Source organism: Paraburkholderia sp. RL17-383-BIF-A (assembly GCF_046028015.1).
In the GTDB taxonomy this organism is placed as follows: domain Bacteria; phylum Pseudomonadota; class Gammaproteobacteria; order Burkholderiales; family Burkholderiaceae; genus Paraburkholderia.
In genome coordinates, this window is sequence record NZ_JARESR010000038.1 from 1 (window position 1) to 56,688 (window position 56,688).

Below are 56,688 nucleotides of genomic sequence, written 5' to 3' on the forward strand. Positions count from 1 at the left end.
CCCCCCCCCGGGGCCCCAAAAAACCTGACTGTGACTCGCAGCGGCGAATCCCTGCGACGCGGGCATGAGCGAGTGCCGCTAAGCACGCCGCGTTATCAGGCGAGTGATCTTTCATGGGCGCGAGGCAATCAGCCGGCTAGACCAACCGACGGTGATTGGCGACCCATGCCCCGAAAGCTAGCGCCGCGCCTTCTCCCCCAAGCGCGCCAGCTTCAAAAACCGGTAATACACCGTCTCCGCATTGAACACCGCGATCATGAAACCGGCGCGGCCGTCCAGAAAACCACGACGCAGCAAATAAGTCCGCACGAACGCCCACGCGCCGCGCCCGAGCGCCTTGCCGAAGCTGCCTCGTTGGCCCGCCGCGTGCCGTTGCTGGGCGCCCGCTGTCGAATACGCGTCGAGCTTGCGCAACACACCTTCAAAGTCCTCGTACGAGTAATGCATCAGCTTGCCGGTGAGACGCTGCGCCGGCGTGTCGAACACCAGCCGCTCGTGCACCAGGTCGTCGGAGAAGCGCGCGGCGCCGCGTTTGAACAGACGCGGAATCCAGTCCGGATACCAGCCGCTGTGATGAATCCAATGCCCGCAAAAACTCGACAGCCGGTCTACCGCATAAACGTCGGCGGTTGGGGCGGCCAGCGCCGCGCGGATCGCTGAGGCCAGCTCCGGTGAGACGATTTCGTCGGCGTCGATCGAAAGAATCCAACCGGTGCCGAGCGCGTCGACCGCGCGATTCTTTTGCGGGCCGAAGCCCGGCCAGTCGGTCTGTTCGATCACGCGAGCGCCGTGCGAGCGAGCAATGTCGGCGGTGCCGTCCGTGCTGCCGCCGTCGATCACGACGATCTGATCGGCGAACGCCACGGCTTGCAGGCATTCAGCCAGCCGCGCCGCCGCGTTTTTGGTGATGATGGCGACGCCGAGGGTGGTTTCTTGCATACCTGAGTAGCGTGAAGGGCAAAATGACGGAACGCTTCGCGCCAGCCGGCGTCCCCCAGCCATGTTGCGCGAAGCAGCGGGCACAAGCGGGCCGCGGAAGCGAGTTGCCGAAGCGAGTTGCCGAAGTATACACAGCCGATCCCCAACCGCCGACGCCCATCCCCAACCGTTTACAATGCTCTTTTTTGATATTCCGCCCGGCCGGCATTCCGTCTGCCGCGCGGTTGCCGTCCCGCATTCTCAGAGGATTCCTTGAGCGCGAAGCCAACGTTAAGCAAACCCATCGGTACAGGTGAGGCGTCGTCGCCCTCCGTCGTCTTTAAACGGCTGTGGCCGTATATCAAGCCGCTGATCTGGGTTCTCCTCGGCGCAATCGTTGCAATGGCCGTCAGCGCCGCGACCGACGCGGCGATTCCCGCGTTGCTCAAGCCTTTGCTGGACAAGGGCTTCGGCGCGCATGCCAACGACAAAACCAAGTGGTTCGTGCCGGCCGCGGTGATCGGCCTCGCGCTGGTGCGCAGCTTGTCGCAATATGCATCCGGGTATCTGCTTGCCTACGTGACGAACAAGATCCTGCTCGATCTGCGCCTGAAAATGTTCAGCCGCATGATTCACACGAGCGTGGCGTTCTTCCAGCGCGAAACCGCGAGCACGGTGATCAACGCGATCGTCTTCGAGGTGAACCAGATTCTCAACGTGCTGCTGAGTGTGCTGGTCACGCTGGTGCGCGATTCGCTCACCGTGGTCTTCCTGCTCGGCTATCTGTTCTATCTGAACTGGCGTCTGACGCTGATCGTCGCGGTGCTGCTGCCGGCGATCGGCTGGCTGGTCGGCAAGATCAACCGCCGCCTGCGCCGTCTGAACCGCGAGCATCAGTTGCTGACCAATGAGCTGTCGTACATCGTCGAAGAGTCGGTGGGCGGCTACAAGGTCGTCAAGGTGCACAACGGCGAGCAGTACGAGATGGATCGCTTCGAGTCGATGAGCAAGCGTCTGCGCGGCTATGCCATGCGCATGACCGTGTCCGGTGGACTCGCGCAACCGTTGACGCAGTTCCTTGCGTCGATCGCGCTCGCCGTGGTGATTACGATCGCGGTGGTGCAGTCGTCGTCGGATCAGACCACGGTGGGCGGCTTCGTCGCCTTCGTCACGTCGATGCTGCTGATCATCTCGCCGCTCAAGCACCTGATGGACGTGAACCAGCCGCTGCAGCGCGGCATGACGGCGTGCGAGCTGATTTTCGGCCTGATCGACGAGCCGTCCGAACCGGAAGGCGGCGGCAAGCCGCTGGAACGCGCGCGCGGCGAAGTGGAGTTCCGCGACGTCTCGTTCAACTACAGCGCGAACGCCACGCACAACCGCCACACGCTCGACCAGGTGTCGTTCAGGGTGGCGCCGGGTGAAATGGTCGCGCTCGCGGGCCCGTCGGGCAGCGGCAAGACCACGCTGGTGAATCTGCTGCCGCGCTTTTTCGATCCGAGCGGCGGTCAGATTCTGGTCGATGGCGTCGCGATCCCCGAATACGATCTGCACGCGCTGCGCAGCCAGATCGCGATGGTGAGTCAGGACGTGGTGCTGTTCAACGACACGGTCGCCAATAACGTCGCGTACGGACAGGTCGCCGATCCCGACAAGGTCAAGGCGGCGTTGCGCGCGGCCAACCTGTGGGACACCGTCGAGGCCATGCCGAAAGGCATCGAAACGCTGGTCGGCGACAACGGCATGATGCTCTCGGGCGGCCAGCGGCAGCGTCTGGCGATTGCGCGGGCGATCTACAAGGACGCGCCCATCCTGATCCTCGACGAAGCAACGTCGGCGCTGGACTCCGAATCCGAGCGCCACGTCCAGGCCGCGCTGGAAACGCTGATGAAGGGCCGCACGACGCTCGTCATCGCGCACCGCCTGTCGACCATCGAGCGCGCCAACCGGATTCTGGTGATGGAAGCGGGGCGGATCGTCGAGAGCGGCAGTCATCGTGAACTGCTGGCGAAAGACGGACTGTACGCGCATCTGCACCGCATCCAGTTCCAGCAGAGCGCGGCGTAACGCGCGCGACACGTCGATCGGCCATTCGGGTCTCCATTCACGCGGTTCGCCAGCGCGGACCGCGCATGACTTGCCCCTTAACATTTGACGAGGCGCTGGCTCGCGCTGTCTGCTGAATGAAGAAACTTGGACTTTCCAGTAACGCGCTGCAGCACAGCGGCGGCCTAGAGCGCTACGCCATGGACCTGGTGCGCGGCCTCGCCGCGCGCGGCATCGAGCCGGCTTTCTTTGCGCGTCGCTTCGATGCGTCGCTGGCGGAATACGCGATGGTCGAGCCACACCGCATCAACGTGTCGTTTCTGCCGGGCAAGTTGCGTGACCGCTGGTTTTCATGGCGGCTGCGCGGCGCACGTCGTGCGGCGCAAGTCGATGTGCTGATCGGCTGCAACCGCGTCGACTCGTCCGATATGGCGATCTGCGGCGGCACGCATCTCGGCTTTTTACGGGCGACGGGGCGTGCGCAGAAGCGTTCGGACCGCTGGCAGATTGCGCTTGAGCGCCGTCAGTACGAGCGCTCGAAGGTCGTGGTCGCGCATTCGCAACTGATGCACGACGAACTGCGCGAACTGTACGGCGTGGACGAGGCGAAAATCCGCGTGCTGTACCCCCCCGTGGACGGCACGCGTTTCGCGCCGACCGACGCCGCGACGCGCGCCACCCTGCGTCGCAAATATGGTTTTGCCGACGACGAGATCGTCCTGCTGTTTCCGTCGAGCAGCCATGAGCGCAAGGGTTTGCCGCTCATCGAAGCCGCGCTGCGCGACACGGCACTGCCCGTGGTGGTGGCGGTGGCCGGACGGCCGCCCGCGCGCACGTCCGGGCGGCTGCGCTATATCGGCTATGTGAAGGAGCTCGCCGAGTGTTACCAGGCCGCGGACTTCACGATCCTCGCATCCACGTATGAGCCGTTCGGGCTGGTCGGCATCGAATCGGTGATGTGCGGCACACCGGTCATTTTCCCGTCGACTATTGGCTGCTGCGATGCGATCGCCCCTCACGCGAAATTCATTTTCGCGCCGGACGACGTGGCGGATCTGCGTGCAACGCTCGAGCGGGCGGTGGGCGCGCATCGCGACGGCACGCGTCGCGCGCCGTCGGAACGGGCCCGCGACGCAGTGCTTTACGACCCAGGCGTAGCCGCTCACGTGGACGCGCTGCTGAGGTTGGCCGAGCAACTCGACGCGACGCGTTAGGGGCCGCGGACCCTTGTCGCACAAGGAGCGGGCGGCCTTGCTGGCGCGGTTTCGCGCCGTTCCGCGGCAGGGTCACATGTTATAATTTTTCACTCTCAACGCTCGAACTCAATTCGGGCCGAACACCCACTTATTTCATCGAGCTTTCCATGCCGGCCTGGACAGGCGGCGGGCGAGAAGCGCCGCATCCCGAGCCGCGCCGGCCCGTCGTGACGGGGCCGTAGCCGCTGCACTGGAGGCCTTCGGGAAGAATACCGCTGGAGATTGTGCATGGCGAACGCGACCTCGCGCCGGGTATCGGCGCACAGCAAGATCGCGGCGGGAACCAACGCGCCGATGAGCCTATGAGTCGGCTTGCCGGGCGTCTTCGTATTTTTGCGCGGGCCATCCCGCGACTGTTGATCAAGCCACTGCGCCGCGAGCCACGGCAACCGCGCAGCATTCTGATTGCACACCATTTGTTGCTTGGCGACACGCTGCTGCTCACGCCGCTGCTCGCCAAGTTGCGCGCGCAATATCCGCAAGCGCAGATCGTACTGACCTGTCCGAAGGCGATCGTGCCGCTGTATGCCGGTCGGCCTTTTAACGTCACGGTCTTGCCCTTCGATCCGCGTGATGCGAAGTCGGTGCGGGACGTTTTGCTTTCCGGACCTTACGACCTCGGCATGGTGCTCGGCGACAATCGTCACAGCTGGCTCGCGTTGGGCGCGGGCTGCCGCTGGATCGTCGGACACTCGGGCGATGAGCCGGCCTGGAAGAACTGGCCGCTCAACCGGAGCGCGCCGTATCCCGCGGCGCCGGCGGCCTGGGCCGACCTCGCCGCGGAACTGGTCGACGGACCGCCGCCGCGCGCTTACGCGCCCGCCGACTGGCCCGCGCCGCAGCATGCGGCGTTACCCGAGCCGTCGCTACTGGCGAAACCTTACGTCGTGCTTCATCCGGGGGCGAGCACCAGCGTCAAACGCTGGCCCAATACGCGCTGGCGCGAGCTTGCGCAACGTGTGGAAGCGCTTGGCTATCTGCCGGTCTGGACCGGCGGCCCCGGCGAAGCCGAGCTGATTCGCGCGATCGACCCGGACCCTCATCATCCCAACCTGGCGGCGCGGCTTGGCCTCGGCGAGTTGTGGCATCTGTTTGCCGGCGCACAAGCCGTGGTTTGTCCCGATACCGGGGTCGCGCATCTGGGGCGTCTGATTGGGGTGCCCACGCTTGCGCTGTTCGGCCCGGGCAACGCTTCGATTCATGGCGCGGGGCGCTACTGGCGCGAAGTGCCGTTCGTGCCCATTACGATCGCGGAGATGCCCTGTCGCGATCAGCCTTTTATATTCCGCCGCAAGGTAGCATGGGTGCGGCGCTGTGATCGCAACGAGACGACCTGTGTGGCCTGGCGCGGCGACCATGCCGAGTGTATGGGCCGGCTGTCTGTCGAGTCGGTGTACAACGCATTGCAAAATGTTCTGGTGAAAGTGTAATGACTCACACGGCTGCGCGAGTGGAGCGCGTGTTATGGGTTGCCTGTCCCGTGATTCTGTTCGTGGTGATGTTCGGCCACATGACGGCGCTCGTCTTCAATGCGCTCGCACTGATGGCGCTCGGCGTCGTGGCGGCCGCCTGTTCGGCGAACCGGCCATCGCTATTGAAGTGGCCGCTGGTGCTGCCCATCGTGGGTTGGGCCGGCTGGAGCCTCGCTTCTGTCGCATGGTCCATGTATCCGATGATCAGCCTGCACGCGTGGTGCGACGAGGTGCTCTATCCGCTGGTGTCGTTCTGGGGCTTCTGGCTGTTCGGCACCGAACTGCGGCGGCCGGCGCCCGTGGTGCTCGTCAACTGGGGCGCCTGCGTGGTGCTCGCCGTGATCAGCGCGCTCTACTGGGGGCATCTGCAGCCGCCCACCGCCAATACTTTTCCGCTGCATTTCTATAATCGCGTCGGCCATACCAGCACGCTCGCGGTGTTTGCCATGCCGCTCTTCGCCGGCTTCCTGCTGAAGCCGCGTTGGCGCGTGATCGGCGCGAGCGGCATCGTGCTGTGCCTGTTCATCGGACTGGCGACCCTCAATCGATTCTTCTGGCCGGCGGCCGCCGTGACGCTTCTGGTCGCGTTGTTTCCGCTCTACCGGCGCCGCCTGTTGCTGGCGGTGCTGGTCGTCGCCGTGGTCGGCGCGGCCGGCGTCGGCACGCTCGAGTTCAGTTCCCGTCTGCGCACGGCCGGCACCGCGCCCGCCGCCAGCCAGTCGCGCGATGTCGCGATCGACGGTCATCAGGTCTACGTGCCCGGCTCGCTGTCCGCGATCGGCGACACGGTATCGGCTGACACGCGTCCGAAGCTGTGGGCGTTTTATGTCAGCGAAGCCGAGCGCCATAGGTGGGTCGGAGTGGGCTTCGGCAAGCCGTTGCCGGGGATCGTCTATCGTGGCGAAATGCCCGCCAGTTTGCTGGCGGTCGAACCGCAGGCGCTGACTCACGCGCACAACCTGTTCATCAACACGTGGTTGCAGACGGGCTTCATCGGCGTCGCGCTGCAGACGGCGTTGTTGCTGTGCCTCGTCGCGCGCTTCTGGCGGCTTCGGCGGGTCGAGCCCTGGTTGTGCGCAGCGGGCGTCGCGCTGGTGGCCGGCATGATCGCGAAAAATACCACCGACGATTTCATGTGGCAGACCACCATGCTCGCATTCTGGGCGTTTGCGGGCCTGCTGCTGGGTTGTGCGGAGCAAGTCGGCGCATCCGGCGAAGCGTCGCTCGACACTGTACGCGGCAAAGCCACGGCAGTACGCAGTGAACAGCGGCGTGAAGCGCCAACAGCCAAGCTGGGCGAATAACCAAGGTGACCAACGCAAACCCGCACGCTACCGAAGCTGACCGCACGCCGCTGCGTATCCTGTTCCATATCAACGATTTCGGTAAAGGCGGCACCGAGACCGCGCTTCTGTCGTGGCTCAAGACGCTCGACCGGCGGCTGTTCGCGCCGAGCCTCTCGGTGGCGTATCCGACCGACGACCTGTTGTTCTGGCGCGCGCAGTCGATCCCCGACGACGTGCCCGTCCATGTGCTCGCCTCATCGAAGTGGATGTACTCGCTTCATCAGGAGGCCCGAAAGCGCAAGCTGGGCAAGGGCGAGAAGTTATTGCACAAGCTGCTGACCTATGGCGCGATCCGGCCGCTGGCCGCGCTGCGCATGCGGCGTCTCGCCAGGCAGCACGATCTGATCTGCGATTTCGATTTCTCGCTGCGCCACGTGGCGGGAAGCGGCCATGTGCCGTGGTTCGGCGTGAGCCATTTCAGCCTGGCGGCGCGGCTCGGCAGCAAGAGCGCGCGCTACATCGCCCGGCGGGTCAGGCATTATTCGCGCTACTCGGCAATCGCCGTGCTGACGCCCGCCATGTTGCGCGAGGCGCAGGAACTCTTCTCGGCAACCGCGCTGGATATCGTCGAATTGCCGAACGTGATCGACGTCGATGCACTGCGGCGCGCGGCGCGCGCGCCGATCGAACGCCCGGCCGACTCGTTCATCGTTTCGGTGGCGCGTCTGGACGAAGGGCAGAAGGACCACAAGACGCTGCTCAGAGCCTACGCTCAGGTGCGCGAGCGTGGCCGTTGCAAGGCGGCGCTCGTTCTGATCGGCGAGGGGCGCGACCGGCGCGAATTGGAGCAGTTCGCCGACGAACTCGGGATCGGCGCAGCGGTGCATTTTCTGGGTTTCTGCGCGAATCCAGCGCCTTATATCCGGCAGGCGGAACTGCTGGTGTTGAGCAGTCGCTACGAGGGTTTCGGCATGGTGCTCGGCGAGGCCATGGCGCTCGGCACGCCGGTGCTGTCGGCGGATTGTCCGACTGGGCCAAGGGATTTACTGGAAGGCGGCAAGGCCGGCCTGCTGGTGCCGGTCGGCGACGTGGACGCGATGGCGCGCGCAATCGAACGTCTGCTGACCGACACGGAATTGCGCCGCACGCTCGTGCAAGCAGCGCAGCAAAAGGTCGAAACGTTCACGCCGGCCAGCGCCAACCAGCGCATGCTGGAACTGGCGTTGCGCCTTTCGGCGCAACAGGATTCACAGGACGTGCAGGCGTTGCGCTGAAGCGCGCGCCAGGCTCACGCGCACTGGCGTTGTGCCGTTGCACGATGCAGGATTCGCCGGGCGCACCAACGTCACGCTGAACCGCGCCAGATTCACACGCCGCCAGTCACCAGTGGCAACACGGTCAGGTCTGGATGCGTGCCTTCCACAATGCTGCGTCCCACGTGCACACCTTCGTACAACGCCTCGTCCTCGCCTGCGAAGCTTTCTTCGCCGTCGGCGTGAAACGGCACCGCATGCCCGGGGATGGACGGGTCCGCGCCAGGATGGCAAACGTAGCCGACGTACGTATAGCGGTTATCCGCTGCGCCCGGCGCGTGCCCCTCGCTGGGCGGGTTTTTCGGACGAGGCGCCACGTGAATCTCGAAACCCTCGTATTCCACCATTTGCCAGGGTGCGGTTTCATCGGCCATGGCCGCCTCCGTCTAGGTCGCGCGCTTCTCAAAAAGTCTAGGTGATTTGAAGCTGAAGCGCGCTCCCAAACGGATACGGCAAAACCACTACGGCTTGATGGCGCCGAGTTGCTTGAGCAGCGTCAGATTGTCTTCAAGGTGCCAGTTTTCGACGATGCGGCCGTCCTTCACGCGATACAGATCGAAGGCCTGGAAGTCGATGGTCTGGCCGTTGCCTTTGAGGTTCTGGAACTGCCCCGTGAAGTGTCCGTAGAAATGCAGATGAACCGAGGCCCGGTCGCCCGCCACGACGAGATCGTCGATCTGCGCGTGGAGATCGGGCACCGCCGCACGAAAACCCTTCGATGCCTGCAGCGGACCATCAGGACCTTGCGGGCGGCCGTCCGGCAAGGTGCGGTCCACGAAGGCCGGCGACAGCGCGAGTTTCGCGTAGGCCTCGTCGCCGGTGTTCCAGAAAGCGGCGTAGCGGCGTGCGCTTTGCACGATCGCGGCGGATTGCGCCGAGTTCGATGCGACAGCGAGGTGGTGCGGCGCGGGCAGGTCGGCGTCGCTCGCGGCATGGGCGCTCAGGGTGCTCAGGGCGCCCGCGAGGCTCGCGGCAACCAACACGTGACGGGCGATTCGGGACATCGGCGAGGCGGACATGGTGCGCTCCAGAGAGAGTTGAAGTGGATGAAGCGCATTCTCTGGCCAATGGTCGTGTTTGATAATTGGTCTGTCGCTTAAAGGATTGTCTATCCATTTTTGAAAATGACCGCTGTTGTATGAGCGTTTGGCTGACGCAGCGAGTCAGTTCGGCCGGCCGCGCGATGTCTATCGTCAGATAGAATGGTGCGCTTTGCCCGTACACGACTCTGCCCATGTGGTTCAAAAACCTTCAGCTTCACCGTCTTCCCGCTCCGTGGTCCGTCACCCCAGAACAGATGCAGAAGTGGCTCGCGCCGCATGCGTTCGCGCCCGGCAACAGCGTCGAGATGCAAAGCCACGGCTGGGCACCGCCGCGCGAGAACGACGCTAACGACTCGCTGGTGCACGCGCTCAATGGCCAGATGCTGCTGGTGTTTCGCGCCGAGAAGAAACTGCTGCCGGCTTCGGTCGTCACGCAAGTGACCAAGGCGCGCGCGCTCGAACTCGAGGAACAGCAAGGCTTCAAACCGGGCCGCAAACAGATGCGCGAACTCAAGGAGCAGGTCACCGACGAACTGCTGCCGCGCGCCTTCAGTATTCGTCGCGATACGCGCGTGTGGATCGATTGCAAGAACGGTTGGCTCGTGATCGACGCGGCCTCGCAAGCGGTTGCCGATGAAGTGCGCGGCCTGCTGGTGAAGTCGATCGATCAATTGCCGCTCGGCACAGTGCGCGTCACGCATTCGCCGGTCGCGGCCATGACCGAATGGCTGCTTTCAGGCGAAGGTCCCGCGGGCTTCACGCTCGACCAGGACACCGAGTTGCGTTCGCCCGCGGAAGGCAACGCGACCGTGCGCTACGTGGGACATACTTTGGATGCCGAAGATATGCGCCGTCATATCGAAGCCGGCAAGCAATGCATGCGGCTTGCCATGACGTGGAACGATCGTGTGTCGTTCGTGTTGACGCCGTCGCTCACGATCAAGCGCATTGCGCCGCTCGACGTGCTGAAAGAAGCGAGCGATCCCACCGCGCAAAACGACGACGAACGGTTCGACTCCGACCTCACGCTGATGACCGCCGAACTCGACCGCATGCTGTGCGATCTGCTCGACGCGTTGGGCGGCGAGCAGGGCGAAGCGGTTCCGCAAGCCGCAGCGGCATAAGAGACTTCAGTTGGCGGCACGCCGGCGCGTCTGAATAGGGCGCGCCGCGTGCGTGTGGCAGCCTCGTCGTGGCGAAGCATTGTGCGCCCGATCTGTGAACGTGTATAAGATGGCGATCGGCAGCAGCGCGCGTCAGTCACGGAGGGCTTGCGATGGTTCGTCTCGTCATGATTCTGCTGGGAGTCGATTATCTGCGCACGCGCTGGCGGTCGCTGCGGCTCGTCGGCTGCATCAGTGTGCTGCTCGGCGTTTTCGTGTTCATCGACGCGCTCGATAGCGCGCTTTACTTTCCGATCACACCGTTCGCGTTACTCCTGTTGCTGGAAGGTCTCGCCACGCTGGCCGTCGCCTGGACCGGCATGGGCGGGCAACGCACGCTGCGCTATGTGAAAGGCATTGCATTCGCCACTGCGGCGGCGTTGATTCTGGTCGGCCACGAGCACGGCAACTTCATTCTGTCGATGATCTTCGGCACGCTCTTTTTCGCCGATGGACTGCTGCAGATCGTCTCGGCCAACGTGGTCCGCTATCGCACGTGGCGGCTCGCGATGATCGGCGGTGGCGTCGAAATCGCGCTGGCGATTTTCTTCTATCAACCTTATCCGACTCACTACGTCGGCACGGTGCCTTACTGTCTCGGTCTCGGCCTGATCTTTGGCGGCTGGAACATGCTCCTGCTGAGCACGCGGGTGCGGCGGCTCGCTTCGAATCCTGCTGCCGCCGCGAGCCCCGGGCTTGCCGCGAAAGATTCCGCGGCGGATGCCGGCATCGCCGCTGCCGCGAGCGAACTCGCTGCCAGCCGTGTGATCGCCCACGAATGGGACGGTCCGCCCGCCGCCGACGAAGCCGCATTGACCGTGCATGTGTGGACGCCGGTCGGGTCGGCCAAAGGCGAGGCGCGGCGGCAGCCGATCGTCGACCGTTATATCGCGGCGGTGGATCGCAATGGCGTGATATCGACCGGCCATGCCGCGCTCGAATCGCCCGAGGGCATCTACATCAGCCTTTATCCAGGTGTCGAGATCGATCGCTCGCCCGACGACTTCGCGCGGCTTTTACGCGCCACGCGCGAGAACGACGTGCCGGGTCTCTTCCAGCCCGATTACGCGACCGAGTCGAAAGCGTGGTGTGCTTCGACGGTGCAGGTGCAGATCCGCAACTACGATCCGGTCCGGCTGCGCCGCTTCTGGGACACGTATCGACAGGACACCACATACAACCTCACGCACCGCAACTGTTCGAGCACTGTCTCGCGCGCACTGGAGGCCGCGATCGAAGGGGCATCGGCGCGCGTGTGGGGTGGTCTCGGCGGATGGCGGCCGTTTCTGCGCGTGATCGCGACACCCGAGCTGTGGGTCGCGGCGCAAGTGCGCAAGCGAGCCGCAACGATGGCATGGACGCCAGGGCTCACGCTCGACTATGCGCGCGCCCTCAGCATGCTGGCCGATCCGCGGCCCTCGGGCTGGGTCAAAATGGCGCGCCTTGCGCTGCGCCGAATGGTTCGCTCGCGCCAGCAATGGCGTGAGGAAGCACGACATGCGCGCGGCGATGAGGATGCGGCGCGTGGCACGGTGCGTGAATGAGGCGCGAATGAGGCGTGCATGAAGCGAGGGTGAGCGCGCTCGCGGGCAGCGTTGCCCAACTTCGACGTCGCGGTAAAAATGGCAACCGCATCAATAGCTTGCAGTTTTTGCCGGTTAGTTATGCACAGATTTGCGAACAGATTCTGTTGATAACCCGAGCGCGCGACGTACAGCCCAAATGAGTGTTTTCAACCAATATGGCGGGTGTATGCTCAACCCGTCAGTTTGTCGTTGACACCGCTCGACCACACCGGAATCCGGCCGTCGCTCATTGAGGATCAAAACCGCGCGGCGCGATCTTCGCCCGCTGCGGCTGTGACTTTTTTATAAGCGTGAACGCGATGGACAGGACGAACCCAGCGGCATCCATCGGGTGGTCAGATGAATGAGCCGCAGCGATTCACGGTGCGCCACGTCAGCATCTACCGTTACTCCGAACCCGTGCGTTTCGGCGAGCATCGCATGATGTTCCGTCCGCGCGCGAGTCACGATTTGCGCCTCGTGACCAACCAGTTGGTAATCACGCCCACGCCGTCGCGGCTGCATTGGCTGCATGACGTATTCGATAACTCGGTGGCGGTCGCGAGTTTCGCGGACAAGGCGCGCGAATTGCGCTTTGACAGCGAAGTGACGCTCGAGCACTTCGAAGCGCCAATGCCCGATTACGCACTCGAACCGTATGCGGTGAACTGGCCGTTCGCGTACACCAACGAGGAAGCGTCCGATCTCGTGAACGCGCGCAGCCGCCCGCATCCGGATAGCGACGTCGACGAATGGGCGCGTCGTTTCGTGCCCACGGCGGGTGGCTCGGCTAAGGGCGGCAAAGGCGGCGCCGGCGGCACGATGGCGCTGCTACGCGCCATGACGCTCGAAATCAAGAGTTCGTTTTTCTATGTGCGCCGCACGGAGAAAGGCGTGAATCGCCCAGGCGACACCTTGCGCAGCCGCAGTGGTAGTTGCCGCGATTTCGCCGTGCTGATGATGGACGCGGTGCGCTCGCTCGGTCTCGCGGCGCGTTTCGTGAGCGGCTATCTGTTCGTGCCCGACGTGCCCGAGCACGAGGCCACGCAAGGCGGCGGCGCGACGCACGCGTGGTTGCAAATTTATCTGCCGGGTGCCGGCTGGGTCGATTTCGATCCGACCAACAGCATTGTCGGCAACCGCCATCTGATTCGCGTGGCGGTGGCGTGGAACGCCTACCAGGCGTTGCCGTTGTGGGGCACATGGCATGGGGCGCCGCATTCGTTTCAGGGTTTGCAGGTGGATGTGAGCGTGACCGAAGGCGCGTGAGGGTGAAGCAAGGGCGAATAAGGACGCGACGATGTCCCGGATGCTCGAATCGAAACGTGTTCGCACGTCAATTGAACGTTTCAACTGGAAAAGGGCGCCGCGATGAAATTGCGCGTTGGGTACGAGCTGGTCTATGAGTGTGTGCAACCGACGCCGATGCTGCTGATGTTGAACACCCACTATTCGCATGCGAAAGAGGTGCTGGATCCCGATCTGCTAGTGGTCGATCCGGCGGTGCCAATCCGCCAGTATCGCGACAGCTTCGGCAACCTGTGCAGCCGGCTCGTGGCGCCGCCGGGAAAAATTTCCTTTTCGACGCGCGCGGTGCTGGAGGTGTCGTCGGAGCCGGAGACGCGGCCGCCATACACCGAACAGCATCCGGTGGAAATGCTGCCTGACGATACGATGGTGTTTTTGCTGGGCAGCCGCTATTGCGAAACCGATCTGCTCTCCGAATTCGCGTGGCAGACCTTCGGCACACTGCCGCTTGGCCGCGTGCGCGTGGATGCGATTTGCAATTACGTGCACAACCACATCGTGTTCGGCTACGACTTTGCGCGGCCGACCAAGACCGCATGGCAAGCCTGGCAGGAGCGCAAAGGCGTATGCCGGGATTTCGCGCATCTGGCCGTGGCGCTATGCCGGGCCATGAATATTCCGGCGCGCTATTGCACGGGCTATATCAGCGATGTCGGCCTGCCGCCGCCTTACGCGCAGATGGACTTTGCCGCGTGGTTCGAAGCGTATATCGGCGGCTGCTGGCAGACGTTCGACCCGCGCAATAATGCGCCGCGTACGGGGCGTGTTCTGATGGCTCGCGGGCGCGACGCGGCCGATGTCGCGATCAGCAATGCCTTCGGGCCGACGCAACTGCTGAAGTTCGAGGTGGTGTGCGAGCCGGTTTAGAAGCGTGGCCGTTGAAGACAAACTTGATTCACAAGACGGCGCTCATGTGAATTGGCGCGGCATCATTCCCCCAGCGCGAGCCCGCGTTTCCTGCGCGCCAGCGCCGCGCCGATCGACACCGCCGCGCCGATACCACCCATTGTCAGCGACAGGATCACGATCAGCGGGCCGGCTTGCGTGCGTGCGGAGAACACACTGACCAGAAGCCCGGCGAGCGGCTGTGTCATGTTGTTCAGCAGGATCACCACGCCGGTCGTCTTGCCGTAGTCCTGTGGCGGAATGATCTGCTGCCGCGCGCTGCGAATGTACACGTTGAACATCTTGTCGAAGCCGACGATCAGCAGGAAGCCGAGCGCATAACCCCAGGGCGCCGCGCTGGCGCCGGCGATCACGCCGCCTGCGCAGATCGAAACGAAGGCGACGAGACCCAGGCGACGGGCCGGCCATGCGGCGCGGGCGATCGTCAACAGAATCAGCACCGTTGCCACGGCGCCGGCCGTTTGCAAGCCGGCGTAGTAGTGGCTCGATTGCGCATGAACGCCGGTCACCATTGCAGCGGACGTGGCGAGCGTCACGCCGATCACCAGATTTTCGGCGGCGGCGAGCAGTACGACTTTCTTCAGGCCGGGCAGAACCAGCACGTGACGCAGCGCGATGCGCACGGGCAGCGTCCAGTGGCCCGCATCGGCGGGCGGCGGATCCGTGGCGCGAAACCCGCTCGTGCGTTGCCATAGCAGCAGCGCGCCGTCGGCGAGCAGAAACAGCACACCGGTTGCGCCGACCACCCATTCCCAGCGCCACAAACCGAGCAACAGCGCGGCGAGCATCGGACCAAGCACGAAACCCAACTGGTCGGCCAATTGCGAATAGGCGAGCACGCGCTGAAACCGCTGCGTGCTGAAGATCTGCGGCAGCATGACTTCACGCGCGACGAGCCCCTGGCTCGTCAACACGCCGCAAACCGCCGAAAGTGCGATCAGCCAGCCGATGCCGCCGAACATGGCATAAGCGATCATGCCGCCGAAACACGTCAGCGCGCGCACGGTCTGGCTGACGCGCATGAGTCTGAGTGGCGAGACGCGATCGCACAAGGCGCCGAAGAAGGGAAACACCAGGTAGCGGGGCAGCGTTTCGATAAAGAACGCCAGCCCCGACCACGAAACCTGGTGTGTCGTCTGGAAGACGACGAGCGGCACGAGAAACAGCAGGACCTGATCGGCGAGACGCGCGACAAACAGCGAGCAGAAAAAAGCCTGATGGTTGACGCGCACCGTTGATGTCCCGCCGTTTATGGGTCGAGACCGATCCTATCAAAGATGGCGGTCCCGCGCCGCAGCGCACCGTGGTGCGCCGGGGAGTCAAGGCAAGCTCACGAGCAGTGCGGGCAGAGCGCCGAGCTAGCGCGGAACTGTGCGCCTACCGCACGGCGAGTACGCTCCGACCGCACGGCTTATCGCAACCTGCTGCTAGCCGCGATAAGCCGCTTCGAGCGGCGCGATATCCAGCTTGACCATATGCATCATGGTGGACATCACGCGGCTCGCCCTGGCGGTGTCCGGGTCACGCAGCATTTCGCCGAGCACGTCCGGCACGATCTGCCACGAGACGCCGAACCTGTCCTGCAGCCAGCCGCATTGCCATGGTTTGCCGCCGTCGGTGAGTCGGGTCCAGTAGCGGTCGATCTCCTCTTGCGAACGGCAGTGCACGAACAGCGAAATCGCCGGTGTGAAGGTGAACTGAGGGCCGCCGTTCAGCGCCATGAACTCCTGGCCTTCAATCTCGAACGTGACGGCCAGAACGTCACCCTTCGGCCCGGGGCCGGCGTCGGTGTAGTGCATCGTCGTGGCGATGCGGGAATCGGAAAACACGGACGTGTAGAAGCGGGCCGCTTCTTCCGCTTGGCCGTCGAACCACAGACACGGTGCAATCTTTTGCATGACGTAGCTCCTCCTTCTCACCGGACGAACCGGCCATTACTTCATGGCGGCCATGGCTTGCTGGATTTCTTCCGCGCTCAGGTCGCGCTTGTGCGTGGCCAGCGACCAGCTATGGCCGAACGGGTCTTTCAGCTGGCCGTAGCGGTCGCCCCAGAACATGTCGGTGACGGGCAACACGACGGTCGCGCCGGCCTCGACGGCCTGCTTGAAGCTGGCGTCGACATCTTCCACATAGTGGTGAATCGTGACCGGCGTGCCTTTCAGCGAATTCGGGCCGAACGAGTGGTGCTCAGGCCATTCGTCGGTCAGCATCAGCATGGAATCGCCGATCTTCAGGGTGGCGTGCATGACCTTGCCGCCCGGGCCGGGCAGGCGGATCTGTTCGACGGCGTTGAAGGCCTTGGTATAGAACGCGATGGCGTCCGCGGCGTTGGCGCAGATCAGGTACGGGGTGAGCGCATGCATCCCGTCGGGGATCGGTTTGACAGCGTTGCTGGACATGACGGCGACTCCTTGAAGTAACAGGTTCGTGAGTTGAAAGACCGACTGTGCGAGTCAGGCCTTCAACGTTACGACGAGTGCATCACCGTTGAATCGACACTCCGGAAAAAATATTTTTTGCGCCGGGCGCGCTATGAACGCCCGGTCGGCCGTTTCAACCGGCGGAGTTGTCCTCGTCCGGCGGCGCGGTGGACGGCGCCGGAACGCCGCCATTCGGCGCGCCGAGGATGCTGATCTGGAAGGTCGGCGTGGCGGCCAGCGATTGCAGCGTGGCGTCTTCGGGGATGTGTTCGAAGAGCGGCAAGATCACCGAGCCGCCGATCACCGCGCGCCGGCTATTGTCGGCGGGCCGCAGGCCCCACACGTCCTGATAGACGACCGGCACCGCGCTGCCGTTGCGCGTGGTGTTGCCGATATACAGCATCACATGGCCGCCGATGTAGATCAGCGTGCGCAACGGCTCGCCGTGCTGCGCCAGATAGTCGAGCCGCTGGGCGGGCGTGGACGACGACAGGTCGATCATGCGCCCGGCGCTCATCTGCGTGGACGAATGGCGCGGCAGCCAGACGCCGAACGCCGCGAAGATGCTTTGCAGTTCCGACGAGCAGTCGTTGTAGAGGCCGCTATTGCCCCATCCGTAAGGCCGTCCGATCAGCGTTTTCATCAGCGTCGCCAGATGGCGCGGCGTGGCGGCGAGCGGTGTCGGCGCGATTTGCGCGTCGCTCAGGGTGGCGGTGCGGATCAGCGCCTCGCCGTCCGCGTTGCGGGCCGGGACGAGCACCCGGCGCGTCACCGGGGTCTTGCTCGTGCCGGTCTTGTCGCTTGCTTCGCCCGTGTTGCGCGGGTCGCTAGGGTCGCTTTTCCGGCTCGCGTTGTCCGTGCCGCTTGCGACGCGTTTGCCCGACGCCGGCCGTGCCGCATCGGCTGGCACGAGCGGCAGCAGCGTGCCGGCCGGCGCGTCGAAGCGGAACACACCGCGGCTGTCGCGTACAGGCGCCGACGCGACGATCACCGCCCCGAGCGATTTGCCGGTCGCGGCGCGCCATGTGTCGACGAAGCGATCGTCGGTCATGCCGACGGCGTCGCTGCGCACCCAGCCCTGCACGTCGGGCGTCTGCACATAGAGCCACGCACCGTCGACGCTGCCCCCGAGCACGTACAGCGGCGTTCCCGGCCGTGCGGCGGAAATCTGCAGGTTGTCGAACGGATAGCCTTCGCCGGCCAGACGGTGGTCGTAGAACGAGGGGTCGGTGGTCGGCAGTTCGCGCACCATCAGGTTACCGGTGGCGATCGCGCGGCGCTCGGGCCGGTAGACGGGCGTCTGAGTGAACTGCCCGACGTTCATGTTTTGCGCGATTGCGTCGATCCACGCCTTGTCGTGCGGCCGGAAGTTTTCTCCGTAGCCGATGTTCCCGCCAGGCTTGCCGGTGTTGTCGAACTTGTCAATGCGCCGCTGCTGCAATGCGGCAATATCCGCACCTTGCTGGCGATAGACGCGCATCGTCACGAAGCTGGCATTCCACGGCGAGGACGCCGCGGTGCCGGTGCCGAAGTAGCGCGCGTAAAGCACCTGGAAATGGGCCTGCTGATCCGCGGGGCTCAGGAACGGCTGGTCGTAGCCTGGGCTGTCCGGTTCGAGCCAGTGATCGACGTTCTGGTCGTAGCCGGCGATCGGGAACAGCGAGACGGTGTCGACCGGCGCGTGCGCGTCGCGCGTCGGCGACGGGTTGCTGCAGGCGGTGGCCGCCACCAGAGCCGCGCCCAGCGCGGCAGCGCGGCAGGCGTTCGGCCATGCGGCGGCAAGACGGGATAGAACGACAACGGGCATGAGATTCAGCGGAGTGGGTAGAGGACACGATGATACGGTGTCGGCGCGTCGTGGCGCATGTCGTGCCCGCGCCGCATGATGGCGGCGCGTATGCAACGCGTATGTGGTTTCATTGGGATTCGTATCGTCAATAGCGGCTGCGCGATAGTGTGCTTTACGCGCGGGCTGCCGCAACCGGCGAGCGTTCCACTACACTCTCTGCCTAACCAAACGCATCGCCTCGAAACATGCTCGAGAGGCGGCATGACCAGGAGAACACCATGCAAACCAGCGCACGTAACCATTTCGCCGGCGAAGTCACCGGACTCACCCATGGCGCCGTGAACGACGAAGTCACGCTGCGCACTCAGGAGGGTCTCGAGATCGTCTCGATCATCACGCATGGCAGCGCGACCTCGCTCGGCCTCGCGGTCGGCAAGAAAGCGTTCGCGCTGGTCAAGGCTTCGTCGGTGATCGTGATGGTCGACGTGACGAAGAACCAGGTGTCGGCGCGCAACTGCATCGCCGGTACGGTGTCGGCGGTCACGAAGGGCGCGGTGAACTCGGAAGTGTCGATTAGCGCCGGCGGCGCGCAGATCGCCGCGATTATCACCAACGAGAGCGTCGATCGTCTCGGTCTCGCGAACGGCAAAGCGGCGACGGCGATTTTCAAGGCATCGAGCGTGATTATCGGCGTCGAGTAACGGTCGATCGCCACCGGATTCATTTTCGTCCGCTTGCGCGTTGAACGACAGCCGGCGGGCAGATGGAGCCGGAAGAGCGAGGCCGTGTGCCCAGCGCGCGTCGTGAACGAAACGGCAGCTTGCTTTAAACTTCACGACTCGCTATTCCTCTTTCCGCTTTCATCACGGACGCCGTCATGTTCGAAGTCTCCTCCGCCTCGCATCTGCCCAAAGCCGCGCACTACGAAGAACTGGTCGGCCAGGCGCGCTCGCTGCTCGCCGGCGAAACCGACTGGATCGCCAACGCCGCGAATTTTTCCGCCTTCGTGTTTCATTCCCTCAGTGATCTGAACTGGGCCGGCTTCTATTTCCACGACGGTCACGAACTGGTCGTCGGGCCGTTTCAGGGCAAGCCCGCGTGCGTGCGCATCGCGCTCGGCAAAGGCGTATGCGGCACGGCGGCGCAAACCCGTCAGACGCAGGTCGTGCGCGACGTGCATGAGTTTCCCGGGCATATCGCGTGCGATTCGGCCTCGCAATCGGAAATCGTCGTGCCGCTCGTCGCGCCGGACGGCACGCTGATCGGCGTGTGGGATGTCGACAGCCCGGTCGTCGCGCGCTTCGACGAAGAAGACGCGAAGGGCATGGAAGCGCTGTGCGCGGTGTTCATCGAGGCAGCGTTGCCGCGCGCCGCGTCGGCTTCCTGAGGATAAAGCGGCGGTGGTGCCGAAGCACCCCATCTTTTTTCATCCGTAGAGTAGCTTCAGCGTTCCCCGCATTACCCCGCAATTGCACTTTCGATAGCCGCGACTGCGACAGTCTCAGCCGCTATCGGCATCCGGTGGCGTTCGCCACCGAGATCGCCGACCAACCATCAGCGAGACGCTGCTCGACACACCGCTCGTGGTGTTCCGCTCGAACCGTCAACTGGCGCGCATGCGACATCTGCCCATCACGATCAAGACGCCGGCGACTCCCTCCGTCGCCGTCATGCCCGAAGGCGAGCGCGCGTTACAGATTGAGATCGCCACCGATACAGCAACGAATCGGGGATTACACCAAGGGAAACGATTGGCGCGACGAATGCGAGGCCTGCGAGGTCGGCGGGGGTGCGAAAGCCGTTATCATACGCACGATCCTCCAGTACATTGGACCCGATTTTCAAGGCCTTACAGTTTGCGCGCGCGTCAAGAACACGTTCGATCACATCCACTACTCAGGAATATCAAAAGGCTGGCGCGATGCACGACCACCTCTTCGCCGAATCGCGCACGCGCGACGCCGCGCTCGCCTCGGCGCCTTGCGGTATGTTCATCTGCGCCGCGGACGGCACGTTCGAGTCCGTCAATGCTGCTTTCGAAAAGCTAACGGGGTTTGCGGCAGAGCACCTGGTCGGCGTGCGTACCTTCGAGTCGTTGTTCGATCCGGCCGAATTCGCGAGGCGCCACACCGAACTGCCGCCGCTCGCCATGGTGACCTCGCGCTATGAAGGCGAATGGAGTTTCCTGCGCCGCAATGGCACGCCGATTCGCGTGGTGCTCGCGTTGGCGCCGCTCGTCCAGGGTTCGGCGCATGCTGGCGGAATTGCCGCGCGTCCGGCGCGCTACGTGGGCATGGCCTTCGACATGACGCGTTACGCGCAGTCCGAAGCGCGCCTCTGGTACGTCGCACATCACGACGGCGTGACCCGTCTGCCGAATCAAACGCTGTTTACCGAACGGCTGGAATTGACGATCGCGCGTTGCCAGCGTAACGGCAGCGGTTTTACCGTGCTGATCGCCGAGCTCGACCATCTGCGCAAACTGCGCGATGCGCTTGGATTGCATGCGGCCGAGCTCGTGCTGCAGATTGTCGGTGAACGGTTGCGTGGTCTCTTTCCAAACGACGGCACGATCGCCTCGATCGGCGGAACGCAGTTCGCTTTGCTGGTCAACGAAACCGGTGCGGCCGCCGACGCCTTCGCCGCTGAAGCATTAGGCCGTATCGCCGAAGCGATCGATTACGCCGGCACGACGTTGAACATCACCGCGAGCATCGGCATCGTGGCTTATCCGGCCGACGGCGGCGATGCGCCTACGCTGATGCGTCGCGCGGGCGTGGCGTTGTCGGCGGCCTCGGCCGTGACCGGCAATGCGGTGCGGCGTTTTTCCACTGCACTGGAAGGCCAGGCCGCGCGCCGCTTCGAACTGGAGACCATGCTTCGCGAAGCGATCGAGCGGCAGCAGCTGCATCTGGTGTATCAACCGCAGGTGACGCTCGCCAACGGCCGCATCGCGCAAGTCGAAACCCTGCTGCGCTGGAACCATCCGCAGCGCGGCCTGATCAGCCCCGTCGAATTCGTGCCGGTCGCGGAGGAGGCGGGTTTGATCGAGCAGATCGGCGAATGGGTGATCCGGACCGCATGCCGCGACGCCGGCAAATTGCTCCGGCTGACCGGCACGTTGCCGCGCTTCGCGGTCAATGTGTCGCCGCAGCAGTTTCAGCGGCAAAACCTGTTCGAGACGATCCGCGAGGCGCTGGAAGAGGCCGCGCTCGACCCGTCATACCTCGAGGTGGAAATCACCGAAGGTGTCCTGCTCGGCGACACCGAGCAAGCTTTGCAGACGCTCTTTGCGTTGCGCGATCTGGGCGTGGAAGTGGCGGTGGACGACTTCGGCACCGGCTATTCGAGCCTCGCGTATCTGACGCGTTTTCCGCTGAATCGCCTGAAAATCGACCGCTCTTTTGTGATGCGCATGAGCACCGATCCACAGTGCGAGGCGCTGGTCGGCGCGATTATCGCCATGGCGCATGCGCTCAAACTGCGCGTGACGGCCGAGGGCGTCGAAACGGCGGAGCAGGCGGCGCAACTGGAAGCGCTCGGTTGCGATGAAGCGCAAGGCTTCTGGTTCTCGCGTCCGATTACCGTGGGCGCGCTGCGCAATCTGCTGAGGCCGTTGGGCACACACTGAGGCGCGCGCTTGACGGCGGGTTGCTAACGGGCCAGCAAGCTTTGCCGATCGCGGCGTCATAGTTCGCAGGTCAATCAATGTGCTTAGCCATCCGTATTAAATGACGCCTGGCGCACGCGTCTCATTCATTTCCCGATACGATGCAAGGCGTCGCCGCGATGAACGGCCCGCTTGCCGCTTTTCTCACTTTCCACTTCGTAATGCGGATCGGACTTCGACGCATTGACGGTTCTGCCGTCCACGCTCGTATGGGAAGAAATGACACGCACGACCTTGCCATGCGTGACGCCTTGCGGCGTATTCCAACTTACGCGATCTTCCGGCTTCAGATGTTGAGACATGAGGCGCTCCTGTGCGTGGGCTAACGCGGCTTGAAATCCCCTTGCTTTCAGGGCTTTGCGTGATTGCACTGCTTTGGTTCGCAACAAAGAGCAAACAGCGTGCCTCCGCCCACGAAACGAAGGGGCAGGAACATATCCTGCTTCCTGCGTCAGGATATTTCTATCGCAACGGAACGAAGACTCAAGATGAATGATCTCCTTACCCGACTCTTTCACTTCCAGCCGTCGTTGCTCGTCACCCTGACTCACGACGCCCTTCATATCGTGCTGGCTGTGCTGATCCTCGTAGTCGGCTGGTGGCTGTCGAATCGCGTCGGCGCGATGTTCGCGCGCGCGCTCGCGCGTACGCATGCCGACCCGACGCTCGCGCCGATGCTGGCAGCCATGAGCACCTGGGCCGTGCGCGTGCTGGTGTTCATCGCGGCGCTGAGCGAGGTCGGCATCGCGACCGCCAGCGTGCTCGCGGTGCTCGGCGCGGCGGGCCTCGCGATCGGACTCGCGTTGCAAGGCACGCTGCAAAATATCGCTGCGGGGATGATGCTGTTGATGTTGCGGCCGTTTCGCGTCGGCGACGTGATTGAAGGCAGCGGCGCGGCAGCGGGTATCGTTCGCGAAGTGGGGCTTTTCACCACGCGCATCGAGCGCGGCGACGGCAACGCGGTGTTCGTGCCGAACAGCCAGATCTGGAGCAATCCGGTGATCAACTACAGCAGCGGCGGCACGCAGCGTATCGAGGTCGAAGTGGGGCTCGCGCAGCGTAAAGACGTCGACGCCGCGATCGGCGAATTGAAGAAACTGGTCGCGGACGAACCGCGTGTGCTGAGCGGCGCCACGCTCGCGCCGATCGTCACGGTGGCCGACTATCCCGACAATGGCGGCGCGACGCTGCGCATCGCGGCATGGGTTCGCACGCCGGATGCGTCGCTCACCAGCGACGACCTGCACGACCACGCGCAGGCCGCGCTCGAGCAGGCCGGTTGCCCGGTTGCGGCCTAGTTTGCGGCGCGCCTGGATCGTGCCACCTGGTGCTCGCTCAACGATTGCCTCGCGGCTGGAACGCACCTCAACGCGCGAGGCACCCCGTGCAAAACGCGTCTCGCACCACCAGACAGCCGCCTCTATAATCAGACCCTGCTCATTCATGTTGAACCGGACCCGTTTGATCGACACACCTGAATCCGCCAGCCGCTCACCGAGCGGCGAGGACGGCGCAGACGGCGCGGTCGGAGTGCTGGGCGCGCTGCGCGCCGCGACCGCGCAACGTCATGAACTGTTGCACGAGATCATGCCGCTGTCGGTGGACAGTGTGGCGTTGCGCGACTACCTCGCGCATCTGGCGATTCTGCGTGACTGGCTGGCGCCGCTCGAAGCCTGGCTCGACACTTTCAGCGACGGTCCGCAATCGCCGGCGTCGCCGGCACGCATGAATCGCCTTGCGCTGATCGACGCTGATCTCTCGCACGAATCGGTCGAACCGCAAGACCGGGTCGGCGCGCTGTCATCGAACACCACGAGCAGCTGGCGCGGCGACGCCAGCGCGGCTTACTGCTGGGGCGTCTGCTATGTGATCGAAGGGTCCCAGCTAGGCGGCGCAGTGTTGTACGCGCGTCTGCAAGCGCGCCTCGCTCCGCATCCTCTCGGCTATCTGAACGCGGGGCGCGAGTCGCTCGGCGCGCGCTGGCAGGCTTTCCACCGGGCGATCGCTGCTGAAGTCGACACACCCACCCTGATTGACGAAGCGTGCCGCGGCGCGGCCGATGCGTTCGACCGTTTGATCGAGCTCGCTAGGCACCGTGCCACGGCTGCCTGCGTGAGCGCCGATTGAAGCGCGACCGGAACACGCCTATGGATAGCCGCCACCAGGATTCTTCCTCGCCGTCTCACCAGTTCGACGCAGCGGTCGCATTCGAGGCGCTGCCCGATGCCTATCTGATTCTCAACCATCGGTACGAAATCCTGCTCGCCAACGCGCGCTATCTCGACCTGACGGGGCAGTCGTTGAGCGATCTGCAAGGTAAATCGATTCTCGACGTCAATCAGTTCGGACCGGCCGAACAGCGGGAAGCACGGCGCGCATGGCTGATCGGCGCACTGCGCGATCTGTCGCCGGGCGGCTCGAAATGGTCGCCGCTGTTTCGCTACGAGATGCCCGAGCACCGTGACGCCAAGCCCAATGGTGAGGCAGCAGGCGAGCTACGGGTGCCGCGCTACTGGAAAATCAAGGCGAGCCTGCTGGGTGCGCGTCACGGGCAAGGCGGCACGATCGCGCTGCGCGTGAGCGAAGTGACCGAGCGGGTCTCCGATTACGAACGCGATCAGCGCGAACGCGCGAAGCTGCGCTCGCAGGCGCAACTGCGGCAGCTCCTCGCCGATGAAGCCAAAGCGCAATTGCGCGAGCATCAGGAACGCTTTCAGATTGCCATGGCGTTTTCGCAACTGGGCGCATGGGAACTCGATCCGGTGACCGGGGCGATTGAATGCACCGATCAATGCAAGTCGAACCTGGGTCTGGATTCGAACGCGTTGCTCACCGAACAGCGCCTGTTCGGCGAAGTCGTGCATCCTGAAGACCGTGGCCGGTTGCGCGACGCGATGAATCAGGCGCTGGCGGCTCACGACCATTTCGAAGTCGACTTCCGCATTGGCTGGGCGAGCGGCGCGGTCCGCTGGATTCTGGTGCGCGGTGTCGGACGGTTCCTGCCGGATGGCACGTTGAGCTCCGTCATTGGCTTCACGCTCGACATCACGTCGCGCAAGGAGGCGGAGCTCGAGCAACGCGAGATCGCCGCGTCCGAGAAACGCGCGCGCGAACACAGTGAGCGCCTTGCCATGGCAATGGATCATTTCGTCACCACGGTCAGCCACGAACTACGTTCGCCGCTATCGGCCATCATGTCATGGACCGACCTGTTGCAGCGCGCCGCCGATCCTTCGCATCTCGCGCGCGCCACCGGCGTGATCAGCCGCAACGCACGGCAGCTCTCGCATATGGTGGACGATCTGCTCGATAGCGGCGCGATCGTGACGGGAAAACTGTCGGTGAATTTGCAGCCCGTCGATCTCGGCGCGCTGGCCGGGATTGTCGTCGAAGATATGCGCATGCATGCCGAAGCCAAGGGCCTGCGGCTGATCGCGGACGATCTGACCTCGGCCATGGTGCTCGCCGACGAAGGCCGGATGAAACAGGTGGTCTGGAATCTCGTGTCGAATGCGGTGAAGTTCAGCGCGCAAGGCACGATCGAACTTTCGGTGCGCGCGGACGGCGAGCGCGTCGAACTCGCGGTGCGCGATACGGGACTCGGTCTGGATGGGGAGTCGCTGGAGCGGATATTCGACCGCTTTCAGCAATTCGGCGCCGACGGGTCGGGACGCGTGGCGGGTCTCGGGTTGGGATTGTGGCTCGTCAAGAACCTGGTGGACCTGCACGGCGGCACGATCACCGCTGAGAGCCCAGGCTTGGGGCAGGGCGCGACGTTCCGCGTCAGGTTGCCGGCATACCGCTAGGTGGCTCAGCTTCGCGCTGTGTGCTCGGCGTGCTACCTAGGCTTTCCACGCCGGCAAGCGCCGGCGTTTCGATGAATTCGCCCGGCGCGCCGGTCAACGTGGATAAGGCGGCGGTTCGTTCAGCACAGCCCAGAACATGCCGAGGTCGTTGATGGCAGCCATGAAGTCGTCGAACGCGACCGGCTTTACCACGTAGGCATTCACGCCCAGATCGTAGCTGCGCAACAAGTCGCTTTCTTCCCGCGACGAAGTCAGCATGACCACCGGAATACGCTTGAGTTTTTCATCGCTGCGCACGGCCTTCAGGACTTCGTGACCGTCGATCTTCGGCAGCTTCTTGTCGAGCAGAATCACGGCGGGATTGTCTTCCGAGCGATTCGCCCATTGCCCTTCGCGGCGCAAATATTGGAGCGCTTCCTCGCCGTCGCGCAGCGACACGACCGGATTCGCGAGGCGGGTTTTCTCCAGCGCGATCAGCGTGAGTTCCACGTCGTTCGGATTGTCTTCAACCAGCAGGATCGGTCTTAGCACGCTCTGTCCTTCATTTCGGTTCATCTTTCGACTCCTTCGGCACGGGGCGAAAGCGCTTGCCCGGTGACAATGCAGTCAGCCGCGCCACTGCCGCCGCCGCGGACTCTTCGCCCTGGCTTGCGTCGGCAATGAATACATGAGGCAGCGAGAAATACACGGCCGCCCCTTTGTCGATCTCGCCGGTCGCCCAGGCTTTACCGCCGTGCCGCTCGACTATGCGTTTAACGCCAGCAAGCCCGATGCCCGTGCCGTCGAATTCTTCAATGCGATGCAGCCGCTGGAACACGCCGAACAGTTTGTCGACGTAGCGCATGTCGAAACCGACGCCGTTGTCTTTGACGAAAAAGACGTCCTGGCCGGCCAGTTCGCCTTCACCCGCATAGCGGCCAATTTCGATTTCCGCGTGCTCGCGGGTCGCCGTGAATTTTACCGCGTTCTCGATCAGGTTCCGAAGCACCACGTGCATCAGCACGGCGTCCGCGTTGACGTGACCCAGTGGGCCGACGCGCCATGCAATGTTGCGCGAGGGCGCATCTTTGACTTCGTCGGCGATCAGCGCGTCGGCCATGACTTGCAGATCGACCGATTGTGGACGCAGCGCCGCGCGTCCCATCTGCGAAAAAGCCAGCAGGTCGTCGACCAGTTTGCCGCCGAAGCGCGCTGACGAAATGATTCGCTCGACGAAATGACTGCCACGCTCCGACAGACGCTCGCTTTCCATTTCGCGCAGCAGATCGGCAAACCCGACGATGTGCCGCAGCGGGGCGCGCAAATCGTGCGACACAGTGTACGAGAAGCCTTCGAGTTCCTTGTTGGCGCGCCCGAGTTCGAGCGCCAGTTGCGCGAGTTCTTCCGCGCGACGCAGCACGATGCCGAGCAGCGCGGTGCGGAATTCGACGGCGATTTCGAGTTCGGCAGGACGCCAGGCAAGTGAGCGTCCACGCACGGTATCGGTCCAGACGTCGAAGCTCTGACGCGGCGAGAGCGAGGCGGACAAGCCCGCCAGCTTCGCGCGCGGATCGCCCGCCCATTTGATCGTTTGAACGACTTCTTCGCGAAACCACAGCACGTAATTGCGAAACAGCTTCGAAATCGACACGGCGAGCAGGCCCGCGTAGTGCGGATTGGCCGGCAGGACGGGGCAGGCCGTGGCAAGCGAGTCGGTGTCGAAGGTGTCATCCACTCGCGTGTCGAGCCACTCGACGAGCTTCGCGACTTCCGGCTCGGAAGGCGTGGTGCCGACCAGCAGCACGCGCCCGTCGAAGACGATCGCGGCGCCGTCCGATGCGGTCAGCCCGAGCAGATCCTTCGGGTCGTTGGCGAGCGCGTCCGTGAAGCTTTCCGTGTTGGCCATCGCGGCCAGCAGGCGCGCGAGCGTGCGACGCAGTTCGAGCCGGTATTGGGCTTGCGCGTGTTCCTCTTTCGCTTCGATCTGCAGCGACAGAATCTGCGCGATATGCTCGCACGCGGTGCGCACCTCGAAGGGCGGCACGCGCGCGCTGTCGTGATGGCAGGAAATCAGCCCCCACAGTTTGCCGCGCACTACGATCGACATCGACATGGACGACAGCGTGCCCATGTTCTTCATGTATTGCACGTGTACCGGCGAGATACTGCGCAGCGACGCGTAGGTGAGATCGGTCGGTTTGCCTGTCGAGGGATGCAGCGGCGGGACCAGCGGCGAGGGCCGATAGTCGGCGTCGGCGATCAGGCGAATGCGGTTGCGCACATAGAGCGCACGCGCTTGCGCGGGGATGTCCGAGCCGGGAAAGTGCTGGTCCGCGTAGGAGGCGTAGCCCGGTTCGGCGTGCTCGGCGATCACGTGGCCGCTGCCCGTGCTGTCGAAGTTGTAGACCAGCGTGCGGCCGTAACCGGTGATGCGCTGGACTTCGTCGGCGGCGAGTTGCGCGAGGCCCTCGACGGTTTGCACTTCCTCGAGACGGTTGATGAACGTGCGCACCAGCGGGTACATCGACGAGAACACGTCGAGCGTGCCGCGCGCGGGCTCCAGTTCGACGATCGCGATGCCCTCATGACGATGCACGATGACCGCGAACGGCGTGGCGCGCGCGCCGGCGGCATTGGCGCGCGGATCGCTCATCGAGCCGATATAAAGCGGGATGCCGTCTTCCTGATGCGTGGCCAGTGCCTCGACGATGAGCGCTGCCCATTCGTCGCCGACGATCCGCGCAATCGGCTGGCCTGGCGCTTGCTCGGCGGGCGAGCCCGTCAACGCGGCGACGTTGGCGCTGACTTGCAGCAGCGTGCCGTCGGCCGCGATGCTGAACAGAAAGCCGTGCGGCTGGATGCCGCCTGGAATGTGGATGGGTTCTCTCGCGCAGTCGGCTTCGACTGTCGAAGACGCGGAAGATGTGAGGTCTGCCATGCGTGCTCCACGAACGGTACGCTGCATTTTCGCATAGCAGGCGTGCGTTCGTGGTTCGCTGCTAACAGCGTGACTCAATCGCGGCGCGGATGGGCGAGAAAGAATTTCAGCATTTCATCGGCGGCATCGGGGCCCGACGGGTCCGTGTACGAACCGCGCTGACTGCCTCCGGACCATGCGTGACCCGCGCCGTGAATCGACCAGTACTCCGCTTCCACGCCGTTCGCCGCGACATGCCGTTGTCGCGTATAGGTGCGCTGGCTGCTCGCCGCGCCGGATTGCGCGCTGACGGTGGTGGTGCCGGCGTCGAAGGAGGCCACGATCTCGGCCGCATTCGACGGATGCACCGTCGCGTCCGCATCGCCATGAAACACGATGAGCGGACGTTGCGGTGCGCCGCGCGCCCGATTGCGTTGCGTCTTGCCGCCTTTCATCGCGCCGAGCGCCGAGGGCAAGTCCTTCGCGCTGCCGTAGGGGAGACCCGAATGCACGCCCGCCGCCGCATAGAGATCGGGCGAAGTCTTCAGCATGATGTCCGCCATCGCACCGCCTGCCGAGAGACCTGCCACATACACGCGCGCCGGGTCCACGCGATACCGTCCCATCACCTCGCGCGTGATACCGGCGATCAACGACGGCTCGCCCTGATCGCGCTGCTGATCGGTGGGCTTGAACCAGTTCCAGCATTTCGAGTGATTGGCCGCATGGGTCTGATTGGGATACACGACGATGAAGCCGTGACGCTCGGCCATTTCGTTCATGCGCGTGCCGGCGGCAAAGTCGTCGGCGTTCTGCGTGCAGCCGTGCAGCATGACGATCAGGGGCAACGGTTCAGCGCTGTACACAGCCGGCACGTACAGCTTGTATTGGCGTTGTCCGGCCGCGTTGCTGAACGTATGCGTGCTGAAGGTGCCTGGCGTGTCCGCGTCGAATGCCGGTGCGGCAGGGGCGTGCGGAACGGGGCTCGCTTGCGTTTGCGCCTGCGTCCACGCTTGCGTCCATTCGTTCACGTTGGGCGGCGTGTACGGGGCTTGTGCGTGGTCCGCATGGGTCTGATTCGCGTTGTTGCCCGAGAGCGCGCGCTGAACCGCCGCGGTGGCTTCCTGCGGGCCCTTCGTGCGCAATAGCTCGAAGGCGTCTTTCATTGATTTCAGGAAATCTTCGTTCATCTTCATGATGGTTTGCGTTGACCTGTGTGGGGCGTGAATGAGCAAGGCGACCGATAGGTCACTGCGTCAGTCACGGTCATGAGTCGAGTGTCGTGCCTAGCTGATGCGGCCGGCAAGCGCCGCCTTGACCGCGGGCGATGCGTGAAAGGCGCCGAGCACCACCACCGATGCAATCGTGGCCGCCGCGAGTTCCGGTGGCACATCGGCTGCGATGCTGGCGAGGCCGAGCACATGAATGTCGAGTTGTTCGTGCGCGGCTTGCGCCGCTTCGAGATCCTGCCGGGAGAAGTGTTGCAGCCCGAGCACGAGGGCACGTCGCGTCACCGTTTCCGAGACCACCTGCGCATGGATGGCGAGCTGGTTGCGAATCGCCGTGCGGATCAGATCGGTGCGGTTCGAGTAAAAGCCTTCTTCAACCAGAAGATCGATCTGGCCGAGGTCGATCGGACCCAGGTTGATGGTGATTTTTTCGGTCTCGCCGCCTTTGGGGCGGGAGGTGTCGATGAGGCTGAGTTTAGTCATTTGCACTCCGGGAGGCATCTTGAGGCCATCCAATTAACATCCAATGGGATGGTTATACGCCTTTTGGCCGGAGGGGGTCAATGAGAATAAAGGGGGTTCGTTCGGGGGCTAGCGATGACCGAGCGGATGCGAGCGGCGCGTTTTGCGGCGCCGAGCGAGATTGCGGGAGGGAGTGGTTTCGGGGCCGATTGCTGCTGTCTGTGCAGAATCGGCCATTCCGACAGTGGTGCGCGTGTTTGAATGGCGCGCGGCGGGCGCTACCGGTGCGCTCGAACTGGCACCGGTAGGGTGATGCGGTTTTTAAGGGGTGTTGAACGAAACGACGGAGTCTGGCGGAGACTTTTACATCAAAACAATATCGTACTGCTCCTGACTCAAATTCGACTCCACCTGCAGCGACACCGGCTTACCAATAAAATCAATCAACATCGCCAGATGCTGCGACTCTTCCTCGAGAAACAGATCAATCACCTGCTGCGACGCGACCACGCGAAACTCGCGCGGATTGAACTGCCGCGACTCGCGCAGAATCTCGCGCAGCACGTCATAGCACACCGTACGCGGCGTCTTGACCTGTCCTTTACCCTGGCAAACCGGACACGGCTCACACAGCACATGCGCGAGCGATTCACGCGTACGCTTGCGCGTCATCTCCACCAAACCAAGCTGCGAAAAACCATTCACCGTCACGCGCGTGCGATCGCGCGACAACGCCTTCTTCAATTCGCCCAGCACCTGATCGCGATGCTCGACGTTTTCCATATCGATGAAGTCGATGATGATCACGCCGCCCAGATTGCGCAGACGCAATTGCCGCGCAATGGTGTGCGCGGCTTCGAGGTTCGTCTTGAAGATCGTATCGTCGAAGTTGCGCGCGCCGACGTAGCCGCCCGTGTTCACGTCGATGGTCGTCATCGCTTCGGTCTGGTCGATCACGAGATACCCACCCGACTTCAGATCCACCCGGCGCGACAACGCGCGCTGAATCTCCGCCTCGATGTTGTACAGATCGAAGAGCGGCCGCTCGCCGGTGTAGTGGTGCAGTTTCGACGACACCGCCGGCGTGAACTCGGCCGCGAAATCGGCCAGCATCTGATACGTTTCGCGCGAGTCGACCTGAATGCGCGACGTCTCGTCGTTGACGAAATCGCGCAGCACGCGTTGCGCGAGATTCAGATCCTGATACAGCAGGCTCGTGGGCGGCATGCGCTGTCCTTGCGAGATGATCGTCGCCCACGTCTTGCGCAGATAAGCGACGTCGCCGGCCAGCTCTTCGCTAGTCGCATCTTCGGCGATGGTGCGCACGATGTAGCCGCCTTTTTCATCGGCGGGCAGCACGGCGGTCAGGCGCGCGCGCACGGCTTCACGTTCGGCTTCGCTCTCGATCTTCTGCGAGATGCCGATATGCGGTTCCTGCGGCAGATACACGAGTGTGCGACCGGCAATGCTCACCTGGGTGGACAGGCGCGCGCCTTTAGTGCCGATCGGATCCTTCACGACCTGCACCATCAGCGTCTGGCCCTCGAAGACGATTTTTTCGATCGGCTGATGCGGCGCCTGATGCTGCGGTTCACCGGCAATGCGCGGATGCCAGATGTCGGCGACGTGAAGGAACGCGGCGCGTTCTAGACCGATGTCGATGAAAGCGGACTGCATGCCCGGCAAAACGCGTACGACCTTGCCGAGATAGACGTTGCCGACGCGGCCGCGCGACAGCGTTCGTTCGACGTGAAGTTCCTGGACTGCGCCTTGCTGGACCAGCGCGACGCGCGTTTCCTGCGGCGTGACATTGATCAGGATTTCTTCATTCATGGTGTTATTTTAGAAGTCGATGCGCGCTGCACGCAGGAGGGCAGCAGATTCAAAAAGCGGCAAACCCATGATACCTGAATAGGACCCGTCGATATGCTCGATAAACTCCGCAGCGCGCCCCTGCACACCGTACGCGCCCGCTTTGCCGAGCGGCTCGCCGCTCGCCGCATAGCGGCGGATCGCATCTGCGTGCAGTGCAGCAAAACGCACCTTCGACACCGATAGCGCGGCCGGCAGCAGCGTGCCCTCGGCGTCGACCACGGCCACGGCCGTCAGCACTTCGTGAGCGCGGCCGGCAAGGCGCGTGAGCATCGCGACAGCGTCGTCGGCATCGACGGGCTTGCCGAGAATCGCGTCGTCGATCGTGACGGTTGTGTCCGCAACCAGGATTGGCCGCGCGGCATGAGCGCCGGCCACGAGGCGCGCGCGTGCCGCATGCGCCTTGGCGACGCACACCCGCTGCACATAGTCGCGCGCGCGCTCGCCGGGCAACTCGGCTTCGAGCGCTTCGGCGTCTTCATCGGGGCGCGGCAGCAGCAGTTCGAAACGTACGCCGAGCTGTTGCAACAACTCCTGGCGGCGTGGACTTTGCGAAGCGAGGTAGACGAACGGATGCAGCGATGCGGCGGACGTGGACATGAACAGGTCTCGATGAAGCGGATTGCATGGACATGCGACGGGCGCGCCGCGCAATCCCTGCGCCGCCTCGTCCATTCACACGCGATGATAGGGGTGATTTTGCGTGATGGTCCACGCGCGGTAAAGTTGCTCGGCGAGGAGTACGCGGACCATCGCGTGCGGCAAAGTCAGGCTCGAGACGCGCAGCAACATGTCGGCGCGCGCTTTGAGATCGGGGTCGAGACCGTCGGCGCCGCCGATCAGGAACGCCACGTCGCGGCCGTCCTGCTGCCAGCCGGGCAGGGCGCCGGCAAGCTGCATGGTGGTCCAGTCCTTACCGCGCTCGTCGAGCGCGACAATGCGCGCGTTCTTCGGCAACGCGGCTTCGATCTTCAGCCGCTCGGCGGCCATCACGCTTTCCGCCGGCCGTCCCGACGAACGTTGCTCGGGTTTGATCTCGCGCAGTTCGATGCGCAGCTCGGGCGGCATGCGCTTCGCGTATTCGTCGAAGCCGGTGGCGATCCAGTCCGGCATCTTGTGGCCGACGGCGAGGATATGCAGTTTCATTGCGCAAGCATTCGCGAACGATAACGGTGAGTGGGCCGAAGCCCGCTCACTTGCGGCGTGCGGGCGCTTTGCGCGCGGGCTTCTTCACGGCCGGCGCGGCTTCCTCTTCGTCCTCGTCTTCGTCGGGCTCGCTCGAACGCGCACCGCCGAACGGATCCGGCGTGGACAGCTTGATGCGCACCGGCTTGTCGCCCCAGATTTCTTCGAGGTTGTAGTACTGACGCAGGGCCGGCTGCAGGATGTGCACGATTGCGTCGCCGCAATCCACCAGCACCCATTCGCCGATGTCCTCGCCTTCGGTGCTGATGATCTCGCCGCCGTTTTCCTTCACGCTCTCGCGCACGCTCGAAGCGAGCGCTTTGGTTTGCCGGTTCGAGGTGCCGCTCGCGACGATCACGCGATCGAACAGCGCGGTCAGGTGGCTGGTGTTGAACACCTTGATGTCTTGCGCTTTGACGTCTTCGAGAGCGTCGACGATCACGCGTTGCAGTTTGCGAATATCCATGGATTTACCGGTGGTACAGATGATGTTGAAGAATATAGTCCCACACCGCGGTGGGGACATGGCTCGCCGCCTGGTCTTGCTGTTCGCCGCCCGCGAGGGCAAGCCGCTGGTTCACCTGCTCGCGCAGATGCGCGCGAATGTCGGTGGCCGAAACGTTGAACGCAAGCGTCGTATCGATCAGCAAGTGGCCGCAGGGCGTGGCTTGCAGAACGTCGGCGCGGGCACGGCGCGCGTCGATTTCTTGAGCGACCGCCGGCGGAATCGACGTGAGGTCGAAACCGGGCCGGGTGGCCGCGCAGATGTGGGCGAACTCGAACAGGCGCCGCCAGTCGCGCCACGTGTCGAGATGCACCAGTTGATCCGCGCCGATCAGGAGCGCAATGGATGCGTCCTCACCTTCGCGATCACGCCAGCGTTGCAGCGTGTCGATCGTGTAAGTCGGGCCGTCGTGCTCGATTTCGTCGGTCGCGACCCGCACGGTCGTGCCCGGCAGCACCAGTTCGCTCGCCGCCGCGCGCGTCATGGCAAGGCGGTGCACGGCCGGCGACACGTCCGATTTCTGCCAGGGCTGGCCGGCCGGCAACAGCACGAGTTCGGTCAGATGCAGCACATGCGCGAAACGCCGCGCGAGCGCGAGATGGCCGTCGTGGATCGGATCGAAAGTGCCGCCGAGCAGTCCGATCCGGCGAGGCAGGGCGACAGGATGAGCGTTCGGCTTCAGGTGAAGATCCTTTGTCGTGACGATTGGAGCAAGGTGCGGGCGCTGCCCGTCACACCCACTCGCGCGGCACGAGAAAATCGCTGTAAAGACGCGCTTCCGGCGTGCCCGGTTCGGGCTGCCAGTTGTAGCGCCAGTTCACCACAGGCGGCATCGACATCAGGATCGATTCCGTGCGTCCACCGCTCTGCAGCCCGAACAGTGTGCCACGGTCGAAGACCAGATTGAACTCGACGTAGCGCCCGCGCCGGTATGCCTGGAAATCGCGCTCGGCTTGACCGTACGGAATGTTGCGGCGCTTTTCGATGATGGGCAGGTACGCTTTGAGGAACCCGTCGCCCACACTCTTGAGCATCGCGAACGATTGATCGAAGCCCGGCGCCGAGAAATCGTCGAAGAAAATCCCGCCGATGCCGCGCGGCTCGTTGCGGTGCTTGAGGAAGAAATACTCGTCGCACCAGCGCTTGAAACTCGGGTACAGGTCCGCGCCGTAAGGCTGCAGCGCGTCGCGGCAGGTGCGATGGAAATGCTGCGCGTCTTCCTCGTAGCCGTAGTACGGCGTCAGATCCATGCCGCCGCCGAACCAGAAGACCGGTTCTTCGCCGGCCTTGGTCGCGACCAGCAGACGCACGTTCATATGCACGGTCGGGCAGTGCGGATTGTGCGGGTGCAGCACGAGCGATACGCCCATTGCTTCGAAACCCCGGCCGGCCAGTTGCGGCCGCGCAGCGCTCGCCGAACCCGGCAACGCGTCGCCCGCGACGTCTGAGAAACCAATGCCGGCGCGCTCGAAGAAGTTGCCGCCTTCCAGAATCCGTGTGCAGCCGCCGCCGCGCAGCTTCTCGCCGGGGGCGCGCTGCCATGTGTCGGTGGCGAACGGCGTGCCGTCGAACGCGCCGAGCGTGTCCGCGATCTGCGTTTGCAGGCCTTGCAGCCAGCTGCGCACGGCCTGTGCGTCGTAGCTCGATTCGGTCATGAATGCAGATGCTGAGGGCGGCACGCTCGTCGTGCCGCGGGTTCGTCGTGAAGGGCGTTGGCCGGGCCCGCGTCAGGTCGGAACCTGCGAAGGCGCGCCTGACGTTTTTTCGCGCCCGGCGAAATGCTCCCGGCTTCGTTCACCCGCATGAGCCTGGATCGGCCCGCATGGTGCGGTGGGCGCCGGTGTCGCTGCTAAAACCCGCCGCGAAAACCCGCAGTGTAGCGCTGTTGGCGCCGCACGCGGGCGAGCGGGGTAATGGCCTGGTGCGGCGCAGTGCGGCTTAGTGCTTGCCTTCGGTCTTGGCGTCGTGCTTGCGGTTCAACGCACGGTAGCCGATGTCGCGCCGGTACTGCATGCCGTCGAACGAGATCTGGTTGATCGTTTCGTACGCGACCGACTGCGCGCTGCGCACCGAATCCGCCAGGCCGACCACGCACAGCACGCGGCCGCCCGAGGTGGTCAGCTTGCCGTCCGTCAACGTGGTGCCGGCGTGGAATGTGACCGAATCCGCGGTTTCAGCCGGAATGTCGTTAATGCGGTCACCCTTGCGCGGCGTATCCGGATAGTTGTACGCGGCGAGCACCACGCCGAGCGCGGTGCGGCGATCCCATTCCAGCTCGACCGTATCGAGCGTGCCGGCGATTGCCTGCTCGACCACCTTCGAATAGTCGCCCTTCAGACGCGCCATGATCGGCTGCGTTTCGGGGTCGCCCATGCGGCAGTTGAATTCGAGCGTTTTCGGGTTGCCTTGCGCGTCGATCATCAGACCGGCGTACAGGAAGCCGGTATAGCGGATGCCTTCCTTCTCCATGCCGCGCACCGTCGGCAGGATGATTTCGCGCATCACGCGGGCGTGCAGTTGCGGCGTGACGATCGGCGCGGGCGAGTAGGCGCCCATGCCGCCCGTGTTCGGGCCCTGGTCGCCGTCGAGCAGACGCTTGTGATCCTGGCTCGAAGCGAGCGGCAGCACGTGCTTGCCGTCCACCATCACGATGAAGCTCGCTTCCTCGCCGGCGAGGAATTCCTCGATCACGACACGCGCGCCGGCGTCGCCGAGCTTGTTGTCCGACAGCATCATGTCCACTGCGGCGTGCGCTTCTTCCAGCGTTTGCGCGACCACCACGCCCTTGCCTGCGGCGAGGCCGTCGGCCTTGATGACGATCGGCGCGCCCTTGGCGTCCAGATACGCATGCGCGGCGGCGACGTCGGCGAAGGTTTCGTATTCGGCGGTCGGAATCGCGTGGCGCTTCATGAACGCCTTGGCGAAGTCTTTCGAGCTTTCGAGCTGCGCGGCTTCTTTGGTCGGCCCGAAAATCTTCAAACCGCGCGAGCGGAACAGATTGACGATGCCGGCCGCGAGCGGCGCTTCCGGCCCGACCAGCGTGAAGGCGATCTGTTCTTTCTCGACGAAATCGGCAAGCGCGGCCGGATCCGTGATGTCGATGTTGCGCAGACGCTCGTCCTGGGCGGTGCCGCCGTTGCCAGGAGCCACGTAGACGAGCTGGACCCGCGGCGATTGCGCGAGCTTCCATGCGAGCGCATGTTCGCGACCGCCGGAACCGACGACGAGTAACTTCATGTGAATCCCCGAGACTTAAAAACCATAAACGGCTGACGCAACATGCTCAGCCGTGCAATGACAACGAGGTTCGCATTGGGCCCGCAGCCAGTAGCGGCGCAGGGCACGGTGCGAAGCCGGGTGGAAGCGCGGTGCGTAAGTCGCACTCACGCGCTTCGGCGCTTCAGCAACGACGCGAGGGCCGGCGGCGTGGCGCGGTTCGACAGGAACCGCTGCACTGCGCGCCGCCGGGGCACGCTCATTCGTCGGCGATCGCGGCGTTTGTATAGACTTCCTGCACGTCGTCCAGATTCTCCAGCGCGTCGAGCAGCTTCTGCATTTTCACGGCGTCTTCGCCGGTGAACTCGACTTCCGTCTGAGGTTTCATCGTCACCTCGGCCAGTTCGGCCTTAAAGCCGGCGGCTTCGAGCGCGGACTTCACCTTCGGGAAATCGTTCGGCGGGCACAGCACCTCGATACTGCCGTCTTCATTCGTGACGACGTCGTCAGCGCCGGCTTCGAGCGCGGCTTCCATCAGCTTGTCTTCCGGCGTGCCGGGCGCGAACAGGAACTGGCCAACGTGATCGAACATGAACGACACCGAGCCGTCCGTGCCCATGTTGCCGCCGTTCTTCGAGAACGCGTGACGCACTTCCGCCACGGTACGCGTGCGGTTGTCAGTCATGGTGTCCACGATCACCGCCGCGCCGCCAATGCCGTAGCCTTCGTAGCGGATTTCCTCGTAGCTTGCGCCGTCCACGCCGCCCACGCCACGCTGGATCGCGCGGTTGACGTTATCTTTGGGCATGTTGGCGTCGTACGCCTTTTCGACGGCGAGCCGCAGACGCGGGTTCGAGTCGATGTCGCCGCCGCCCATGCGCGCCGCGACCTGAATTTCCTTGATGAGCCGCGTCCAGACCTTGCCGCGCTTGGCGTCGGCCGCTGCTTTCTTATGCTTGATGTTGGCCCATTTCGAATGACCCGCCATACCTTTCTCCGTCGCGCGCGCCAGTGGGGCGCACGCAGTGTGCAATTGTCGTTGCGATGTCGGGCGCTGACGCCTTCTGCGTTTGTGCGCCGCGATGTCAATCCGCCCGGTGCTTAACTGTCCGGGTCAACCATTCGTGGCTACCCGTCTCGCGCCTCGCCACGCCCGGCCGGACCCGGCTAGCGGGACCGCAGGTCGGCAGCGCGGTTGGGACAGGGCGATCTGGCCAGACCCCACGCGACAAATGCCGCGCCGGCCTGCCGGGCCCCGCGAAAGGCGCGGTGCGCCAGGCGGTGGTGCAAGTTGAGCGGCTCTTTGAGCGGATTCGAATTTTATCACGCCGCAAGGGTGCGGCAGAGGGCGAGATAGCCGCAAACGACGCGAAAAGTGCGCGGCGGCGGCCTTGGCCGCACGCCGTCGTGCGCTTTTCAGGCCGCTTTCAGTTCTAGTTCTTCGTGCCGAACAGGCGGTCGCCGGCGTCGCCGAGACCCGGGACGATATAGGCGTGCTCGTTCAGATGCGAATCGAGCGAGGCGACATACAGCTTGACGTCCGGGTGGGCGTCCTGGAACACCTGCACGCCTTCGGGCGCGGCAACCAGCGCGAGGAACAGGATGTTTTCGCCCGCCACGTTGCGGCGCTTGAGCACGTCGACCGCGTGCACGGCGGAATAGCCGGTCGCGACCATCGGATCGCACAGAATGAACACGCGATCTTCGAGGTCGGGCAGGCGCACCAGATATTCGACAGGGCGATGGTCTTCAGCGCGATACACGCCGATGTGGCCCACCCGCGCCGACGGCACCAGTTCCAGCAGGCCGTCCGACATGCCGATGCCGGCGCGCAGCACCGGCACGATCGCCAGCTTCTTGCCGGCGATCACCGGCGCGTCGATCTCGACGAGCGGCGTGGTCAGGCGGCGCGTGGTCATGGGCAGGTTGCGGGTGATTTCGTAGCCCATCAGCAGCGTGATTTCACGCAGCAGTTCGCGGAACGTGCGGGTCGAGGTGTCCCGGTCGCGCATATGCGACAGCTTGTGCTGGATCAGCGGGTGATCGAGGATGAAGAGATTGGGGAAACGGCTGTCCTGAGTCATGGCGGGGGCGCAAGCGGCGGCTAGAGGGATCGGTTCGGCGCGCCGCATGGCCGGGGGACCGGCTGGCGGACGCGCTACGGCGCAAGTTTACCGAAAGAGTGCGCTCCGAAGATACCGGAGATTGCAGCGAGCCGGCACAGTCCGGCACCGATTCTTCTAGAATCGGGGGAAACTTCGCCACGGGAGCCCACCGGACTTGGCGCTTCGGGCGAGACTCACGAGCGGGGAAAAGCCGAGGCCGCCCGGCGCTTTCTCACGACGCACAACTTCACGAGGTGAATACAGATGGACATGGGAATCGCAGGACGCACCGCGCTGGTCTGCGCGGCCAGCAAGGGACTCGGCCGCGGCTGCGCGGAAGCGCTCGCCGCCGAGGGCGTCAATCTGACGATCGTCGCGCGCACCGCCGAGACGCTCGAAGCCACCGCGGCGGAGATCCGCCAGCAAAGCGGCGTGGAAGTGAAGACGGTGGCCTGCGACATCACCACGCCCGAAGGCCGCGCCGCGGCGCTCGCCGCCTGTCCGCAGCCGGACATTCTGGTGAATAACGCGGGTGGTCCGCCGCCGGGCGACTTCCGCAACTTCACGCATGAAGACTGGATCCGCGCGCTGGAGAGCAACATGCTCACGCCAATCGAGCTGATTCGCGCAACCATCGACTCGATGAGCGAGCGCGGCTATGGGCGTATCGTCAATATCACGAGTTCCGCGGTGAAGGCGCCGATCGACGTGCTCGGGTTATCCAACGGCGCGCGGTCGGGGCTGACCGGCTTCGTCGCGGGCCTCGCGCGCAAGGTCGCGCCCACCGGTGTGACCATCAACAACCTGCTGCCGGGAATTTTCGACACCGACCGCATTGCCGTGACCTTCGCGGCGCAGGCCAAGTCGCAAAACATTTCCGTCGACGACGCCCGCAAGCAGCGCATGAAGACGATCCCCGCCGGCCGTTTCGGCAACCGCGACGAATTCGGCCGCGCCTGTGCGTTCCTGTGCAGCGTGCATGCCGGCTACATTACCGGGCAGAACTGGCTGATCGACGGCGGCGCTTATCCGGGCACGTTCTGATCGGCAGTTGCGGCAGTTCCATCATCACTACAACAACGACAATCACAACGGTTTCAGGAGTCTTACGTCATGACCACCCGTATCGCGCTGATCGCGCACGATCATAAGAAAGACGACATCGTCAAACTGGCCGGCGAATACGTCGATACGCTCAGGCGTTGCAACATCGTGGCGACCGGCACGACCGGCGGGCGCATCGCCGACGCGCATGGCCTCGCGGTCGAGCGGATGCTGTCCGGCCCGCACGGCGGCGACCTGCAGATCGGCGCGCAACTCGCGGAAGGACGCGTGGACATGGTGATCTTCCTGCGCGACCCCATGACACCGCAGCCGCACGAGCCGGACATCAACGCCCTGGTGCGCGCGTGCGACGTGCACAACATTCCGTGCGCGACCAACATTTCGACCGCGCGCATGGTGCTCGATTCGCTGACCTTGCGCCTCACGCAACAGGTCTGAGATCAGCGGCATTGCACACGCGGCACGCTCCAATTCCAACCCAACCCCAAGGAGACATGATGGTCAAAGCAATCCGATTCGATAAAACCGGCGGCCCGGAGGTCATGAAGTGGGTCGACGTCGAAGTCGGCGAGCCGGGCGCGGGCGAGATCCGCGTCAAACAGACGGCGGTTGGACTCAACTATATCGACGTGTACTTCCGCACGGGCCTGTATCCGTTGCCGTTGCCAGGCGGTCTCGGCATGGAGGCGGCCGGCGAGGTGACGGCGCTCGGCGCGGGCGTGACCGGCCTCGAGGTGGGCGATCGCATTGCCTACGTGGCGCGTCCGCCCGGCGCGTACACGCAGGAGCGCGTGCTGCAGGCCGCGCAGGTCGTGAAGGTGCCCGATGCCCTGAGCGACGAGCAGGCCGCCTCGGTGATGCTGCAAGGCCTGACCGCGCAATATCTCCTGCGTCGCACGTATCCGGTGAAGGCCGGCGACACGATCCTGATTCAGGCCGCGGCGGGCGGCGTCGGCCTGCTGGTGTGCCAATGGGCGAAGGCGCTCGGAGCAACGGTGATCGGCACGGTCGGCTCGGATGAAAAAGCGCAGATCGCCACGGCGCACGGCTGTGACCACGCGATTGTCTATACGCGCGAGAATTTCACCAAGCGCGTGCGCGAGATCACCAACGGCGCGGGCGTGCCGGTGGTGTACGACTCGATCGGTAAAGACACGTTTGCGGGCTCGCTCGATTGCCTCGCGCCGCTCGGCATGTTCGTGAGCTTCGGCAACGCGTCGGGGCCGTTGCCGCCGATCGACTCTTCTGAATTCGCCGGGCGTGGTTCGCTGTTCTTTACGCGTCCGACGCTCTTCACCTATATCGCCAAACGCAGCGACTACGAGGCGATGTCCGCCGAGCTGTTCGACATGCTGGTGTCGGGCAAGGTGAAGACGAGCATCAATCAGCGTTACGCGCTGGCGGATGTCGGAAAAGCGCACGCGGATCTCGAAGGACGCCGCACCACGGGCTCGACGGTTCTGCTGCCGTGAGGCGTCGCGGCATAAACTTGCCGTCAGCCCTATAAAAACCGCGCGATCCTCGAAGTCGCGCTCGACGCACTGGAAAAGCCGGCACGTCACGCCGTAAACCCATGCCAGGCATGCACAAGGCCGTTCCGTCTTGCGATGGAACGGCCTTTCCCGTTTACGCGATTTTTATACACGCCCTCCCATCTTTGACCAGCCCTTTACGCGGTTCGGCATAACGTTGCACCCATCCAAAGTCCGTGTAATGGAGAACAAAAATGGATGTGCTGTATGTCGGGGGCCTGGTGCTGTTCGCCGCACTGACCTTTGCGTTAATTGCCGGCTGCGAGAAGTTGATGCAGTTCCGCCGTGGTCAGGGAGCGCGCTCATGAGCTGGATTCTCTGGTTGTCCGGTGCGGCGACCGCGCTGCTGTTCGTCTACCTGGTCTATGCGCTGCTGCGCGCGGAGGACATTGAATGAACTCCAACAATGTCCTGCAAGCGGGCCTGTTCATCGTCGTGCTGCTGGCAGCCGCGGTGCCGATGGCCCGTTATCTGAGCGCCGTGATGGACGGCAGCTCGCGCGTGGTGCGCCTCGGCGGTCCCGTCGAACGCTTGCTGTATCGCATCGCGGGCGTCGATCCTTCCACGGAAATGAGCTGGAAGCACTACGCGATCGCCACGATCGCGTTCAACACGCTCGGCGTGGCGTTTCTCTATGTACTGTTGCGCGTGCAAGGCTGGCTGCCGGGCAACCCGCAACAGTTCGGCCCGATGACGGTGGACGGCGCGTTCAACACGGCAGTCAGTTTCGTAACCAACACGAACTGGCAGGATTACACGCCGGAACAAACCGTCGGCTATCTCACGCAAATGCTCGGTTTCACCGTGCAGAACTTCTTCTCGGCCGCCACCGGCATCGTGGTGGTGATCGCGTTGATTCGCGGCTTTGCGCGCCACACCGCGCAAACCATCGGCAATTTCTGGGTCGACCTGACGCGCGTGACGCTCTACGTGCTGCTGCCCATGTCGGCGATCATCGCGGCGCTGTTGATGAGCCAAGGCGTGATCCAGAACTTCAAGTCGTATGAAGACGTGCCGACCTTGCAGACCACCACCTATGCCGCGCCGAAGCTCGACGCACAAGGCAATCCGGTGAAGGACGCGAAGGGCAATCCGGTGACGGTCGATACGCCGGTGAAGACGCAAACGCTCGCCATGGGTCCGGTTGCATCGCAGGAAGCGATCAAGATGCTGGGCACTAACGGCGGCGGCTTCTTTAACGGCAACTCGGCGCATCCGTTTGAAAACCCGACGCCGTTCTCGAACTTCCTGCAGATCTTCTCGATCCTGCTCATCCCGGCGGCGCTGGCGCTGGTGTTCGGTCGCATGATCGCGGACCGCCGGCAAGGCGTGGCCGTGCTCGCCGCCATGACGATCGCTTTCGCGGTTTGCGTGTTCGGCGAAATCAGCGCGGAGCAGACCGGCAATCCGGCCATCGCCGCATTGCACGTCGATCAGTCGGCCAATGCGTTGCAGTCGGGCGGCAATGCGGAAGGCAAGGAAACGCGCTTCGGTATCGCGCAGTCGGGCATCTTCACGGTTGCGACCACTGCGGCTTCGTGCGGCGCGGTCGCCAACACGCACGATTCGCTCACCCCGATCGGCGGCCTGTATCCGATGCTGCTGATGCAACTGGGCGAAGTGATCTTCGGCGGCGTGGGTTCCGGTATGTACGGGATGCTCGTGTTCGCGCTGCTGGCCGTGTTCGTGGCGGGCCTGATGATCGGCCGCACGCCGGAATACGTCGGCAAGAAGATCGAAGCGTATGAGATGAAGATGGTGTCGATCGTTGTGCTGCTCACGCCGCTGCTGGTGCTGGTGGGCACCTCGATCGCGGTGTTGAGCGACGCGGGCAAGGCCGGCATTCTCAACCCCGGCGCGCACGGTTTCTCTGAAATCCTCTACGCGTTCAGCTCGGCCGCCAACAACAACGGCAGTGCGTTCGCGGGTCTCACCGTGGGCACGCCGTTCTACAACTGGCTCACGGCGATTGCGATGTGGTTCGGCCGCTTCGGCACGATCGTTCCGGTGCTCGCGATTGCCGGCTCGCTCGCCGCGAAAAAGCGCATCGGCGTGACCGGCGGCACGCTGCCCACGCATGGACCGCTGTTCGTCGTGCTGCTGCTCGGCACGGTGCTGCTGGTCGGCGCACTGACTTATGTGCCTGCGCTCGCGCTGGGTCCTGGTGTCGAACATCTGATGATGATGGGCGCCCATTGAGACCCGCGATGAAAACGAGTGATCACGCGCAAACGGGAAATTCGAGGATTCAATGACTGAACATAATGCAACCAGGTCCATGTTCGACCCGGCGCTGGTGCGCCCGGCGATCGTGGATTCCTTCAAGAAGCTCACGCCGCGCACGCAGTTCCGCAATCCGGTGATGTTCTGCGTGTACGTAGGTAGCATTCTCACGACCATTCTCTGGATCGCCGCGCTCGGCGGCCAGGCGGAGGCGCCCGCGGGCTTCATTCTCGCGGTCACCTTGTGGCTGTGGTTCACGGTGCTGTTCGCCAACTTCGCGGAAGCGCTCGCCGAAGGCCGTTCGAAGGCCCAGGCGGCGTCGCTGCGCAGCGCGAAGAAAGACGTGATGGCCAAGAAGTTGAACGAGCCGCATCCGAAGTCGCCGATCCGCATTGTGACGGCTTCCGACCTGCGCAAGGGCGACGTCGTGCTGGTCGAAACCGGCGACGTGATTCCGGCCGACGGTGAAGTGGTCGAAGGTGTCGCTTCGGTCGACGAATCGGCGATCACGGGCGAATCCGCACCGGTGATCCGCGAGTCGGGCGGCGACTTTTCGTCGGTGACGGGCGGCACGCGCGTGCTGTCGGACTGGATCGTGGTGCGCGTCACGGCGAACCCGGGCGAGGCGTTCCTCGACCGCATGATCGCGATGGTGGAAGGCGCGAAGCGTCAGAAGACGCCGAACGAAATCGCGCTGACCATTTTGCTGGTCGCGTTGACGATCGTCATGCTGTTGGCCACCGCCACGCTGCTGCCGTTCTCGATGTTCTCGGTCGAAGCCGCAAAGGCAGGCCACGTGGTGACGATCACCGCGCTGGTCGCGCTGCTTGTGTGTCTGATTCCGACCACCATCGGCGGGCTGTTGTCCGCGATCGGCGTGGCCGGCATGAGCCGCATGATGCAGGCGAATGTGATCGCCACCTCGGGCCGCGCGGTGGAAGCCGCCGGCGACGTCGACGTGCTGCTGCTCGACAAAACCGGCACCATCACGCTCGGCAATCGCCAGGCGTCGCAATTCGTGCCCGCGCCGGGCTTGACGGAAGAAGCGCTCGCGGATGCGGCGCAACTCTCGTCGCTCGCCGACGAAACGCCGGAAGGCCGCAGTATCGTCGTGCTGGCGAAACAGCGCTTCAATATCCGTCAACGCGATATGGCGTCGCTGCATGCCGTGTTCCTCGCGTTCACCGCGCAAACGCGCATGAGCGGCGTCGATCTGCCCGGCCGTGAAATCCGCAAGGGCGCGGCCGACGCGGTGAAGAACTATGTCGAAGCCAACGGCGGACGTTTCCCGAATGAAGTCAGCAACGCGGTCGCCGAAGTGGCGCGCCGCGGCAGCACGCCGCTCGTGGTCGCCGAGAAGGGCGAGCAGGGCGCGCGCGTGCTCGGCGTGATCGAGTTGAAGGACGTGGTGAAGGGCGGCATCAAGGAACGTTTCGCCGAACTGCGCAAGATGGGTATCAAGACCATCATGGTGACGGGCGACAACCGCTTGACCGCCGCCGCGATCGCCGCTGAAGCGGGCGTCGACGATTTCCTCGCCGAAGCCACGCCGGAAGCGAAGCTCTCCACGATCCGCGCGCACCAGGCCGAAGGCCGCCTCGTCGCGATGACAGGCGACGGCACCAACGACGCTCCGGCGCTCGCGCAGGCCGACGTCGCGGTGGCGATGAACACCGGCACGCAGGCCGCGAAGGAAGCGGGCAACATGGTCGACCTCGATTCGAATCCGACCAAGCTGATCGAGATCGTCGAGATCGGCAAGCAGATGCTGATGACGCGCGGCTCGCTCACCACGTTCTCGATCGCCAACGACGTCGCCAAATACTTCGCGATCATTCCGGCCGCGTTCGCCACGACCTATCCGGCACTGAACGCGCTGAACGTGATGCATCTGGCCACGCCGGCTTCGGCGATCATGTCGGCGGTGATCTTCAACGCGCTGATCATCGTGCTGCTCATTCCGCTGGCGCTCAAGGGCGTGCGTTATCGCGCGCTGGGTGCGGCGATCCTGCTGCGCCGCAATCTGCTGATTTACGGTTTGGGCGGGATCATCGTGCCGTTCATTGGCATCAAGCTGATCGATATGGTGCTGGCCGCGTTCGGTTGGGTCTGAGCGCTAGTCGCTAGTTCAAGAGGAATCATTCATCATGAAAAATCTGTTCCGTCCGTTGATCGTGATTTTCGCGGTGCTCACCGCTGTCACGGGGCTGGCTTATCCGGCGGTGATGACCGCTGTCGGTCAGGCGGCCTTCCACGATCAGGCCAACGGCAGCATGCTCGAACAGGACGGCAAGGCGGTCGGCTCGAAGCTGATCGGCCAGCAGTTCGACGCGCCGCAGTACTTCTGGGGCCGTCTGTCGGCCACCAGCCCGATGCCGTACAACGCGCAGGGTTCGAGCGGCTCGAATCTCGGCCCGACCAACCCGGCCTTGCTCGACGAAATCAAAGGCCGCATCGACGCGCTGAAAGCCGCCGGCACGGATATGTCCAAGCCGGTGCCGGTCGATCTGGTGACGTCGTCGGGCAGCGGTCTCGATCCTGAGATCAGCCCTGCTGCGGCGGCTTATCAGATCGAGCGCGTCGCCAAGGCTCGCAAGCTCGCGCCGAACGACGTGCAGGCGCTGGTGGACCGTTATACGAGCGGCCGTCAGTTCGGCATTCTGGGCGAGCCGCGCGTGAACGTGCTGCAACTGAACCTCGCGCTGGACGAGATGAAGCGCGGCTGAGCCTCTGAGGCGCAGCGTTTCGCAAAGGCGGCGTCCTCGCGACTCCGCCTTTGGCTTTTGACGGCGCGGCGTAGCGCGCATGATGGCGATGCGGCATGAGCGTAGCCGCGGCGCGAAGCGATCTGCTCTGGCCGCCATGAGCGGCCCCCGCCATTTGCGGCCGCGCCGCCGCCGTGCCACCATGCGTAGACTGACGCTCGTCCAACGATGAAAACCATTGAGCATGAACCGCCCCGATCCCGATGAGCTGCTCGACAAGCTGCAACGCGACGAAGAAAAACGTCAGCGAGGCAGGCTGAAGATTTTTTTCGGCGCGTCGGCCGGCGTCGGCAAAACCTATGCGATGTTGCAGGCCGCGCGCCGCCGTTACGATGAAGGCGCGGACGTGGTGGTCGGCATCGCCGAAACCCATGGCCGCAGCGAAACCGCGGCGCTGCTCGAAGGCCTCGACGTGCTGCCGCTCGCGCAGATCGAGTATCGCGGCCGCAAGCTCGGCGAGTTCGATCTGGACGCCGCGCTCGCCCGCAAGCCGCAACTGATTCTCGTCGACGAGCTCGCGCATTCGAACGTGCAGGGCGCGCGCCACCTGAAGCGCTGGCAGGACGTCTACGAACTGCTCGACGCGGGCATCGACGTCTATACGACGGTCAACGTCCAGCACCTCGAAAGTCTGAACGACGTGGTCGGGCAGATCACCGGCATTCGCGTCTGGGAGACCGTGCCGGATCGCGTGTTCGATCGCGCCGACGAAGTCACGCTGGTCGACTTGCCGGCCGAGGAACTGCTCGACCGCATGCGCGACGGCAAAGTGTATTTGCCGCAGCAGGCCGAACGCGCGGTGCGCAACTTCTTTCGCAAAGGCAACCTGATCGCGTTGCGCGAGTTGGCGCTGCGCCGCACCGCGGATCGCGTCGATGCGCAGATGCGGGAGTATCGCGCCGACCGTTCGATCCAGCGCATCTGGCAGGCTCGCGAGCGCTTGCTGGTGTGCGTCGGCCCCGGCCCGGAAGCGCCGATGCTGGTGCGCGCGGCGGCGCGCCTTGCCGCCAGCCTGAAGGCCGACTGGATCGCGGTCTATGTCGAGACGCCCGCGCTGCAGCGTTTGCCGGATGCGCGCCGCGAACGCACGCTGAACGCGCTGAAGCTCGCCGCTGAACTCGGCGCCGAAACCGCGACGCTGGCGGGCGCCGACGCGGCCGCCGCATTGATCGGCTACGCGCAGGCTCGCAATGTGTCGAAGCTCGTGGCCGGCGCGTCGGCGCGCACGGGCCTGCAGCGCTGGTTGCGCAAGCCCCTCGGCGAGCGTATCGCCGAAACGGCAGCGGGCGATCTCGATCTCACGCTGATTCGCGCTTCTTCTGAGCGCGACGGCGGCGAGCATCGGCATCTGTTGAACACCACCGCGAACGCCTGGCGCGATGCGTTGAGCGCCGCGCGCGAACGCCGCTCGCCGCCGCGCGCCTACGCATTCGCGCTGGCGATCTGCGCGGCCATCACCCTGCTGTCGAGCCAGTTGATCGACCATATCGATCTGACCAACCTCGTCATGCTGTATCTGCTCGGCGTGATCTTCGCCGCGGTGAAGCTCGGGCGCGGGCCGGGTGTGGTGCTGTCGTTCATGAGCGTGGCCGCGTTCGATTTCTTCTTCGTGCCGCCGCGCATGTCGCTGTCGGTCTCGGACACGCAGTATCTGCTGACCTTCTTCGGCATGCTGCTGACCTCGCTGGTGATCAGCCATCTCACCTCGAGTCTGCGCCGCGAGGCGAGCGTGGCGCGGCGGCGCGAGCAACGCACCGGCGCGATGTACGCGATGGCCCGCGAGCTGGCCGCGGCGCTGACCACGGAGCAGATCGTCGGCATAGGCAGCCGTCATGTGAGCGAGGTGTTCGGCGCGCGCGTCGCGATTCTGTTGCCGGATAGCGCCGATCAGGTCAAACAGAAGATCGAGGACCCCGATGCGGCGGTCACGCTCGAAGGCGAGATGCTCGATAGCGACGTCGGCCAATGGGTCTACGATCAGCAGAAGCCGGCCGGTCACGGCACCGACACGCTGCCGGCCGCCGCCGCGCTCTATTTGCCGCTGAAGGCGCCCATGCGTACGCGCGGCGTGCTGGCGGTCGTGATGCGCAACGAGGGTGAACTCGACGTGCCCGAACAGCAGCGCATGCTCGACGCGTTCGCCGCGCAGATCGCGCTCGCGCTGGAACGGGTGCACTACGTGGACATCGCGCGCGACGCGCTTGTCAACATGGAGTCGGAGCGCCTGCGCAACTCGTTGTTGTCGGCGATCTCGCACGATCTGCGCACGCCGTTGACGACCATCGTCGGCTTCTCGTCGATGCTCGCGCAATCGCCTGATACGCAGCCCAGCGGCGAACTGGTCGAAGCGATTCACGAGGAGGCGCTGCGCATGACCGGCATCGTCACGAATCTGCTCGACATGGCTCGCCTGCAGGCGGGCAGTCTGCAACTGAACCAGCAATGGACGCTGCTCGAAGAAACCGTGGGCGCCGCGCTGCGCGCGTGCAAACGCGTGCTGGCGAATCATCCGGTGCAGGTGAAGTTGCCCGCCGACTTGCCGCTCTTGCACCTCGACGCCGTGCTGATGGAGCGCCTCTTTTCCAACCTGTTCGAGAACGCGGCCAAATACACGGCGCCGACCACGCCGTTGACGATCGGCGCGCAGCGTCTCGACGCGGACGGCAAGTCGTTCGTGCGCGTCACTGTCGACGATGACGGCCCGGGCCTGCCCGCCGGCATGGAAGCACGCGTGTTCGAGAAGTTCACGCGTGGCGAAAAAGAGTCGGCCAAGCCGGGCATCGGTCTCGGGCTTGCGATCTGCCGCGCGATCGTGGAAGCGCACGGCGGTACAATCGGCGCGCTCAATCGCGTGTCGGCGGACGGCCATGTGGAAGGCGCGCGCTTCTGGTTCACGCTGCCCGTGGAAACGCCGCCCGACGCACCGGACGCACTCGAAGACGAAGGCGCCGATGCTTTGACGCACGCCGACACCGACAGCGAACCAACTCCTAACACGCTTGCCAAGCCTACCCATGAGTGACCCGAGCATCACCGTCGTCCTGATCGAAGACGAAAAGCAGATTCGCCGTTTTGTGCGAACGGCGCTGGAAGGCGAGGGCATCGTCGTGCACGACGCCGAAACCGGCAAGCAGGGTCTCGTCGAAGCCGCCACGCGCAAGCCCGATCTGGTGATCGTCGATCTCGGCCTGCCCGACACCGACGGCCTCGACGTGATCCGCGAACTGCGCGGCTGGAGCGAATTGCCGGTGATCGTGCTGTCGGCGCGCACGCAGGAAAGCGAGAAAGTCGCCGCGCTCGATGCCGGCGCGGACGACTACCTCACCAAGCCGTTCGGCGTGTCCGAGTTGCTCGCGCGAATCCGCGCGCATATGCGGCGGCGCAATCAGGGTGGTGCGAACGAGTCGCCGCAAGTGCGCTTCGGCGCCGTGACCGTCGACCTGGCCTTGCGGCAGGTGAGCCGCGACGGAGCGGCCGTCCATCTGACGCCGATCGAATACCGGCTGCTCGCCACGCTGGTGCGCCACGCCGGCCGCGTGCTCACGCACCGCCAGTTGCTGCGCGACGTGTGGGGGCCGTCGCATGTCGAAAGTCATCACTATCTGCGCATCTATATGGCGCATCTGCGCGGCAAGCTCGAGCGCGATCCGGCGCAGCCGGAACATATCATCACGGAAACCGGGGTGGGATACCGGCTGGTGGGGGCGGCTTGAGGCGGTGATGTGACGCGGCGCTGTGATGCGGTGCGTTGACGCAGCCTGGCGGCGCACTGTGGTGAATCCGCCACGGCCAGCGCGATCTCTTGTCGCGAGTCGCTCCCGGCGGCTTACCGGCGATCCCGGTATAATTACATTTCGTAAGGACGACCTTGCGGTTTCACGAACGGGGACGGCCCCATTTCACCATGGAGCTGTTTCATGTCCTGGATTCTTCTGTTGATCGCCGGTTTGCTCGAAGTCGCCTGGGCGGCCGGTCTTAAAACCTCCGACGGTTTCACTCGTCTCTGGCCCTCCGTGTTCACGGTCGTGACGGCGCTCGGCAGCTTCATACTGCTCGCCATGGCCATGCGCCAGTTGCCGCTCGGCACGGCCTACGCGGTGTGGACCGGCATCGGCGCAGTCGGCGCGTTCATCTTCGGGATCGTGATGATGGGCGAGGCGTTGACCGTCGCCCGGGTTGCCAGCGCTTCGCTCATCGTGATCGGACTGATCGGGTTGAAGCTCTCTTCCGGGCATTGAGCCCCGTATTCGATCCCGTCGCCGGACGTATCCGTCGAGTCCGGCGGCGCCCGGCTCGCGCCCGCATCGAACTCCCCATTTATTCGCCGCTCTGCGTTCTGCGAATTAACGTGGCTATAATGAGATCGAATCCAACCTGACATTGTCCGCGGCCCATTTGGCGCGGCCGGCTTGGCGCGGGTCTGACGACTTCGGTGCGGCTCCCCCATGATTGGCCCGTCGAAGCCGCCCGGCACGCACAGCGCGCCCGGAGGCGGCCATGCTTGAATCACTTTCGCTCGCTGCGGGCCTCTCGTGGGGCAGCGGTCTGCGCCTCTATCTGACGGTCCTGCTGGCCGGCGTGTTCGCCCGTCTGGGCCTCGTTCATCTTCCCGATACGCTGTCCGCATTGTCCTCGCCTTGGGTGATCGGCGTGGCGGGCGTGCTGACCGTCACCGAATTTCTCGCCGACAAGATTCCCGCGTTCGATTCGCTGTGGGACGCGGTTCATACCTTTATCCGCATTCCGGCGGGCGCCGTGCTGGCCGCCGGTGCGCTCGGCCATGCCGATCCGGCGCTGTTGACCGTGGCCGCGCTCGCGGGCGGGACGCTGGCGGGCACGGCGCACCTCGCCAAAGCGGGGACGCGCGCGCTGATCAACCTGTCGCCGGAACCGGTGTCGAATGTCGTGACCTCGACGGCTGAAGACGGGCTCGTGTTCGGCGGCATGTTGCTCGCGCTGTTCGTGCCGCTCCTCTTTCTGGTGTTGATGGTGGGCTTCCTGATGCTGGCCGGCTGGGCGTTGCCGCGGCTCTGGCGTGGGGTCCAGGGCGGTTTTCGCGGCATGGCGACGCACATGGTGTCGCGCTTTGCCAGGAGCAGGCACGATTGAGCGATACGGTACGGGGTTCCGCGGCGCGCATGGCGACACCGCCGACGCGCCGGTTCGGCGGTAGGGATCTGTTGCGCCAGTCCGTTCGTATGACGTCGCGCGACTGGCGCGCGGGCGAATTGACGATGCTGCTGCTGGCGCTGGTGCTGGCCGTGGCGGCTTTGTCGAGTGTCGGCTTTCTGGCTGACCGTTTGCACCAGGGGCTCGAGCGCGACGCGCGGCGCATGATCGCCGCCGACTTCATCGTGCGGGCCGATCATCCGGTCGATCCGCAATTCGCCGGGCAAGCCAAAGCGCTCGGTTTGAACACCGCCAGCACGGCGATCTTTCCCAGCATGATCAACTCGACCGGCGCGCAGCCGGTCTCGCGGCTCGCCGCCATCAAGGCGGTGTCGCCCGGTTATCCGCTGCGCGGCGCGCTGCGCATTGCCTCGGCGTCGGGCGCGGCGGACTATCCGGCGCGCTCGATTCCGCCGCCGGGCGTTGTGTGGGTCGATCAGGCGTTGCTCGACGCGCTGAAGGTGCATGTCGGCGATACGGTGAAAGTCGGCAATCGCAATTTCACGATCGGCGCGGTCATCACGCGCGAACTCGACCGCGGTTTCTCGTTCGTCAATTTCTCGCCGCGCCTGATGCTGCGCGCCGACGACGTGCCGTCGACCGGCCTTATCGCTTACGGCAGCCGCGTGACGTACCGCTTGCTGGTCGCGGGGCCCGACGAAGCGGTGGCGCGTTTCGCGCAATTCGCGCACGACCGCGTGGACGGCGGCAAGATGCGCGGCGTCGCGCTCGAATCGTTGCAGGACGGGCAACCGCAAGTGCGCCAGACGCTCGACCGCGCGAGTCACTTCCTCACGCTCGTCTCGCTGCTCACCGCGTTGCTGGCGGCCGTGGCGATTGCGATGGCCGCGCATCGATACATGCGCCGGCATCTGGACGGCTGCGCGGTGCTGCGCTGCCTCGGCGTCAGTCAGGCGACACTGCGCGCGCTCTTCACGCTCGAATTCGTGGGGCTCGGGTTGATCGGCGGCGCGCTGGGTGTGGCGCTCGGTTATCTGGGGCACCTCGCGTTGCTCACGTGGCTCGGCAGTCTGATCGATGTCGCGCTGCCGTATCCGACCGCATGGCCGGCGCTCGAAGGCATCGCGGCCGGTCTCGTGCTGTTGCTGGGCTTCGCGTTACCGCCGCTGTTGCCGCTCACAAGAGTGCCGCCGGTGCGCGTGCTGCGCCGTGAATGGGGCGAGGCGGGCCGCACCGCATGGGCGGCGTACGCGCTCGGCATTGTGCTGTTCGCGGCGCTGCTGATCGTCGCGGCCGGCGAGTTAAAGCTCGGCGGGATCGTGGCGGGCGGCTTTGCGGGCGGGCTGCTGGTGTTCGCGTGCATCGCGCGGCTCGCGTTGTGGGGCGCGGCGCGCGTGGTGCGCAGCGAGCGGGTGAATGCGGGAATCGGCTGGCGTTATGCACTGGCATCGCTCGAACGGCGCAGCAGCGCGAGCGCATTGCAGATCACCGCGCTCGGCATCGGGCTGATGTGTCTGTTGCTGATTGCGATGACGCGTAACGACCTCGTGGCCGGCTGGCGCAAATCGACGCCGCCCGATGCGCCGAACGAGTTCATCATCGATATCCAGCCTGATCAGCGCGACGCCGTCACACACTATCTGAGTACGCACGGCGTGCCGGGCACGGTGCTTTCGCCGATGGTGCGCGGCCGGCTGACGGCGATCAACGGCAAGCCGGTCAATCCGGATGCGTTCAAGGGTGACGACGCCAAACGTCTCGTGGATCGCGAGTTCAATCTGTCGTACACCACCGAGTTGCCCGACGACAATCGACTCTCCGCCGGCACGTGGTATGGCGACACAACCACGCCGCAGATTTCGATCGAGCAAGGCCTCGCCAAGCTGATCAACGTGAAGCCCGGCGACATGCTGCGTTTCGACGTGACCGGCTTGCAGATCGACGCGCCCGTCACGAGTGTGCGCAAGCTCGACTGGGGTTCGTTCAAGGTCAACTTCTTCGTGCTGATGCCGCCCGCCGCATTGCAGGATTTTCCGGCGACATTCATCACGAGCTTCCATCTGCCGCAGGAGAAGCAGTCGACCATCGACGGCCTGATCTCCACTTATCCGAATCTCACGGCGATCGATACCGGTCCGATTCTCGCGCAGGTGCAGCGCGTGTTGCAGCAGGTGATCGGCGCGGTGCAGTTCCTGTTCGCGTTCACGCTTGCCGCGGGTGTACTCGTGCTGTACGCGGCGCTCGCCGGCACGCGTGATGAGCGCATGCGAGAATCCGCGCTGCTGCGCGCATTAGGTGCGTCGCATCGTCAGGTGCGCTCGGTACAGGTTGCCGAGTTTGTCGCGGTGGGCGCGCTGGCGGGTCTGATGGCGGCGGTGGGCGCGCAGGCTATCGGCTACGTGCTGGCAACGCGCGTGTTCGAGTTTTATCTGAGCTTCGATCCCTGGCTCTTGCCGGCGGGCATTGCTGCCGGCATCGCGTGCGCCGGCGTGGGCGGCTGGCTGAGCTTGCGGCATGTGCTGGCGCGGCCCGCGTTGCAATCGCTGCGGGATGCGTGAATTCCTTTTTTCTGGTTGGTGAGTGGGTATGAGTGATTTGAACGACGAAGTGTCCGCGGCGCAGCCCACGGCCTTCGAACTGGTGGGCGGCGAGGCGCGCGTGCGCGAACTGGTGGACCGCTTTTACGATCTGATGGATCTTGAAGCAGACTTCGCCGGAATCCGGGCGTTGCATCCGCAATCGCTCGACGGTTCGCGCGACAAGTTCTTCTGGTTTTTATGCGGATGGTTGGGCGGTCCGGATCATTACATCAGCCGCTTCGGCCATCCGCGTCTGCGTGCTCGGCATCTGCCGTTCGCGATCGCATCCGGCGAGCGCGATCAGTGGCTCAGATGCATGGCGTGGGCGATGGAAGATATCGGGCTCGCGGAACCGCTGAGAGAGCGCTTGCTCGGCTCGTTCTTCGAAACGGCCGACTGGATGCGCAATCGCAATGGCTGAGGAGGTTGGGCAGACTTCGCGCACGATTTCGGCGGACTATGCCGTTCTGCCTCAGCAGGCACGCGAAGTTCTCGACTGCTGGTTCGGTGCGCCGGGCACGCCCGAGTTCGGTAAGCAGCACAAACGCTGGTTTTCACGCGACGCGGCGTTCGACACGATGCTGCGCGAACGCTTCGGAACCCTGATCGATGCGGCACGCGAATCCACGCTCGACCACTGGGCCGACACACCGCTCGGCGCGTTGGCGCTCGTCATCGTGCTCGACCAGTTTTCCCGCAATTGTCATCGTGGCACATCGCGCGCGTTCGCGGCCGACCACAAGGCATTGCAAACCGCGCAGCAGATGATCGCAAGCGGCGCCGATCGCTTGTTGCCGAGCGCGCATCATCGCGCGTTCGCCTATTTGCCTTTCGAACACGACGAGACGCTCGCCGGTCAGCGCGAATCTTTGCGACTGTTCAAACTGCTGAAAGCTGAACCGGGCGGCGCGTCGTATTATCGGTCCGCGGTGCGGCACGCGGAAATCATCGAGCGGTTCGGGCGCTTTCCGCATCGCAATGCGCTGCTGGGGCGTCCTTCGACGGCTGAAGAAAGCGCGTTCCTGCGCGAACCGGGTTCATCGTTCTAGATTTGCGATCAGCGCGCTCGAAACGCCTAGCGGCCGCCGGCCACGTCGAGCAGTGCGCCCGTCACATACGAGGCGGCGTCGCTCAGCAACCAGACGATGGTCTCGGCCACTTCGTCGGCCGTGCCGGGGCGGCCCAACGGCGTGGTCGCGCCGAGTTGCGCGGCGCGCTCGGGCTTGCCGCCGCTCGCGTGGATCTCGGTGTCGATCAGGCCGGGACGCACCGCGTTCACACGCACGCCTTGCGGGCCGAGTTCCTTGGCGAGGCCGAGCGTCATGGTGTCGACGGCGCCTTTCGAGCCGGCATAGTCGACATATTCGTTCGGTGAGCCGAGCCGCGACGCCGCCGACGAAACGTTTACGATCACGCCGCCCGCGCCGCCACGCGTGGTGGACATGCGCCGCGCGGCTTCGCGTGCGCAGAGATACGCGCCGAGCACGTTGACGTCGAACATGCGCTTCAGGCGCGCGAGGTCCATGTCGGCGAGTTGGCTGGACGGCGCGACGATGCCCGCGTTGTTGATGAGCGCATCGAGCCGCCCGAACTTCTGTTCAAGCGTGTCGAACATGGCCAGCACGTCGGCCTCGTTCGCGACGTCGCCGGCGATCGTCAACGCGCGGCCGCCGGCGCGTTCCACTTCGGCGGCCGTCTCTTGCGCTGCCGCGAGATTCTGCGCGTAATTCACGCCGACGGACCAGCCGCGCGCACCCAGCAAACGCGCGGTTGCGCGGCCAATGCCGCGGCTGCCACCGGTGATCAGAACGGCTTTCGTCATCGCAACCTCATCGTTCGGGAAAAGTCAGACCGCGTCGCGCTTGATCGCCCATTTGTCGCTGGCGGGCGGCTGATAGCGTTGCAGCTTGCCGATCAACGCGGCGGGATCGGCGTCGATCTGCAGGATGTCGAAATAGGTCTG

53 protein-coding genes (1 of these 53 only partly in view) are annotated in these 56,688 nt (G+C 64.4%); 30 read left to right on the forward strand and 23 right to left on the reverse strand.

Features of this window, described 5'->3' with window-relative positions; translation table 11 throughout:
- Window positions 1-177: 177 nt before the first annotated feature.
- The gene (locus tag P0D71_RS30665; RefSeq protein ID WP_408483381.1) at window positions 178-939 is read right to left on the reverse strand and encodes a glycosyltransferase family 2 protein; all 762 of its coding nucleotides are present in this window, start codon (window positions 937-939) and stop codon (window positions 178-180) included.
- 252 nt (window positions 940-1,191) lie between these two features.
- Between P0D71_RS30665 and msbA the strand changes: the two genes are divergently transcribed.
- From msbA to P0D71_RS30690, 5 genes are all read left to right on the forward strand, one after another.
- On the forward strand, window positions 1,192-2,985 hold the full coding sequence (gene msbA, locus P0D71_RS30670; protein ID WP_091796076.1) for a lipid A export permease/ATP-binding protein MsbA: 1,794 nt from the start codon (window positions 1,192-1,194) through the stop codon (window positions 2,983-2,985).
- A 116-nt stretch (window positions 2,986-3,101) separates the two neighbouring features.
- Entirely contained in the window at window positions 3,102-4,178 is a 1,077-nt protein-coding gene (locus tag P0D71_RS30675; protein WP_408483382.1) for a glycosyltransferase family 4 protein, read from the forward strand.
- A 344-nt stretch (window positions 4,179-4,522) separates the two neighbouring features.
- Window positions 4,523-5,650: a glycosyltransferase family 9 protein gene (locus P0D71_RS30680; RefSeq protein ID WP_408483383.1), complete on the forward strand. Its 1,128-nt coding sequence runs from the start codon at window positions 4,523-4,525 to the stop codon at window positions 5,648-5,650.
- Window positions 5,650-6,996: an O-antigen ligase family protein gene (locus P0D71_RS30685; protein WP_408483384.1), complete on the forward strand. Its 1,347-nt coding sequence runs from the start codon at window positions 5,650-5,652 to the stop codon at window positions 6,994-6,996. Before P0D71_RS30680 ends, P0D71_RS30685 begins: the two co-directional genes overlap by 1 nt.
- A complete protein-coding gene (locus tag P0D71_RS30690; RefSeq protein ID WP_408483413.1) occupies window positions 6,993-8,252 on the forward strand; it encodes a glycosyltransferase in 1,260 nt (419 codons plus the stop codon). The genes P0D71_RS30685 and P0D71_RS30690 overlap by 4 nt, the downstream gene beginning before the upstream one ends.
- A 92-nt stretch (window positions 8,253-8,344) precedes the next feature.
- Here P0D71_RS30690 and P0D71_RS30695 read toward each other — a convergent pair whose 3' ends face one another.
- Together P0D71_RS30695 and P0D71_RS30700 are read right to left on the reverse strand one after the other, a co-directional pair.
- Complete coding sequence (locus P0D71_RS30695) at window positions 8,345-8,665, reverse strand: hypothetical protein (protein ID WP_408483385.1); 321 nt, start codon at window positions 8,663-8,665, stop codon at window positions 8,345-8,347.
- A gap of 87 nt (window positions 8,666-8,752) precedes the next feature.
- Entirely contained in the window at window positions 8,753-9,310 is a 558-nt protein-coding gene (locus P0D71_RS30700) for an ester cyclase (RefSeq protein WP_408483386.1), read from the reverse strand.
- Between the two features lie 215 nt (window positions 9,311-9,525).
- On the opposite strand from P0D71_RS30700, the gene P0D71_RS30705 reads away from it, so the two are divergent.
- The 4 genes from P0D71_RS30705 to P0D71_RS30720 all read left to right on the forward strand — a co-directional run bounded on the left by P0D71_RS30705 (window position 9,526) and on the right by P0D71_RS30720 (window position 14,237).
- Window positions 9,526-10,458 carry a recombination-associated protein RdgC gene (locus P0D71_RS30705; protein ID WP_408483387.1) on the forward strand — a complete coding sequence of 311 codons (933 nt, stop codon included), beginning with the start codon at window positions 9,526-9,528 and terminating at the stop codon, window positions 10,456-10,458.
- A 152-nt stretch (window positions 10,459-10,610) separates the two neighbouring features.
- Window positions 10,611-12,041 carry an HdeD family acid-resistance protein gene (locus P0D71_RS30710; protein WP_408483388.1) on the forward strand — a complete coding sequence of 477 codons (1,431 nt, stop codon included), beginning with the start codon at window positions 10,611-10,613 and terminating at the stop codon, window positions 12,039-12,041.
- Between the two features lie 381 nt (window positions 12,042-12,422).
- Complete coding sequence (locus P0D71_RS30715) at window positions 12,423-13,331, forward strand: transglutaminase family protein (RefSeq protein ID WP_408483389.1); 909 nt, start codon at window positions 12,423-12,425, stop codon at window positions 13,329-13,331.
- Between the two features lie 102 nt (window positions 13,332-13,433).
- Complete coding sequence (locus P0D71_RS30720; RefSeq protein WP_408483390.1) at window positions 13,434-14,237, forward strand: transglutaminase-like domain-containing protein; 804 nt, start codon at window positions 13,434-13,436, stop codon at window positions 14,235-14,237.
- A 62-nt stretch (window positions 14,238-14,299) separates the two neighbouring features.
- On the opposite strand, the gene P0D71_RS30725 is transcribed toward P0D71_RS30720, so the two are convergent.
- The 4 genes from P0D71_RS30725 to P0D71_RS30740 form a co-directional block, all read right to left on the reverse strand.
- A complete protein-coding gene (locus tag P0D71_RS30725; RefSeq protein ID WP_408183385.1) occupies window positions 14,300-15,508 on the reverse strand; it encodes an MFS transporter in 1,209 nt (402 codons plus the stop codon).
- A 195-nt stretch (window positions 15,509-15,703) separates the two neighbouring features.
- Complete coding sequence (locus tag P0D71_RS30730) at window positions 15,704-16,174, reverse strand: VOC family protein (protein ID WP_408297114.1); 471 nt, start codon at window positions 16,172-16,174, stop codon at window positions 15,704-15,706.
- A 36-nt stretch (window positions 16,175-16,210) separates the two neighbouring features.
- Window positions 16,211-16,675 (reverse strand): VOC family protein, encoded by a 465-nt coding sequence (locus tag P0D71_RS30735; protein WP_408297112.1) that lies wholly within the window; start codon window positions 16,673-16,675, stop codon window positions 16,211-16,213.
- A 154-nt stretch (window positions 16,676-16,829) separates the two neighbouring features.
- A complete protein-coding gene (locus tag P0D71_RS30740) occupies window positions 16,830-18,503 on the reverse strand; it encodes an SH3 domain-containing protein (protein ID WP_408483391.1) in 1,674 nt (557 codons plus the stop codon).
- 260 nt (window positions 18,504-18,763) lie between these two features.
- Between P0D71_RS30740 and P0D71_RS30745 the strand changes: the two genes are divergently transcribed.
- The 3 genes from P0D71_RS30745 (at window position 18,764) to P0D71_RS30755 (ending at window position 22,116) form a co-directional block, all read left to right on the forward strand.
- Window positions 18,764-19,186 (forward strand): TOBE domain-containing protein, encoded by a 423-nt coding sequence (locus P0D71_RS30745; RefSeq protein WP_408483392.1) that lies wholly within the window; start codon window positions 18,764-18,766, stop codon window positions 19,184-19,186.
- A gap of 176 nt (window positions 19,187-19,362) precedes the next feature.
- Entirely contained in the window at window positions 19,363-19,872 is a 510-nt protein-coding gene (msrC, locus tag P0D71_RS30750) for a free L-methionine (R)-S-oxide reductase MsrC (protein WP_091796032.1), read from the forward strand.
- Between the two features lie 534 nt (window positions 19,873-20,406).
- Window positions 20,407-22,116: a putative bifunctional diguanylate cyclase/phosphodiesterase gene (locus tag P0D71_RS30755; RefSeq protein WP_091796029.1), complete on the forward strand. Its 1,710-nt coding sequence runs from the start codon at window positions 20,407-20,409 to the stop codon at window positions 22,114-22,116.
- Between the two features lie 125 nt (window positions 22,117-22,241).
- Here P0D71_RS30755 and P0D71_RS30760 read toward each other — a convergent pair whose 3' ends face one another.
- Entirely contained in the window at window positions 22,242-22,457 is a 216-nt protein-coding gene (locus P0D71_RS30760) for a hypervirulence associated TUDOR domain-containing protein (protein ID WP_408297101.1), read from the reverse strand.
- Between the two features lie 186 nt (window positions 22,458-22,643).
- Between P0D71_RS30760 and P0D71_RS30765 the strand changes: the two genes are divergently transcribed.
- From P0D71_RS30765 to P0D71_RS30775, 3 genes are all read left to right on the forward strand, one after another.
- Window positions 22,644-23,453: a mechanosensitive ion channel family protein gene (locus P0D71_RS30765; RefSeq protein WP_408483393.1), complete on the forward strand. Its 810-nt coding sequence runs from the start codon at window positions 22,644-22,646 to the stop codon at window positions 23,451-23,453.
- A 145-nt stretch (window positions 23,454-23,598) separates the two neighbouring features.
- Window positions 23,599-24,282, forward strand: a complete 684-nt coding sequence (locus P0D71_RS30770) for a biliverdin-producing heme oxygenase (protein ID WP_408483394.1) — start codon at window positions 23,599-23,601, stop codon at window positions 24,280-24,282.
- Between the two features lie 20 nt (window positions 24,283-24,302).
- Window positions 24,303-25,961 carry a sensor histidine kinase gene (locus P0D71_RS30775; protein WP_408483395.1) on the forward strand — a complete coding sequence of 553 codons (1,659 nt, stop codon included), beginning with the start codon at window positions 24,303-24,305 and terminating at the stop codon, window positions 25,959-25,961.
- Window positions 25,962-26,054: 93 nt separating this feature from the next.
- Here the strand turns inward: P0D71_RS30775 and P0D71_RS30780 are convergent, their stop codons facing one another.
- From P0D71_RS30780 to upp, 13 genes are all read right to left on the reverse strand, one after another.
- Window positions 26,055-26,492 (reverse strand): response regulator, encoded by a 438-nt coding sequence (locus P0D71_RS30780; RefSeq protein WP_091800684.1) that lies wholly within the window; start codon window positions 26,490-26,492, stop codon window positions 26,055-26,057.
- A gap of 10 nt (window positions 26,493-26,502) precedes the next feature.
- Entirely contained in the window at window positions 26,503-28,878 is a 2,376-nt protein-coding gene (locus P0D71_RS30785; RefSeq protein WP_408483396.1) for an ATP-binding protein, read from the reverse strand.
- A gap of 74 nt (window positions 28,879-28,952) precedes the next feature.
- On the reverse strand, window positions 28,953-30,053 hold the full coding sequence (locus tag P0D71_RS30790; RefSeq protein WP_408483397.1) for an extracellular catalytic domain type 1 short-chain-length polyhydroxyalkanoate depolymerase: 1,101 nt from the start codon (window positions 30,051-30,053) through the stop codon (window positions 28,953-28,955).
- A 90-nt stretch (window positions 30,054-30,143) separates the two neighbouring features.
- A complete protein-coding gene (locus P0D71_RS30795; protein WP_091796013.1) occupies window positions 30,144-30,569 on the reverse strand; it encodes a ribbon-helix-helix domain-containing protein in 426 nt (141 codons plus the stop codon).
- Window positions 30,570-30,911: 342 nt separating this feature from the next.
- Window positions 30,912-32,381 (reverse strand): ribonuclease G, encoded by a 1,470-nt coding sequence (gene rng, locus P0D71_RS30800; RefSeq protein ID WP_111930459.1) that lies wholly within the window; start codon window positions 32,379-32,381, stop codon window positions 30,912-30,914.
- A gap of 9 nt (window positions 32,382-32,390) precedes the next feature.
- On the reverse strand, window positions 32,391-33,020 hold the full coding sequence (locus tag P0D71_RS30805; RefSeq protein ID WP_408297093.1) for a Maf family protein: 630 nt from the start codon (window positions 33,018-33,020) through the stop codon (window positions 32,391-32,393).
- A 75-nt stretch (window positions 33,021-33,095) separates the two neighbouring features.
- Window positions 33,096-33,566 carry a 23S rRNA (pseudouridine(1915)-N(3))-methyltransferase RlmH gene (gene rlmH, locus P0D71_RS30810; RefSeq protein WP_091795971.1) on the reverse strand — a complete coding sequence of 157 codons (471 nt, stop codon included), beginning with the start codon at window positions 33,564-33,566 and terminating at the stop codon, window positions 33,096-33,098.
- A gap of 46 nt (window positions 33,567-33,612) precedes the next feature.
- Window positions 33,613-34,071 carry a ribosome silencing factor gene (gene rsfS, locus P0D71_RS30815; protein WP_091795967.1) on the reverse strand — a complete coding sequence of 153 codons (459 nt, stop codon included), beginning with the start codon at window positions 34,069-34,071 and terminating at the stop codon, window positions 33,613-33,615.
- 4 nt (window positions 34,072-34,075) lie between these two features.
- Window positions 34,076-34,792, reverse strand: a complete 717-nt coding sequence (locus P0D71_RS30820; RefSeq protein WP_408483414.1) for a nicotinate-nucleotide adenylyltransferase — start codon at window positions 34,790-34,792, stop codon at window positions 34,076-34,078.
- A 49-nt stretch (window positions 34,793-34,841) separates the two neighbouring features.
- The gene (gene hemF / locus P0D71_RS30825) at window positions 34,842-35,765 is read right to left on the reverse strand and encodes an oxygen-dependent coproporphyrinogen oxidase (RefSeq protein ID WP_408483398.1); all 924 of its coding nucleotides are present in this window, start codon (window positions 35,763-35,765) and stop codon (window positions 34,842-34,844) included.
- Window positions 35,766-36,048: 283 nt separating this feature from the next.
- On the reverse strand, window positions 36,049-37,347 hold the full coding sequence (purD, locus tag P0D71_RS30830) for a phosphoribosylamine--glycine ligase (protein WP_408183421.1): 1,299 nt from the start codon (window positions 37,345-37,347) through the stop codon (window positions 36,049-36,051).
- Window positions 37,348-37,585: 238 nt separating this feature from the next.
- Window positions 37,586-38,314 carry a YebC/PmpR family DNA-binding transcriptional regulator gene (locus P0D71_RS30835; RefSeq protein WP_091795956.1) on the reverse strand — a complete coding sequence of 243 codons (729 nt, stop codon included), beginning with the start codon at window positions 38,312-38,314 and terminating at the stop codon, window positions 37,586-37,588.
- 445 nt (window positions 38,315-38,759) lie between these two features.
- Window positions 38,760-39,410, reverse strand: coding sequence for a uracil phosphoribosyltransferase (upp, locus tag P0D71_RS30840; protein ID WP_011487457.1), 651 nt, complete (start codon window positions 39,408-39,410; stop codon window positions 38,760-38,762).
- A gap of 285 nt (window positions 39,411-39,695) precedes the next feature.
- Between upp and P0D71_RS30845 the strand changes: the two genes are divergently transcribed.
- The 15 genes from P0D71_RS30845 (at window position 39,696) to P0D71_RS30915 (ending at window position 55,774) form a co-directional block, all read left to right on the forward strand.
- Window positions 39,696-40,475, forward strand: a complete 780-nt coding sequence (locus P0D71_RS30845; RefSeq protein WP_091795954.1) for an SDR family oxidoreductase — start codon at window positions 39,696-39,698, stop codon at window positions 40,473-40,475.
- Between the two features lie 69 nt (window positions 40,476-40,544).
- Complete coding sequence (locus P0D71_RS30850) at window positions 40,545-40,934, forward strand: methylglyoxal synthase (protein WP_091795951.1); 390 nt, start codon at window positions 40,545-40,547, stop codon at window positions 40,932-40,934.
- A 59-nt stretch (window positions 40,935-40,993) separates the two neighbouring features.
- Window positions 40,994-41,968, forward strand: coding sequence for a quinone oxidoreductase family protein (locus P0D71_RS30855; protein ID WP_408183564.1), 975 nt, complete (start codon window positions 40,994-40,996; stop codon window positions 41,966-41,968).
- A gap of 254 nt (window positions 41,969-42,222) precedes the next feature.
- Window positions 42,223-42,336 carry a hypothetical protein gene (locus tag P0D71_RS30860; RefSeq protein ID WP_007175652.1) on the forward strand — a complete coding sequence of 38 codons (114 nt, stop codon included), beginning with the start codon at window positions 42,223-42,225 and terminating at the stop codon, window positions 42,334-42,336.
- Window positions 42,333-42,425 (forward strand): K(+)-transporting ATPase subunit F, encoded by a 93-nt coding sequence (gene kdpF, locus P0D71_RS30865; RefSeq protein ID WP_091795945.1) that lies wholly within the window; start codon window positions 42,333-42,335, stop codon window positions 42,423-42,425. Before P0D71_RS30860 ends, kdpF begins: the two co-directional genes overlap by 4 nt.
- Entirely contained in the window at window positions 42,422-44,227 is a 1,806-nt protein-coding gene (gene kdpA / locus P0D71_RS30870) for a potassium-transporting ATPase subunit KdpA (protein WP_408183430.1), read from the forward strand. Before kdpF ends, kdpA begins: the two co-directional genes overlap by 4 nt.
- 52 nt (window positions 44,228-44,279) lie before the next feature.
- The gene (gene kdpB / locus P0D71_RS30875; protein ID WP_091795941.1) at window positions 44,280-46,364 is read left to right on the forward strand and encodes a potassium-transporting ATPase subunit KdpB; all 2,085 of its coding nucleotides are present in this window, start codon (window positions 44,280-44,282) and stop codon (window positions 46,362-46,364) included.
- Window positions 46,365-46,398: 34 nt separating this feature from the next.
- A complete protein-coding gene (gene kdpC, locus P0D71_RS30880) occupies window positions 46,399-46,977 on the forward strand; it encodes a potassium-transporting ATPase subunit KdpC (protein ID WP_408483399.1) in 579 nt (192 codons plus the stop codon).
- Between the two features lie 223 nt (window positions 46,978-47,200).
- Window positions 47,201-50,038, forward strand: coding sequence for a DUF4118 domain-containing protein (locus tag P0D71_RS30885; protein WP_091795935.1), 2,838 nt, complete (start codon window positions 47,201-47,203; stop codon window positions 50,036-50,038).
- Window positions 50,031-50,729 (forward strand): two-component system response regulator KdpE, encoded by a 699-nt coding sequence (kdpE, locus tag P0D71_RS30890; RefSeq protein ID WP_091795932.1) that lies wholly within the window; start codon window positions 50,031-50,033, stop codon window positions 50,727-50,729. The genes P0D71_RS30885 and kdpE overlap by 8 nt, the downstream gene beginning before the upstream one ends.
- A gap of 204 nt (window positions 50,730-50,933) precedes the next feature.
- Complete coding sequence (sugE, locus tag P0D71_RS30895; protein ID WP_091795928.1) at window positions 50,934-51,254, forward strand: quaternary ammonium compound efflux SMR transporter SugE; 321 nt, start codon at window positions 50,934-50,936, stop codon at window positions 51,252-51,254.
- 259 nt (window positions 51,255-51,513) lie between these two features.
- On the forward strand, window positions 51,514-52,125 hold the full coding sequence (locus P0D71_RS30900; RefSeq protein ID WP_091795925.1) for a DUF4126 domain-containing protein: 612 nt from the start codon (window positions 51,514-51,516) through the stop codon (window positions 52,123-52,125).
- Complete coding sequence (locus P0D71_RS30905) at window positions 52,122-54,704, forward strand: ABC transporter permease (protein ID WP_408483400.1); 2,583 nt, start codon at window positions 52,122-52,124, stop codon at window positions 54,702-54,704. Before P0D71_RS30900 ends, P0D71_RS30905 begins: the two co-directional genes overlap by 4 nt.
- A gap of 28 nt (window positions 54,705-54,732) precedes the next feature.
- Window positions 54,733-55,146 (forward strand): group II truncated hemoglobin, encoded by a 414-nt coding sequence (locus P0D71_RS30910; protein WP_408183439.1) that lies wholly within the window; start codon window positions 54,733-54,735, stop codon window positions 55,144-55,146.
- Window positions 55,139-55,774 carry a DUF924 family protein gene (locus tag P0D71_RS30915; protein ID WP_408483401.1) on the forward strand — a complete coding sequence of 212 codons (636 nt, stop codon included), beginning with the start codon at window positions 55,139-55,141 and terminating at the stop codon, window positions 55,772-55,774. Before P0D71_RS30910 ends, P0D71_RS30915 begins: the two co-directional genes overlap by 8 nt.
- A gap of 26 nt (window positions 55,775-55,800) precedes the next feature.
- On the opposite strand, the gene P0D71_RS30920 is transcribed toward P0D71_RS30915, so the two are convergent.
- Window positions 55,801-56,547, reverse strand: coding sequence for an SDR family oxidoreductase (locus tag P0D71_RS30920; RefSeq protein ID WP_408483402.1), 747 nt, complete (start codon window positions 56,545-56,547; stop codon window positions 55,801-55,803).
- A gap of 24 nt (window positions 56,548-56,571) precedes the next feature.
- Window positions 56,572-56,688: the 3' portion of an LOG family protein gene (locus P0D71_RS30925; protein ID WP_408345258.1), read on the reverse strand. It continues 468 nt past the right edge of the window; the window shows 117 of its 585 coding nt (coding positions 469-585); its start codon lies beyond the right edge, outside the window; the stop codon is at window positions 56,572-56,574.

Bases quoted from the DNA above. Each gene is read 5' to 3' on its own strand.
- P0D71_RS30665 (WP_408483381.1), bottom strand. From the start codon at position 939: ATGCAAGAAACCACCCTCGGCGTCGCCATCATCACCAAAAACGCGGCG.
- P0D71_RS30675 (WP_408483382.1), top strand. From the start codon at position 3,102: ATGAAGAAACTTGGACTTTCCAGTAACGCGCTGCAGCACAGCGGCGGC.
- P0D71_RS30680 (WP_408483383.1), top strand. From the start codon at position 4,523: ATGAGTCGGCTTGCCGGGCGTCTTCGTATTTTTGCGCGGGCCATCCCG.
- P0D71_RS30685 (WP_408483384.1), top strand. From the start codon at position 5,650: ATGACTCACACGGCTGCGCGAGTGGAGCGCGTGTTATGGGTTGCCTGT.
- P0D71_RS30695 (WP_408483385.1), bottom strand. From the start codon at position 8,665: ATGGCCGATGAAACCGCACCCTGGCAAATGGTGGAATACGAGGGTTTC.
- P0D71_RS30700 (WP_408483386.1), bottom strand. From the start codon at position 9,310: ATGTCCGCCTCGCCGATGTCCCGAATCGCCCGTCACGTGTTGGTTGCC.
- P0D71_RS30705 (WP_408483387.1), top strand. From the start codon at position 9,526: ATGTGGTTCAAAAACCTTCAGCTTCACCGTCTTCCCGCTCCGTGGTCC.
- P0D71_RS30710 (WP_408483388.1), top strand. From the start codon at position 10,611: ATGGTTCGTCTCGTCATGATTCTGCTGGGAGTCGATTATCTGCGCACG.
- P0D71_RS30715 (WP_408483389.1), top strand. From the start codon at position 12,423: ATGAATGAGCCGCAGCGATTCACGGTGCGCCACGTCAGCATCTACCGT.
- P0D71_RS30720 (WP_408483390.1), top strand. From the start codon at position 13,434: ATGAAATTGCGCGTTGGGTACGAGCTGGTCTATGAGTGTGTGCAACCG.
- P0D71_RS30730 (WP_408297114.1), bottom strand. From the start codon at position 16,174: ATGCAAAAGATTGCACCGTGTCTGTGGTTCGACGGCCAAGCGGAAGAA.
- P0D71_RS30735 (WP_408297112.1), bottom strand. From the start codon at position 16,675: ATGTCCAGCAACGCTGTCAAACCGATCCCCGACGGGATGCATGCGCTC.
- P0D71_RS30740 (WP_408483391.1), bottom strand. From the start codon at position 18,503: ATGCCCGTTGTCGTTCTATCCCGTCTTGCCGCCGCATGGCCGAACGCC.
- P0D71_RS30745 (WP_408483392.1), top strand. From the start codon at position 18,764: ATGCAAACCAGCGCACGTAACCATTTCGCCGGCGAAGTCACCGGACTC.
- msrC (WP_091796032.1), top strand. From the start codon at position 19,363: ATGTTCGAAGTCTCCTCCGCCTCGCATCTGCCCAAAGCCGCGCACTAC.
- P0D71_RS30755 (WP_091796029.1), top strand. From the start codon at position 20,407: ATGCACGACCACCTCTTCGCCGAATCGCGCACGCGCGACGCCGCGCTC.
- P0D71_RS30760 (WP_408297101.1), bottom strand. From the start codon at position 22,457: ATGTCTCAACATCTGAAGCCGGAAGATCGCGTAAGTTGGAATACGCCG.
- P0D71_RS30765 (WP_408483393.1), top strand. From the start codon at position 22,644: ATGAATGATCTCCTTACCCGACTCTTTCACTTCCAGCCGTCGTTGCTC.
- P0D71_RS30770 (WP_408483394.1), top strand. From the start codon at position 23,599: ATGTTGAACCGGACCCGTTTGATCGACACACCTGAATCCGCCAGCCGC.
- P0D71_RS30775 (WP_408483395.1), top strand. From the start codon at position 24,303: ATGGATAGCCGCCACCAGGATTCTTCCTCGCCGTCTCACCAGTTCGAC.
- P0D71_RS30785 (WP_408483396.1), bottom strand. From the start codon at position 28,878: ATGGCAGACCTCACATCTTCCGCGTCTTCGACAGTCGAAGCCGACTGC.
- P0D71_RS30790 (WP_408483397.1), bottom strand. From the start codon at position 30,053: ATGAAGATGAACGAAGATTTCCTGAAATCAATGAAAGACGCCTTCGAG.
- P0D71_RS30795 (WP_091796013.1), bottom strand. From the start codon at position 30,569: ATGACTAAACTCAGCCTCATCGACACCTCCCGCCCCAAAGGCGGCGAG.
- rng (WP_111930459.1), bottom strand. From the start codon at position 32,381: ATGAATGAAGAAATCCTGATCAATGTCACGCCGCAGGAAACGCGCGTC.
- P0D71_RS30805 (WP_408297093.1), bottom strand. From the start codon at position 33,020: ATGTCCACGTCCGCCGCATCGCTGCATCCGTTCGTCTACCTCGCTTCG.
- rlmH (WP_091795971.1), bottom strand. From the start codon at position 33,566: ATGAAACTGCATATCCTCGCCGTCGGCCACAAGATGCCGGACTGGATC.
- rsfS (WP_091795967.1), bottom strand. From the start codon at position 34,071: ATGGATATTCGCAAACTGCAACGCGTGATCGTCGACGCTCTCGAAGAC.
- hemF (WP_408483398.1), bottom strand. From the start codon at position 35,765: ATGACCGAATCGAGCTACGACGCACAGGCCGTGCGCAGCTGGCTGCAA.
- purD (WP_408183421.1), bottom strand. From the start codon at position 37,347: ATGAAGTTACTCGTCGTCGGTTCCGGCGGTCGCGAACATGCGCTCGCA.
- P0D71_RS30835 (WP_091795956.1), bottom strand. From the start codon at position 38,314: ATGGCGGGTCATTCGAAATGGGCCAACATCAAGCATAAGAAAGCAGCG.
- upp (WP_011487457.1), bottom strand. From the start codon at position 39,410: ATGACTCAGGACAGCCGTTTCCCCAATCTCTTCATCCTCGATCACCCG.
- P0D71_RS30845 (WP_091795954.1), top strand. From the start codon at position 39,696: ATGGACATGGGAATCGCAGGACGCACCGCGCTGGTCTGCGCGGCCAGC.
- P0D71_RS30850 (WP_091795951.1), top strand. From the start codon at position 40,545: ATGACCACCCGTATCGCGCTGATCGCGCACGATCATAAGAAAGACGAC.
- P0D71_RS30855 (WP_408183564.1), top strand. From the start codon at position 40,994: ATGGTCAAAGCAATCCGATTCGATAAAACCGGCGGCCCGGAGGTCATG.
- P0D71_RS30860 (WP_007175652.1), top strand. From the start codon at position 42,223: ATGGATGTGCTGTATGTCGGGGGCCTGGTGCTGTTCGCCGCACTGACC.
- kdpF (WP_091795945.1), top strand. From the start codon at position 42,333: ATGAGCTGGATTCTCTGGTTGTCCGGTGCGGCGACCGCGCTGCTGTTC.
- kdpA (WP_408183430.1), top strand. From the start codon at position 42,422: ATGAACTCCAACAATGTCCTGCAAGCGGGCCTGTTCATCGTCGTGCTG.
- kdpB (WP_091795941.1), top strand. From the start codon at position 44,280: ATGACTGAACATAATGCAACCAGGTCCATGTTCGACCCGGCGCTGGTG.
- kdpC (WP_408483399.1), top strand. From the start codon at position 46,399: ATGAAAAATCTGTTCCGTCCGTTGATCGTGATTTTCGCGGTGCTCACC.
- P0D71_RS30885 (WP_091795935.1), top strand. From the start codon at position 47,201: ATGAACCGCCCCGATCCCGATGAGCTGCTCGACAAGCTGCAACGCGAC.
- kdpE (WP_091795932.1), top strand. From the start codon at position 50,031: ATGAGTGACCCGAGCATCACCGTCGTCCTGATCGAAGACGAAAAGCAG.
- sugE (WP_091795928.1), top strand. From the start codon at position 50,934: ATGTCCTGGATTCTTCTGTTGATCGCCGGTTTGCTCGAAGTCGCCTGG.
- P0D71_RS30900 (WP_091795925.1), top strand. From the start codon at position 51,514: ATGCTTGAATCACTTTCGCTCGCTGCGGGCCTCTCGTGGGGCAGCGGT.
- P0D71_RS30910 (WP_408183439.1), top strand. From the start codon at position 54,733: ATGAGTGATTTGAACGACGAAGTGTCCGCGGCGCAGCCCACGGCCTTC.
- P0D71_RS30915 (WP_408483401.1), top strand. From the start codon at position 55,139: ATGGCTGAGGAGGTTGGGCAGACTTCGCGCACGATTTCGGCGGACTAT.
- P0D71_RS30920 (WP_408483402.1), bottom strand. From the start codon at position 56,547: ATGACGAAAGCCGTTCTGATCACCGGTGGCAGCCGCGGCATTGGCCGC.